Raw genomic sequence first — 57,671 nt, 5'->3', positions numbered from 1 at the left:
TGCAGACCGTCTCCCTGAAATCCGTGGGCAATCTGACGGATTTCGTACGCATGCACATGCTCGAGCCCTTTGACGTGGCCCCGCGCATTGCCGCCCTGATCGGTCACTTCGACGACCTGACCCGCGCCCATGCGGCCGTGCTCAAGGCCAAGCGGCAGGTGGAACTGCTCACGCCCCTGGTGGCGGACTGCGATCGGCATGCGGAGCTGATCGCCGAGGCCGCGGATTTGCGAGCCTGCCGCGAGGCTCTGCGACCGTGGTTCGCCGGGCTGAAGCTGGAACTGCTGGACAAGCGCCTGGCCGGATTGGGCGAAGAGCTGCTCCGGCACAACGCAACGGTGGGCCGCCTGGAAACCCAGTGGCGGGATCTCCAGACCCGGGAACGGGAACTGCGCCGGAGCATCGCCGAGAGCGGCGGGGATCGCATTGCCCGCATTGCCGAGGACATCCGCCTCAAGCTGGAGGAGTCCGGGCACCGGCGGTCCAAGGCGGACCGTTACGCGGAACTGGCCGCGGCCGTTGGCCTGAAGCCGGCCGCGGATGCGGACCTTTTTCTGGACCAGGGCCGGGCCTGCGGCGAACTGCTGGAGCATGCGGCCCAGGAAGAGGCCCGGACGCAGAACGACCTGAACGAGAACATGGTGCTCTTCAGGCAAGGCCGGGAGGAGTACGCCGAGTTGAGCCTGGAAATCAAAAGCCTCAAATCCAGGCGCAGCAACATCGATGAAAAGCAGGTGGCCATGCGCCGCTCCCTGTGCGCGGCCCTGGAACTGGCCGAACAGGACATGCCCTTTGCCGGGGAATTGATCCAGGTCCGCGACGAGGAAAAGGACTGGGAGGGGGCCATCGAGCGGGTGCTGCGCAATTTCGGACTGTCCCTGCTGGTGCCGGACGAGCACTATGCCCGGGTGGCCCAATGGGTGGACGCCACGCATCTCAAGGGACGGCTGGTCTACTTTCGGGTGCGGGCAGCAAGGGGGGCGGGCCGGCAGACCATGCCCGACCTGCATCCGGATTCCCTGGTCCGCAAGGTGGCCCTGAAGCCGGATTCGGCCCTTTACGAATGGCTGGAACGGGAAATGGCCCACCGCTTCGACGTGGCCTGCTGTCCGACCCAGGACCAGTTCCGGCGGGAGACCAAAGCCCTCACACGGTCCGGGCAGACCAAGATGCCCGGCGAACGCCACGAAAAGGACGACCGGCACCGCATCGACGACCGCGGCCGCTATGTGCTCGGCTGGAGCAACGAGGCCAAGATCGCGGCCCTGGAGGGCAAGGCCAGACTCCTGGAGGACCGGCTGGCCGGAATCGGAGCGCGGATCGCGGCCCTGCAAAAGGATCAGAAGACCATCAAGCGCCGCATGGAAGCGCTCTCCAAACTGGACGAGTACCGGGATTTTCGGGAGCTGGACTGGCGTTCGCTGACTTTGGAGGTGGCGGACCTGGAGGCGGAAAAAAAGGCCCTGGAAGCCGCCTCGGACATCCTGAAGACGTTGACCGCTCAGTTGCAGGCAGTGGAGGCGGATTCGGCCAAGGTCGAGGCCGAGCTGGGCAGCGCCCGGGACGTCCGGTCCAAGGCCGAGCAGCGCCGCCATGACGCCGAAGCGCTGCGGGATCAGACCAGAATCGTGGTCGAGGATGCCGGGCCGGAACAGACCGCCCGCTTCGCGCAACTGGACGAGCTGCGCGGCGAAGCCCTGGCCGGGCGGCAATTGACCGTGGAATCCTGCGACAATCGGGAGCGGGACATGCGGGAATGGCTGCAGACCAGAATCGATGCGGAGGACAGGAAGCTGAACCGGCTGCGGGAGAAAATCCTGGCCGCCATGCAGTCCTACGCCGCGGAATTCCCCCTGGAAACCCAGGAGGTGGACGTCTCCGTGGATGCGGCCGGCGATTACCGGACCATGTTGGAGCAGCTCCAGGCCGACGACCTGCCGCGCTTCGAGGCCCGGTTCAAGGAACTGCTCAACGAGAACACCATCCGCGAGGTGGCCAATTTTCACTCCCAGCTCTTTCGGGAGCGGGAAACCATCCGGGAACGCATCCAGCGGATCAACGAATCCCTGACCCAGATCGACTTCAATCCCGGGCGGTACATCCTCCTGGAGGCTCAGGCCGTGGCGGATCAGGATATCCGGGATTTCCAGGCGGAACTGAAGGCCTGCACCGAGGGCTCCCTGAGCGGTTCGGAGGACGCGCAGTATTCCGAGGCAAAGTTCCTGCAGGTCAAACGGATCATCGAGCGGTTTCGGGGCCGGGAAGGGCAGTCGGAGATGGACCGCCGCTGGACCGCCAAGGTCACTGACGTGCGCAACTGGTTTGTCTTCGGGGCCAGCGAGCGCTGGCGGGAGGACGGCGCCGAATACGAACACTACGCGGATTCCGGAGGCAAGTCCGGCGGCCAGAAGGAAAAGCTGGCCTACACCGTGCTGGCGGCCAGCCTGGCCTACCAGTTCGGCCTGGAATGGGGGGCGGTGCGCTCCCGATCCTTCCGGTTCGTGGTCATTGACGAGGCCTTTGGCCGGGGCTCGGACGAATCCGCCCAGTACGGCCTGAAACTCTTCCAAAGCCTGAACCTGCAACTGCTCATCGTCACCCCGCTCCAGAAAATCCACATCATCGAGCCCTTTGTCGCCAACGTCGGCTTCGTCTCCAATCCGGACGGGCAAACCTCGTCCCTGCACAATTTGAGCATCCAGGAATACCACCAGGAAAAGGACCGCCAACGGCAGCTCGCCGATACAAGGAAAGAAAGCGAAGAAACTCCGCCCGGACCTGTTTTCGACAGGCTGCAATGATTGGGTCTTGGAACTTTCACAACTTGGCACATGTTGTGGAAACAGCTCAATAACTTGCGACAAGCAAAGAAATATATCCTTGGAGCGCCGCACCCCAGTGCGGCAGCGGTCTAACTTATACAGAACCAAGTTCCGGCTGGATCGTGGACCCGGTAGCTTTCTTGTGCAGTTACGCCGGCAAAGGGAGTTGCGATGTTAAAAATCGAGACAAGCCCGAGCGCATTGAGTATTCGCCAATGACCAAGCTCACGAACTGGACCAAGCCGCTGGATTTGCGCAACCAGGTGCGCAGGCTCTGGGACCGCGGCGTGCTGCCGGCGGCCTTGGTGCAGGGGGAGGACATATTTCCCTTAAAGCTTTCCTTGAAGGTTCCGGAACGCCGCGATCTGGCCGACCGATTCGAAGACGTCCGGACGTGGATTGCGCTCCTGGACAAGGAAGCCAGGCATTACCGGGTCGTGCGCCGGGAAATCAACCATCGCATCCTGGGGCCCAACGCAATTCCGGCCCAGGTCTGGGTAGACACCATGGAACAGGCCCTGGCCCTGATCCAGAAGGGCCGCGAGGCCAGAATCCTGGGCGAGCTGGTCGACTCGACCCGGCAACGTTGTCCGGAACTGCTGCCCTGGCTTGCCAGGCGTCCGTTGCGCGGCCTCGAGCTGGCCGGGCAGTGGGGCCTGTTGCTGAATATCGTGGTCTGGCTGCGGGAGCACCCCCGTCCGGGCATCTATCTGCGGCAGGTGGACATTCCCGGCGTGCACACCAAGTTCATCGAGGCCCATCGCGGAGTGCTGGCGGAACTGCTGGACATGTCCCTGCCCGTGGAGGCCGTGGATTCATCGGCCAGCGGGGTGAGCGGCTTTGTCCAGCGCTACGGCTTCCGCACCAAGCCGCTGCTGATCCGCTTTCGGACTCTCGATTCCAGCGCGGCTCTCCTGCCTGCAGTTTTGCCCCGGAACAAGGGCCAGGACCTGACCCTGGCTCACGAAGACTTCGCCCGGCTCGATCCGCCCCTGGAACGGATCTTCATCACCGAGAACGAGATCAACTTTCTGGCCTTTCCCCCGGTTCCCCGAAGCATGGTCGTCTTCGGCGCGGGATACGGTCTCGACAGGCTGGCAGAGGCAGCCTGGTTGCATCGGCGCGAAGTCCATTACTGGGGCGACATCGACACCCACGGGTTCTCCATTCTGGACCAGTTGCGGAGCCACTTTCCGCACGTCGTTTCCCTGCTCATGGACCACGAGACGCTGCTGGCGCACAAGGATTTCTGGAGCGCCGAACCCCGCCAGGAGATCCGGGACCTGCCGCGCCTGACCGCCGCTGAACGCCAAGTCTATGACGACCTGCGCTGGAACCGGCTGGGGGAGCAGGTTCGCCTGGAGCAGGAACTGATCGGATTTGAGCGGATCCGGAAAGCCATCGGCAACTTTTCAGCTTGAGCTGGAATAGCACTACAGCGAAACTCTGATATTCCTTCGGAAAATGTCCAGGACAGACCACGAAACACACGAAAAACACGATTTTTTTTGATGTGTCGCCCTTTATGCCGAACGAATCCGATGTCTTGTTGATCCACCGTGGTGGTCTGGGAGATTTCCTGATGGCTTGGCCGGCGATGTGGAACATCCGCGCCAGGTTTGCGAACAGCGGAATTTACTGGATCGGACCGCAAAGCCGTCTGCCCTGGCTGCGCCCTCTGGGCGTGCAGCCTTGTCCTCCGGACCTGCAACGGATCTTCGATTCTCTTTTCGGGCTCGATACCTGGCCCGAGGATTTCGGGGAGACCCGGCTGTTCTGGTTCGTGCTGGACGCCCGCCCTCCGGTTCCCGAACATCCGAATCTGCACGTGCTGCCCGGCATTCCCCGGCTGTCCGGAGCAGGGCAGTCGAAAACCCTCTTGATTCCGCCCCGCGATTCCTATCTCCAACATCTGGCACATTATGGCATTCAGGAAGACGGGTCCTGGTCAGCAGCCTGGCGCGAACTGTTTGGCGGACGCTCCGGACGGACAACTTCCAGTAGCGACGTTCTTCTGTTCCCCGGTGCCGGTCACGTGGCCAAGCAATGGCCCCTGGTACAATTTTTTGAACTGGCCCGGTGGCTCGAGGAGCAGGGCAGGGTTGTTCATTTTGTGCTTGGACCTGCGGAACTGGAGCGGGGCATGGATATGGAGAGCAAGAGCGTAATCTGCCCTGATTCATTGGAAGAATTGCAGAGTTTGATCCAGCAGGCCGAGCTTGTGGTGGGCAATGACTGCGGGCCCATGCATCTGGCCGGAATGCTGGGCGTGCCGGGGGTGGTCCTGTTCGGTCCGGCATCGGAAAAGCAGTGGGGGCCGCTGGGATTGCGGACAGTGGGACAGGATCTTTCCTGTCGTCCCTGTACCATGACCGGCCGCATCTCCTGCGGGAATCCCGCATGCATGTCGGGCATCACCCAGGATATGGTTCGCCGGGAAATTGAAGCGGTATGGAGCTACTGAATCTGTTGCAACGAATTTTGAAGATTTTGAAAAGCAAAAAACCGGTTTTGCCAGAGGGTGGGCTGCCCAAAGACAAAACCGGTTTTTGCAAAAGGAGGAAGGTTGCTAGGAGTATAGCAAACGCGGTGCCAAACCTTTTTCGTAAACGTCCTCCTGGGTAGGTTCTCGTCTCGTTGCAGCAATATCAAGGTCTCCCGGATAATGCTCGACGTGGAGGAGAGGAAAAAGTGCGGCAAAACGTTCCCTGATTGGTTCAAAATTTTATACTGCTCAATGAGAACTGAGAATTCGAGCAGGGTGTAAGTTCAAAAAATTTAACCGATCTTCCATCCGGCATCTTGAAGTCTGTTGACGGACACGGCTCCGTCCCGAAAAATCTTCAACCGGCCGTTTTCCAGAATCTGAACCACGGTGGAGGGCTGGCCGCCGGCGGGGTAGGGCGGCTGGTCGAGGACCATGTCTACACTTCTGACCAGGGTCAGGTCCAGGTCTTCGGGCCGTGCGGCCGCGGGTTCGCCGCCGGGATTGGCGCTGGTGGAGACCAGGGGAGACCGGCATTCCAGAGCCAGGGCCTGGGCCGTGGGATGGGATGTCCAGCGGACGGCGACAAGGCCGCGTGCGTCCTGGAGCAGACTGGATAATCCGGACCGGGCCGGGACAAGGACGCTTAGTGGTCCAGGCCAGAAAAGCCGCGCCAGACGCAGGATTTCGTTCCCCGGTTGTTCGGTGATCATTTCCAGTTGGTCCAGGGCGCCGATGATCACCGGCAAGGGCTTGTTCCGGTCGCGCTGCTTGAGGATGGTGATCCGCTCCACGGACTGATGAGAGGTGATGCTCGCACCCAAGGCATACAGGGTTTCCGTGGGATAGATGATCACCCCGCCTCGGGCAATGGACTCTGCTGCCTGCGAGATAATGTTGTTCATCGTTCCATCCAGGAGCGGACATGCTCTTCCATTTCGTCCGGTTCAAAGCTTGGTCGATCGTAACATCCCCGCACATTGCGCTGCCGCCAGGCCTCGTACAGAATCACCGCCGCGGCCACGGACACGTTCAGGCTCTGGATCATGCCCTGCATGGGAATGTACAGATTGTCCGGAATCAGCGCATCCAGGGCCGGGTCCTGGCCGCGATGCTCATTGCCCAGCACGATGGCCGTGGGCCCGGTAAAGTCCCACTCCGGCAATGGCCTGGCATTGGCGGTCAGGCTGGTGCCGATGATCTGATATCCCTGTGCGCGCAAGCCCTCGATCATGACCGCGGCATCATTGTGCCGGACCCGGTCCACCCACTTCCTGGCCGAGGCCGAAGCCCGCTTGCCCACCAGGGGAAAGGATTCGCGAGTGTAATACAACTGCACGCCGTGTACGCCAAAGGCGTCGCAACTGCGCAGGATGGCGGAAACATTGTGCGGATCGTGAATATTGTTCAGGATCAGGGTCAGATCCTTCTGTCGTCGGGCCAGAACGGACCTGATCCGCTGTACGCGTTCTTCGGTGATGGATATTCTCATTGTCTCGGCAAGGTATTTGATGAAAGCAAAGCTGGTAACTGCTCAAAAACTTGTGGCAATCAACAGGATAAATCCTGGGAGCGCCGCACCCCAGTGCGGCAACGGTGTAAAGCACATAGGGTAAAGTTCCGGCTGGAATATGGCCCCTGTAGCTTGGTCAGGAAACTCCTGCGTCAATGGGAACAGGAAACCTCGTCGCCCGATCTTTTTGAGCAGTTACCAAAGCTGTTCCTGAAGTTTGGCGGGAAAGCAAGAACTGCTCATAAGGTCGCGCGATGAGATATCTTGTGCAAGGATTCCACCTGTGCGAGTTTCGTGATCCATCTCCTGGTGCCAGGTTCCAGCCGGTATTTGGCTTTGAGTATCACTAGTGTCCCAACGTTTAATCTTACAAACTCAACAGGTTACTGTTTGGAAGAATTCCGTTTTCGTAGCTGAAATTCCCAACTGCCTGTAAAAATTGAATTCGTCTAAAGATGTTCACGCTCAAAATCTGTAAAAATTTGTAGAGTGAAACCTTGAATTTGAGTTTTTTTTCTCGGTTAACACCGCATACCTCCTGAAAAAAGTTGCAAGAGGTATAAGGACATGCTGTTGGATGTTCAAATCGGTAACAGCCAAATACGAGCAAAAAGTAAAACTTTACAATTGGTTAAGCATTGATCGATATAAAACGTTGGGACACTAGTGTTTGAGTATGTTAAACCGCTGCCGCACTGGGGTGTGCGGCGCTCCCAAAATCCCATTTAACGATACAGATCAGGCAGGCGTTCTGGTGACAAGGTTTGGCATCGGAAATATACTCCCCTCTCTTGAAAGCAGAATGCGAACTCCGGCATGTCACGCAAAAAACCAACCATAATCGTCATTCCCCGGGAGAACAAGTTTTCCCTTCTGGGACATATATGGAGAACCCATGCATCATCCAGAAAATCGCATCAGCACCCGCTCCATGAATCGGCGGGATTTTTTGTGGCTGGCCACGGCCGGCACTGCCGGGCTGGCCACGGGTTGCGCCATCAACCCGGTTACCGGGGAACAGCAACTGATGTTTTTTACCGAGGAGAGCGAAATCCAGATGGACCGGGCAAACTCTCCGCACCAATTCTCCGCCGATTACGGAGCGGTCCAGGATATCCGGCTGAACCAGTATCTGGAGACCGTGGGCGGAAGCATGACCGGGCACACCCATCGGCCGCACATGCCGTATTCCTTTCGCTGCGTGAACGCCACCTACGTCAATGCCTACGTTTTTCCCGGCGGCAGCGTGGGCGTCACCCGGGGCATCATGCTGGACATGCAGGACGAGGCCGAATTGGCCGGGCTGCTGGGCCACGAACTCGGCCATGTCAATGCCCGGCATACGGCTTCGCGAATGTCCGTGGGTATTCTGACCAGCCTGGTGCTGATGGGGGCATCCGTTGCGCTGGCCTCCCAGAACGAGACCCTGGGCGCGGTTGCCGCCGGCCTGGGCGGAGTTGCCGCCGGGGCCCTGCTGGCCCATTACAGCCGGAGCGACGAGCGCCAAGCCGATCATCTGGGCATGGAGTACATGACCAGATCCGGCTACAGCCCGGACGGCATGGTCGGGCTGATGGACGTACTGCGGCGGATGCAGAAGAACAAGCCGTCGGCCATCGAGATGATGTTTTCCACCCATCCCATGAGCGAGGAGCGCTACCAGACCGCGGCTCACAATGCAGCGACAACCTTCGGCTCGGCCCGCTCCTATCCCGTCTACCGGGAACGCTACATGGACCATACCGCCGGCCTGCGCAGAATCAAGGGCGCCATCGAGAAGATGCAGGAAGGGGAGAAGTTCATGAACCGGGAGCAGTTCGCCAAGGCCGAGACGTCCCTGAACGATGCTCTTGGACAAGCGCCCGAAGACTATGCGGGCTTGATGCTGATGGCCAAGTGTCAACTGGCGCTGGAGCAGCCCAAGCGCGCCGAATACTTTGCGGACAAGGCCCGGCTCGTCTATCCGGCCGAAGCCCAGGCCCATCACGTCAGCGGCATCGCCAAGCTGAACTTGGGACGGTTTGACGCAGCGTTCGCGCAGTTCGACCGCTACGAAAAGATGCTGCCCGGCAATCCGAATACCGTGTTCCTGAAAGGCGTCTCCCTGGAAGGCATGGGCCGCAAGAGTCAGGCCGCCGAAGAATACCGTCGCTTTTTGGGCAGCGTGGACTCCGGCGACAAGGCGCAATACGCATACACTCGCCTCGTGGAATGGGGCTACGTCTCGCCCCCGGCCCAGCAATAATGATCAAGTTATCTGGTTTTCAGCCAATCTTCACCAACCTGTCCAGCCCAGAATGATTTCGTCTCATCCGAGGACCACTGCACCATGAATCTGAGCGAATACCAGCGTAAACAGGAAACCCTCCTTGCCAACCTCCAACATCTGTCTCCGGATGACCAACGTATTCTGCAAGTCCTGAGCGTGTCCTGGAAGCACCTGACCATCACGGAATTACAGAAAATACTGTTGCATCTTGAATGGCGGGACAATCGGGGAAAGCCGCTGCATCAAACGGTCAACAAGGCATGGCAGGCAAAAATGGAGCGCCTGCATCTGCTTTCCGTCAAAAGTGCACGCATCCAGTGCGCCGAGATGATCCGGGAAGAGCCGGCTCGCGCCCTGGCTCAGGAAAAAAAGTACGCGCAGGTGCACGGGGTTGTGTCCAGGCTTTTTCCCCTGCCTGATTTTTCCTGGAACAGTCCCATGGATTTTACGAAAGAATATTATCGCTTGCGAACGGATCTGTATCTGGGAAAATATCAGGATGTAATGCGCGGCATCAGCAGAGGTTATCAGGGCATGACGCGCGACAACTCAGGCGTTTACGAGGTTTGGGATCTTCTGCCTTCCTACAAGGTTGATCAGCTTGCCGGACTGTGCCTTTATCCTCTGAATCGCTCCTGGATGGAGCAACTGCCGGACATGCTCAAGTTTCAGGTTCTGGGAACCTCTTTGAGGAAGGGCATGGAGGATCTGACTCCTCGAAATGCGCATTTTGAACTGGCCCGGGAATGGTTTCCGAAGATGGCCCAAAACAATTCCGGACCAAGACATGTCCTGGCCAAGCAGTATCTCATTCGAAACGACCTTCAAAGTGCCCGGGAGTTGCTGGTCAGTGATCAGAATTCAACGGATATGAGTCTGCTGGGGTGGTGGCACGTCGTGCGGGGGGAATACGATCAGGCCATGGAGGCTTTCGATGCCTGCCTGCTCATCATGAAACGCGAAACCCGCAAACGCAATCTGCGGATACCGGCCATGCCCGGAATCTTCCACAACCTTTGCCTGTTGCGCCGGGGCGAGCCGGAGGTTTTGCGGCTGATACCCAGGCAGGCCGGGTTCATGGCCAAGGAGGAGATGCCTGATCCATATGCCGCCGTCTTTGCGACCCTCACGGATGCCGCCCAGGTCTTGCTGGGAGAAAAAAAGGCATCTGTCTGCAAGGATCTGGCAGGTACGTACTACCTGGAAGATCAACCGTATCTGGCCTTGTTCCGGCCTCTGGTCAGGACCTGGCTGGGACTGAATTCCATTGACAGGCAACTGGAAGTCTTGTCCGGATTGTATCACATCGCTCCGAAGGGAGGATATCTCTGGTATGCCAGGGAGGCGGAGATCCTGCTCAGGAAATTGGGCCGGAACAGCAGCAAGGCCAGCGACAAAGAGAGCAACAGGGAGCAAACCGTTGATCCCCGGGAAAATGAGCACTGGGTCTCGATTTCAGAACTCCTGCAACCCAAGGCATCCTGGGAAATGGCTCTGGATGCCCTGAAAAATATTGGATCAACAGGAACTCTCGGTACTCGGGGAGGCGGCGGCGAGACGCGCATGACCTGGCGGCTGCGGTGCGTCGGCGCGATTTGTTATCTGGACCCCAGGGAGCAGAAGCGGAAAAAGAACGGCCAGTGGACCACCGGGAAGAATGTTTCCGCGTATCGGCTGCATGATTCACCAGAGGATTTTTCCTCCTTGACGGACCATGACCGGCGTATTTCTCAAGCCTCGTTCGGAAATATTGCCGCAAGCCGGTACGGTGTTGGTTATTCCATTTCGAGCTGGGATCAGGCCTTGTTGGCGGCGGTCGGGCACCCCCTGATATTCTGGGAGGATGATCCGGAGCGCCCGGTGGAGTTGATCAAGTCCGAACCAGTGCTGCAGGTTCTGGAGGAAAAGGGGAAGCTGCGACTGCGCATTGATCCCACGCCTGTTGCCGGTCGAACCATTGTTCGCCTGGAAGAGACGCGGCATCGTCTGCGTCTGGTCCATTTTGATGAGCGACATCTGAAGATCGCGGACATTCTGGGACCCAAGGGATTGACCGTTCCGGTTTCGGCCAAAGAGAAGGTTCTTGCCAGCATTGCCGAGATTGCGCCGCTTTTGGCGGTCCACTCCAATATCGGCGGCAGCCCGGGACAGGCCCAGGAAGTGGCCGCGGATTCGCGTCCGCTGATCCGCTTGCGCCCCATCAATGGAGGGCTGGGCGTGGAACTGTTTCTGCGGCCCATTGCCGGCGGCAATCTGCTGATCCGCCCCGGAGAAGGCGGCAAGACCCTCTTTGCGGAGGTGGACGGACGTCAATTTTGTGCCATTCGGGACATCCAGGCCGAACAGTTCGCTGTGAAGATGGTCCTGGAACGCTGCCTGATACTGGATCCGGATGCCAATTGGTCCTGGTTGATCGAGGATTCGGAAGAAGCCTTGGAGACGCTGCTGCAATTGCAGGACCTGGGCGAGGCCGTGGTTCTCGAATGGCCGGAGGGGCAGCGGATCAAGATGGCCCCGGAAGCCGACACGAGCAGGATGCAGATCAGCGTTCGGCAACGCAAGGACTGGTTCAGCCTGGAAGGGGAATTGCAGCTGGAGGACGGTCGGGTCCTGGAGATGGCGCAGTTGCTTGCCCTGCTGGAACAGAGTCCGGGACGGTTCATTCGCCTGGAGGAGGGCGACTTTCTGAGCCTGACCCGGGATCTGCGCAAACGCCTGGACGCCGTGCGCGGATACAGCGATGCCGGCCGGTTCAACCCCTTGGCCGCGCCGGCCATGGAAGACGTGCTGCACGGCATGCGGGTCGATGCGACCAGGTCCTGGAAAGATCTCTTGCGGCGCCTGCGGGAGTCCCGCGACTTGACCCCGGAGGTTCCCACGACCCTGCGGGCCGAATTGCGGGAGTACCAGGTGGAGGGATTTCAGTGGCTGGCCAGGCTGGCGCACTGGGGCGCCGGCGCCTGCCTGGCCGACGACATGGGACTGGGCAAGACCATTCAGGCTCTGGCCCTGATTCTGACCCGCGCCAAACTCGGGCCGACCCTGGTCCTGGCGCCCACATCGGTGTGCATCAACTGGATGGACGAAACCGCCCGTTTTGCGCCCAGTCTGCGGCCGCTGCGCTTCGGTCCCGGAGCACGGGAACAGATGCTGACCGAGGCCGGGCCCTTTGATCTCATCGTGTGCAGCTACGGCCTGCTCCAGACCCAGTCCGAGCAGTTGGCCAAGGTGGAGTGGAGCACCATTGTCGCGGACGAGGCCCAGGCCATCAAGAACGTTTTCACGAAACGCTCCCGGGCGGCCATGGCCCTGCCCGCCGGGTTCAGGATGATCACCACGGGCACACCCATTGAAAACCACCTGGGCGAGCTGTGGAATCTGTTCAATTTCATCAATCCCGGCCTGCTGAATTCCATGGAGCGGTTCAATCGCAAATTCGCCGTGCCCATCGAACAGAACAAGGACAACGAGGCCAAGCGGCGGTTGAAAAACCTGATTCGACCGTTCATCCTGCGGCGCTTGAAAAGCGAGGTCCTGGCCGAACTGCCTTCCCGGACCGAGGTGGTCCTGCCCGTGGAACTCAGCCCGGAGGAGTCGGCCATCTACGAGGCCATTCGGCGCAGTGCCCTGGACAAGATGTCCGAACCCGCGGACCAGCCCGGCCAGCAACGGATCAGGATGCTGGCCGAAATCATGCGCCTGCGCCGGGCCTGTTGCCACCCGGAACTGGTCATGCCCGGCAACGGGGCGACCAGTTCCAAGCTGCAGGTCTTTGGCGAGATCCTGGACGAACTCCTGGAAAATCGGCATCAGGCCCTTGTCTTCAGCCAATTCACGGGCCACCTCAAACTGGTCCGCGACTATCTGGACCAGCGCGGGGTACGCTACCAGTACCTGGACGGCTCCACGCCCATCAAACAGCGCCAGACCGCGGTGAACGCGTTCCAGGCCGGGGAAGGGGACCTTTTTCTGATCAGCCTCAAAGCCGGCGGCTTCGGGTTGAACCTCACCGCGGCGGACTACGTGATCCACATGGATCCCTGGTGGAATCCGGCCGTGGAGGACCAGGCCTCGGACCGAGCCCACCGCATCGGCCAGCAACGCCCGGTGACCATCTACCGGCTGGTGACCAAGGGTACCATCGAGGAAAAAATCCTCGACCTCCACCGCCACAAACGCGACCTGGCCACCAGCCTCCTGGAAGGCACGGACAGCGGGGCCAAGTTGTCCCTGGAGGAAATGCTGGCGTTGCTCAGGGAGTGAGCTGGATCGGACTTGATGGGAGAATCCGAGAGCGGCTATTCGTAATACAAGGGCCTATCCAGAACGATCTGCAGGTCTCGGATATGGCGTTGGGCAAAGGAGGCTTCACACATGGCGAAGTAGTATTCCCATGTGCGGCGGAATGGTTCGTCAAAGCCCAGGGCCGCGATGTGGTCCCAGTTGGCGGTGAACCGCTCGCGCCAGGCTTTCAGGGTCAACGCGTAGTGCGGGCCGATGTCCCGGACGTCGGCTACCGCCAGGGAGGTGTGCCGGGCCAGGACCTGGGTGATTCTGGTCAGGGACGGCAACAGACCGCCGGGAAAGATGTGGGTGCTGATCCAGTCCTGGGTCTGGCGATAGGTGTCGTAGCGTTGATCCAGGATGGTGATGGTCTGGAGGCAGGCCTTGCCCCCGGGCTTGAGCAGGCGGTCCATGGTCTGAAAGAATCCGGGATGATACGCATGCCCCACGGCCTCCAGCATCTCAATGGACACCAGAGCGTCGAACTTTCCCTGGAGGTTGCGATAGTCCTCCAGCAGGACGCTGACCCGGTCCTGGAGACCACGCTCCTGGGTCAGGGTCTGGACATGGTCGTACTGCTGCCGGGAAATGGTTACTGCATGGACTCGGCAGGAAAAATTCTCGGCCAGAAAACAGGCCAGGCCGCCCCAGCCGCACCCGATTTCCAGGATTTCCGCGCCCAAGCGTAAATCCAGGGATTCGGCAATCATCCGGAATTTGCGCTCCTGGGCCTGGAGCAGTTCCTGGCTGGAAACGGGGGCCGGGGAGAGCAGCCGCCCGGGGAGGTCGTCAAAAACTGCGCAGGAGTAGGTCATGGTCGGATCAAGAAACAGTCGGAAGAAGTCGTTGGATAGGTCGTAGTGGGCCTGAATGTTGATCCGGCTGCCGGTGCGGCAGTTGGTCGGGATGGCCTTTCTGGCCAGAACGATGCTTCGATGCAGAATCCGGCCTAATCGCCCCAGATCTTCCAAATAGGCCATCCGGCCCATGTTCATGATCAGCAGTTGCATCAACCGCGGCAGATTGTCCGTGGTCCAGAGCCCCTCGGTATAGGCTTCCCCCAGGGCCACGTCTTCGCCCTTGAGCAGATTCCAGAAGAAGCAGGGGGCCTTGACGTGCATCGTGCAGATCGGGCCGGGGCGCTTTCCGCCGAAGACCCGATGGGTTCCGTCGGGGAGGTGCATGTGCAGCGTTCCCGTGTGAATCTTGCTGAAGTTCCAGAGGATCAAGCGCTGGGCTGTGCGATTCAGCCATGATGATTGCTCGGGCATGGTGCGGATGGTCATCGGATTGTTTGGTTCGGGGCGGGAGAAGACGTTCAGCCTCTTGTGCAGATACATGGCCAAAGCCTGACGCAGGATGCGCGGGTAGGTCAGGTTCGGGGCCAGAGGATGCCTGACCCAGGCGGCCAGGAGGTTGAAGTCGGTCAGTTCCCGGGCCGGACCGCGTTGCCGGAGCGTGGCTTCCAGCACGGGTTGTCCCTGCTTGCGCAGGGTAACGGAGATGTCCAGTTCGTTCTGGATGTTGCCGAAATGGAAGACGTACTCGCCCTCCATGTCGAAAAATGGGGAGACGTGAAAGGCCTTGGCCATTTGGTACGTCACCGGAAAGACATTGGGCTTGTCCGGCCGGTCGAGCAGGTAGACGTGCTTGTCGCCAAAGGTATTGTTCACTTCGGCGATGCACAGTTCCAGTTGCCCCTGTGGGGTGAAGCAGAAATAGAAGCTGACCGGGTTGAAGACCTGGCCGAATAGACGAGCCGCGGTAAGCAGCAGAATGCGGGAATCCGTGGCCGGAGGCTCGTGACCGTTCGCGGCCAGAAAGGCTGTCAGCTTGCTCTTGATGGGCTCCGGCCCGGAAGTGAGGTAATCCGCGTCGCGGATGGAAAAGGCCCGGTTCCGGTTCAGGCCGAAAAGGCGGGTGGAACTGTCCAGCTCCTCCAGTTCCTCCAGATCCAGCAGCAGGCAGAGATAGGTGTACTGGAAGGCGTGGGCTTTGGGAGCAAGGCGTTTGTGGGCTACGGTGGCGGGGATGATGCGGGAGTTCATACCTCGATATCCAGGTTTTGGGCCACGCGCACACCAGAGGCCGCGGCATCCTCGTGAAAGCCGTTGCCGTGATAGCTGCCGCAGAAATAGGTTCCGCGCCGGCCTTGGAGTTCGGCGAGGCGGAGCTGAACACGCAGGGCTTGAATGGAAAACTGGGGGTGGCGCAGTTCCATGCGGCGGTTCTGCAAGACCCGGGGTACTGGTCGACGCGGGTTCAGGGTGACCACATGGGTGTTTTGGGCGACAAGGTTCTGGAGGCGGTTCATCCAGTAGTGGACTTGGACCCGTTCGTCCGGAAGTGTCTTTGCGGCAGCTGTGATCTCTGCATTCGCGATCACGTTCCAGCAAGCCCAGGCCCTGCGATTGGGCGGAAGAAAGGACGCGTCCGTGTGCAGGACCACGTCGTTGGGCACGTACTGCCAGGGGCTGAGGCACTCCCGTTCCAGGTCGTCCGCGTCCGTAAGCAAGGCCAGGGTGGTATCCGCATGGCAGGCCATGACCACGGCGTCCACGGCGCACTCTGCCCCGTTTACCTGCAGCACCGGCCCTGTGGGGGTTCGGGTCACGGACTGGACCGGGCTGTTCAGCAGGATGGTTCCGGTGAAATTGCGTTCAAAGGCCTGGACGTAGGTATGGCTGCCGCCCTGCAGGTAGAGCCATTGTGGACCGCCGCTGATGCTCAACAGGCCGTGGTTGGAGAAGAAGCGGGTGAAGCGTCGGATCGGAAATTCCCGGGCGGCACGGCTTTCCGCGGACCAGATGGCCTGAACCATGGGTTCGAGATAGCGGTCAAAGAGGACATCCGGATAGGAGTTGGCCCGCAGATAGTGGCCCAGGGTTTCCTCGCCCAGGCGATCCTGCTCCAGGTCCTGAGTGACGGCGCGGCAGAACCGGCGCAGGGCCAGGAGCATGCGCCAGAAGGCAGGGTCGATCAGGTTGGATCGCCGGGCGAAGAGCCCGGAGAGGCTGGTGCCGGCGTAGGCAAAGCCGGTTGCCGGGTCGCTATAGGAAAAGGACATCTCCGTGGGCGCGGCCTGGACGCCCAGCTCCGCGATGAAGCGCAGAAAGTTCGGGTAGGTACGGTCGTTGAAGACGATAAAGCCCATGTCCACGGGCAGAAGGTTTTCACTGCCTTCATTGACTCCGTCCGGGACCATGACGGTCTGGACGTGGCCGCCGAGTTGCGGGGCGGCTTCGAAAAGCAGGACCTCGTGGGCGCGACTGAGATAATGGGCCGCCACGATCCCGGCCGCCCCGGCCCCGACAACGGCGATTTTTTGTCTGGTCATGCGGTGCTGGACCTTGGGGAAAGGAAATAGTGGGAGACGAACCAGGAATTGCCCCGATTCCAGGCAAACAGCTCGGCGCAGGCCATCAGGAATATCCGCCAGCGCTGAAGAGCGACTTCAGTTGAATCTTCACTGTCAGTCGGCAGGGCGCCGTGCAGAACATGCAGGGCCTCATCACGACGGGCGTCCAATTGCCCCAGCCATGCCTCCAGAGTGCGGGCATAATGGCGGCCGTTGACCCGCCAATGACCCCGGACAAGCATGTGCTCCTGAAAATAGAGCAGCAGGTCGTCCGAGGGCATCATCCCGCCGGAGAAGAAATGGCGACCCATCCAGTCATCCGATCCCTGGTCAAAGAGATAGGCATATTGTTCGTGGCTGAAAAAATGCAGGAATGCGCCCCCATCCGGGCGAAGCCAGCCGGCGATCCGCTGCAAGAGCAGCCGCCAGTTGCGCATGTGCTCAAACATCTCCACGCTGATGATCCGATCGAACCGGCCATCCGGTTGAAAGTGATTCATGTCCGCGCGCAGGGCAGTGACGTTGGTCAGGCCGGACTGGGCGGCGGTGGTGTTGATGAAGTCGATCTGATTCCGGGCGTTGGAGACAGAGGTGATCCGGGAGCGGGGATGCTTTCTGGCCAGCCAGAGGGAGAGGGAGCCCCAGCCGCAGCCCAGTTCCAGGATATCCATGCCGTCCACGAGACCGGCCCGATTGGCAACCAGTTCCAGCATGGCCTCTTCGGCACCGGCCAGATCAGACGGCATGCCTTCCTGTTCCGGAAAAAGGCAACAGCTGTACTTCATGGCCGGACCGAGCATCAGCCGGAAAAAGTCCGGCGGAACCTCGTAATGCTGGTCATTGGCTGCCTCCGGTACCAGGGCCACGGGCGCAACATCCATGGCCCGGATAAAGGCCCATTTCCGCTCCAGTTCCGCAACGGCATCCGGACCACGTAGCCCACGCAGCACCTCGGCATGGCGCTGACGAATGCCCAGGCGGATCAAGGCATCAGGCAGGCGGCCGTGTTCGGCCAAGGAAATGAGATTATGCATGGGTGATGGTGACAACCAACATCATCGACGGCAATGCAGCGCGGTTGAATTGCCGTCTGGTAAAGCTTGAGGTTTGCACATCTCGTAGAGTTTTTCAGGGGCGATATCGAATCCGCAATCCCAAGCGAGTGTCGGCCATGAATCGAGGTAAAACCGTGAAAACGTCTCCGGTTTTCGCAAGGGGGCGGCAATGGCATGCTTGTGAACAATATCTTTCAGATCAACCTCTCCGGATTTTCCGTCATTGAATCTGAGGAATACTCTGAAATCGTCGACATATTGCGCGTCTTTGAGGTAGACACACTCCATAACGGCCTCCTTTGCTAAACCAAGGGATCAATTTTTCTGAACTCCTGGGACTCCCAAATTTCCAGGAGTTCCCTTTGATGCAGTTCCGCCCACTCTTCAACCAGGCCACGCACTTTTGCGGGAATTGCTCCAGCTATGACATTCAAAGATTGAATCTCCATGCATGCCCTGTAATCATTATATCTTATGTGGAAATGCGGAGGGTTGTGCTCATCGAAGTACATTGTGATCACGATACCCAGGAATCTACATATTTCGGGCATGAATCAAAAAAACCTCCTTGGAGGGTGATACTGGAAAACTCCTGATCATCACCATTTTGACGGCAATCCGGGGATAAAAGCGTTCACCTTGCGCTTGTAGACCGCGTAGCCGGGGCGGCGCTCGGCGATGTCTTTTTCCAGCATGGCCACGCCGGAGACCTTGAGCAGGAGCAGGGTGATCAGAACCGGGCTGATCCAGGCCGCCCACCAGTAGGGGGTGGCCAGAGCGATGCAGAAGATCCCCCACCAGACCAGGCTTTCCCCGAAATAGTTGGGGTGCCGGGTGTAGCCCCAGAGTCCCTGATCCATGACCTTGCCGGCGTTGTTCGGATCCTCCTTGAACCGCTTCATCTGCCAGTCCCCCACGGCCTCGAAGGTGAAACCAACAGCAAAGATCAGCACTCCCAGGCCGTCCAGCCAGGTCAGGTGCTCCGGTCGCGGCGCAAGCTGGGCCAGTAGCGGTCCCAGAGCCACGAGCCAGAGAATGACCGCCTGAAGCAAAAAGACAGTGAACAGGCTGACCCACCAGAACCTGGGCCCATGATAATCACGCATGGCTTGGTAGCGGCGGTCTTCCGGTTTGCCCCAATTGCGCCGCGTAATGTGCGTGATCAAACGTACAGCCCAGATGGTCACCAGCAGAGCCACCAGCAGGCCGCGGGACGTCCCTGGTCCCTGGATATACGCGGTCCAGGCAGCGACAATGAAGCCCAGCCCCCAGAAGGAATCCACCACACAGGCCTTGCCCCGGATCAGCGAAACCACCCAGGCCAGAAGCATGAGCAGAACGATGTATAGCAGGGTCGTTCCGAGAAGAGAGAATATCGTCATGTTTCACCGTTGTCCTTAAAAAGGTTGGTTAACTATACAACGACACTCCATCAGGTCAAAGCAAGCAATCTCTCCTGTCTCTTGCTCCCATATGGCAGGCATCTCCAGGGGCACGGGCCTCTGTCCTGCAAGCACACGAGGATAGTTCCCAAGAAGCTTTGGAAGCGCTCTGTCTTTGCAGGCGACAATAACACATTTTGCTCCCTCGCCGCCATGTTGTGTTATCAAGCCGCGAGGGTGGACGGCAACCTGCGCCAAATGGATACCCCGCCAGCCCAAATAGCTGTGAATGGTTATGCATTGTGAATGAATGGGCAGGGGGCTGACTGAGTCCAGCCCCCTGCCTATTAAGAAAGCCGACTTACTCCGCGGTAGTCGGGTCGATTACAGAGCGAACCTCTGAAACGGCGTTTGCTGGGAATCCTCCCATCTCAGCATGCTTTCGAACAGAGGCTTCGTCTGGAGCGATGTAAACACAGTACACCTTGTCGTCGGTCACGTAGCTGTGAACCCATTGAATTTGAGATCCGAGCTCTCCCAGGACACCACACGACTTCTGAGAAATGCCCTGCAATTCCTCCGACGTGAGGTTGCCTGCACCGGGGATTTCACGTTCAATCACGAACTTTGGCATTGATTTTCTCCTTGTTTGTTGAAGTTTGAACAAGGGGCACTTCGTTCTATCAGGACGCCAGTTTTCTCGTAATACGGTTAAAATCATGAGCGGAGTGAAATTCTCTTGGTATAGTCAGCGGGCCAGCCTCTTGCACCCAGGTGACAGGCATCTCCACCGTAAGAAATAGGTCGCAGTTTGGCTCAGGCTTGGCTGCCGATTAAAGGCAACTCCCTGTCGATACGAAAAAAAACAAGGAATCGGATTTTTCCTTCCGGCTCCAACTCCTTTGGGTAGCAGCGCCGGCACAGCTCGAACATGAGTTCGCTGTCCTGTTCTTCGCGCAGCTTTGTGATAGCCAGACGTTTGCCCTTGTAGCCTGGCCCGCTCTCGATAAAAAGATAATGGGCTTTGGGATTTTCTGAGACGTTCTTGTGGCTCAGCTTGTTGTTCATGATCAGGGCAAGAGTGCCGTCCTCCATGAGATGCGGCCTGGCGTAGATGGCGGCATTGACCGCGCCAGAAGCGTCGGCAGTTGACAGCACTCCAATACCGTGTGTTTCATCAAAGTAAGTCTTTAAGTCCATGTTCTCTCCTTGTGTGTTAGCATCTCATTTTATCGTCGTCTGTCCACCAAAAAACGCGTCTCAGTTACGTTCCTAACCGTCCTGGGGCTTTGCCCTTTAGGTCCCGTATGCGCAGCAGGAAATGACTTTCAACTCAATCGTTATCCCGATCCTATCTGATGATTTTGGGGCAGTCGAGGAAAAACACTCTCCAATGGCACCGCCAGTTCTGGGCCGCATCGCCGTAAGAACTCTCCAGGACAGGCAGATCTCGACATGTCGACTTTCCATCAGTCGTAGTCAGCCTCTCAGTTCTGCTGGTAATGAATACCGCATTGTGACCGTACTCGGTCGCAAACTCGTTCATGTATTTGCAAGCGAGGAAGGCTGTATACTTTCCGTCCGCCTCGCCAACTCCTCCTGGATCCGGCCATGCTCTTGGGCGTTCAGGGGGAGGGCGGTTGCACCGCGCTCCGTTTTGCGATCAGGAAGTCAAAAGGACCATTGTCAGCCCGATCAGGCCAACCAGGAAAAGGCTTACCTGCAAGGCAACAAATTTCGTCAGGGCACGGCTGCCCGGACGGGAGCCCAGGAAGCCCAGGCTGGTCAGCCATACGACCGTGCCCAAGCCGGAGATCAGGGCTCTCTCCGTAAACGTCGTGCCGGAGAATGGAGTCATCAGGAGGAAAGAGAGTGCTGCTGCATTGATCCCTAATATGACCCACTGACTGGTTCCGGTCCCCAACAGGACCGCGCTGGATCGTTTTCGGGATTTCCTGTCCGAAGGCTCGTCAGGCAGGGCCGTGCTCATGGCGCAGGTCAGGGACAAGAGCAGCACCGGAACCAGGAAAGCCCACCCAAATCCGGACATGCCTCCAGATTGGGCGGTATACCCGATCAATGGCAGGACAAGGCCCACACCGAGCATCTGGAGGAATTCTCCTCCACCTCGATAGGAAAGGCGGAACGGTGGAAAACTGTACGCCCATAACAGCCAAAGACCGGCAATGATCAAAAGCAGCGGCTGCCACGTTCCCGATAAAACCTGCAGAACGAGCCCACTCAGAAGGGCGAGCAGAGCACAGACTAAAGCGGCTATGGCCAGGTGATTTCTTGGCAAGAGGCCCCGCACCAGCACCCTGGAACCGCCCGAAAAGATGGTGAAGGTCGTGTTCGCTCTGTCCGTCTCCACGTCCGCCACGTCATTGGCGAAAACGATGAACAACTGATTTGTCAGGCCGTAGGCGTGGCAGAGCAGCAGAACAGCCCAATTCATGGGCGCTCCCTGCTGAAAGGCCATGGCCTGCCCCAGCAGCAGCGGCCAAAAGATATACAGCTGGGATGGCAATCGGGCAGCCTGGAGCCAGGATGACCAGGGGAAACCACGAGGTGCGTCGTCAGTCAAGAGCGTCTTGGCGGGTTGATCAGGATGCATTGCTTGTCTTTGGACATCGCTTGGTTGAAGTAGGGGCGGTTCGCGAACCGCCCCTACTGGATCTTGGGGATGGTTCGTTCTGATGGAAATACATGTTGACACTTTCCGGGTACACGGCATTCATTCCGGTGCCGACTATGGGCGGTTCGCGAACCGCCCCTACGGAAGGCCGCGCATCCGCATGGTGTTGCCCAAGGAGCCTATCGTCCGTCACTGTCAACCTGTTCCGCCCGGCTACCGTTTCTGAACCCAAAAATCATTGTCCGGCCGGCCCCAGCGGGATCGGTCCGGCATAGCCGGTCAACTCCGCGTAACCCAGTCCGGAGACGGGACGATCGCTTCGTGTTCCCTGGACGCTGATGGCACCCTCCCAGTAGGTCACCCCGCCGGTGCCGGGCTCTGAGAGCAGCTCCTGGTCCTGCATGCGCGGCGTGATGCGAAGGCGGAGTTCCGCTGAGGGAATGGCTATTTCCCAGTGCAAGGGGTAGGTGGCCCCGCTGGCGGGGCTGGTCCAGGTCTGCAAGGGGGTGAACTCGATTTGGTCCGGGCCCAGAGGCGTCACATGGCCTTCCGGGCTGACCAGGCTTCCACTGGACCATCCAGCGTGGTCCGTCCCCTGATCTTCCGGTCGCAGTCTGAACGCCATCACGTCCCAGCCGTTATTCAACTGGATGCTGAACCAGTCCCACCCCGTGAGCCCTTCCTCCAGCAGATTCGAGGAATACTCATGATCCATCCAGGCCTGCCCGGTGACGGCGAATGCATCCCCGCCAACGCGGACCGTGCCCTGGGCCTGAAGTCGGGTGAAGGAATAATAGCAGCTGGCGGATTCCGGTTGAAATCCTTTCCGACTGTACCCACCTTCGCCTTGAACCGCGATGGGTTTGAGGGGCATAAGGTGCAATTCAAGGCCCATGTACGGACCGACACTTGGGGCTGAAGCCGAGAGAAAATGGCCATCCGGGGTGATCGTGGCAAACCAGTCCCGCAGGTGGATGCGAACTTGGTCGGCATCCTGCTCCACTCCGGCCAGGTTCATGGCGCCACGCACTGTGCGCTTTTCGTACCGAAACGTTTCGTCTTCCAAATCACTGACGGCGAAATGGGCCAGATAAAGCTGGGAAGTCCGCCAGGAGGAAGGCGATGTCGGCTGTTCCTCCGATCCCGGCGGCTGGAGACGACTGCGGAAAAAGGTCAGCTGAAAGCCAAAAGATCGTCCCGCGTTCGTGCTTAGATTGCCTGTATAGTACCACCACTCGATGCGATGGTCTGGATGCTCGCCATGGTCCCTGGGGAACGAGAAGTCGCAGGGGCCGGTGATCGTCGGAAAGCCATGCTCCATCTTGATTGCGTGGCTGGAAGCCGATGGCAGGATGAGCAGAGCCATAAGGAAAACAAACGTGAGCCGGAACATGTTCAGCGCTCCCGCAGGGCCTCGGCCGGAGATTGATTCAGGGCCAGAAAGGTTGCTGGGACAGCGGCGAGGATCGCCGCCAGCAGCAACCCCGGCAGGACCAGGACGAGCTGCGGCCAGTTCACGGCAAAGGCAAAGGTCCAGCCAAAGCCCTGCTTGTTGATCACCTCGATGAAGACCACGGAAAGAACGAATCCGCAGAGCAGGCCCAGGGCCGCGCCCACCAGGCCGAGCAGGCAGGCTTCCCAATAGATCAGGGCGCGCACCTGGCCTCGCGAGCCGCCCAGGGCGCGCAGGGTGTTCAGCTCCTTGCGCCGTTCCAGGACCCGCACCGCAAGGGTTGTGGCCACGCCCACGGCGGCCACGATCAGGGCAATGGCCATGAGCAGGGCGGTGATGCCGAAGGTCTGGGTGAAGATGTCGGTTACCAGTTGGCGCAGGCTGGCTCCGGTGGTGATATCCAGGCCCTGGGCAAAGGGCTGGACCGCCAGGGCGGATCGGAATTCCCCGGCCGCGACCTCGGGATCCTCGGCCAAGGGAAAATAGAGGCGCACCCCTTCCCAGCGCGTATCTCCACCCATGTCCACAAACGTCTGCCAGTCATGATAAACAACACCGCCCCTGGTCCGGTAGTCCCGGACTATGCCGAGAATGGGCGCATTCACGGCAATCCCCTCGATAACCGCCTGGAAGTGGTCGCCAACCTTTTTCCCCCGGCGCACGGCCCAGGTTTCGGAGACGATGACCCCGTGGCCCAGTGCGGCTTGGGACAGAGCCCGGGATGGGTCGCCGCGCTTGAACAGGAAGCTGCCCAACTCGGAAAAGGCCTGAAAGTCCATGGTTTCGAACTGATACGGGAAACCATCGCCCTCCAGGTAGACCCGGCGGTAGGGCAGGGCCCGTCCCTGGTTCTCCTCGGCCCAGGCGAGCATCCAAGCCCGGGCCTCTTCAGGAATGGTGTCCCGGTATTCGTTGGCTTCGGCATTGGTCGGGGTGACGAAGACATCCCCGCTGACCGTGTTGTCCACCCAGATCAGAAAGGTGGTCCTGAAACTGTGGATCATCACAGAAAGGGCGACATACAGGGCCAGGGCCGTGATCAACGCGCCCACGGCAATGGATGTGCGCGGTCCGGCCTGACGGAGGGAGCCGCAGGCCAGTCTGGCCGACGGGGCGATGCCCAGCCCCAGCTTTAGGTCTGGCCATTTCGGGAGCCGTGCGGGCATTCGGGCCAGAACAGCGTCCAATCGGGTCGCAACCAGGCTCAGGAGCCATGGCGTCTGCAAGGCGGTCCCCGCAAAGAGCAGGAAAACGCCGAGGTAGGCTGGCCAGAGCACCGAGAACCAGGCGGGCAGGAGAAAGAGGGGCACCGATGCCGCAAGGAAGCAGAGCCCGGTTATGGTCAGCATGCGGTTCTGGCCTGTGCGCGGTGTGTCCGCCAGCATGGCCAGGGCCTCGCGGGGGGTGGCCCGGCTGGCTTCCCAGGCCGGATGCAGGGTGGCCAGGATGGCCACGGCCAGCGTCACGGCCATGGTCAGCCCGGCCTCCCAGGGGGCCAGATGCAGAGTGGCGGAGGGCAGACGCAGGAACAGGTCGTCGATGGTCCGGCTGATCATGTCCGCGGCTCTGGGGGTGAACAGCAGAGCCAGGGGCAGGGCCGCCACCAGGCCCAGCAGGGCGAGCATGACCCCTTCTCCGAGGAAAATGGCCAGGGGCAGGCGTTGCGGGCCGCCCAAAGCACGCAGGATGGCCACTTCCCGGCGGCGGGAGGCGGCATTCAGGGAAACCAGACTGTAGATCAGAAAAGCGCCCACGAACAGGCTGACAAAGGAAATCAGGGTCAGACTCTCCTGGTAGGCGGAGATGAGCATCATGCCGGAGTCCCGGCGTTGACCAGGCGGAGCCAGGGTGGCCTGGACGGGCAGCAGGGCGGTGAGATCGGTCAGGATTTGGGCGTGCTGTTCGGAAGTCAGGCCGGGCGCGAAGCGGATGTCGATCCGGTCCGCCCCGCCGCCCATGTCCAGATCCGCGGGGCTAGCGGCCAGAAATTCCTGGATCACGGCGATGTCCGTCACGGCGATGAAGCCGTCCTCGGCCCGGCCCAGGCCGCGGAGGGGAATCAATCCGACAATCTGAAAGTCTTGCGGTCCGGATGGGCCCTGCAGGGTCACGGTGTCGCCCCGAGTCAGGCCAAGGCGCGAGGCCGCGCCTTGGCCCAGGAGTATGGTCCAGGGCCGGGTCAGCAGTTCGGTGAGCAGACTGAAATCCACGTCCAGGGCCGCCTGACTGCCCAGGCGGAGGCGGTTTTCCAGGATCAGGTCCGTGCCCCGCAGACGGATGGTGATGTCCGGGTGATCGGGCAGGGCCAGGATGCGTTCCACCACCGGAACCGCGGCCTGGATGCCGGGGATAGAGAGAATCGGCGTGGTCAGCGCCGCGGGAATCCGACCGCCCTGACCGGTGACGACCACATCCGCGTTTCCGGCAATGAGGTCCATGCCCTGGCTCAAATTCTGGGCTGAGGCGTCAATGGCCAAACGCACGCTGGCGAACACGGCCGCGCCCACGGCCACACCCAGCAGCACGGCCAGAGTCCGCGCCCACTGCCGGGCGGCATGCCGCAGGCTGAACCGGACAAAGAATTTCAGGAATCGGAGAGGCTGGGGCATGCGTCCCCGCAGAATCGGCCGTCATGCAGGCGCAGTTCAAGGGTGGCCACGGCGTCGGCCTGGTCGGAATGGGTGGCCATGACCACGGTCCGACCTTGCTCCCGGACCAGGGTGCCCAACAGCTCAATGACCGTTGCCGCGCTGCGGCTGTCCAGGTTGCCGGTGGGTTCGTCGGCCAGGATCAGCGGTGGATCGTTGATCAAGGCCCGGGCTATGGCCGTGCGCTGCATTTCCCCCCCGGAGAGCTGATCCGGGGTGTGGTGCAGGCGATGCTCCAGACCCAGCCAGGCCAGCAGGCCCCGGGCCGCGTCCCTGGCCTGGGCCTCGTTGCGGTGATCCAGGGCCGCGGGGAGGGCGGCGTTTTCCAGGACCGTGAGCGTGGGCAGCAGGTTGAAGGTCTGGAAAACAATGCCTACCTTGCGTCGGCGAAACAGGTCGAGCTGCGACTCCGTGGCTCGTTCCAGGTTCACGCCGTCAACGGTGATCCTGCCGGAGTCCGGCCGGTCCAAGCCGCCGATCAACGAAAGCAGGGTGGATTTGCCCGAACCGCTGACGCCCTTGAGCAGGGTGAATGCGCCCCGATCGATGGATGCCGAGATGTCACGCACCCCGGCCTGGCCTGTTGTCCCGTCTTCCGTGGGGGTGCGGTAGAGCCGGGTTACGGCGTTCAGGGTGATGAAGGACATGGAATTGTTCGCACGGATTTGGGCTGTTGATTCAAGTACAGGATGGAAAATCGACGGAGAATCACTTTTTGAAACGGTGCGATTTGTTTTTTTGAAGTTCAGAGAGCGGTGTATCAACTAACACCTTCGTCTCATTTCATCCGTTTATGCAGTCAGTTGCTAAATATCTGTCTTTTCGCTTGACAAAACAAAAGGTGACATTATTCCGGATATATATTCACACTCTTAACCTATTAATTTCCATAAACCTTTAAAAGTTTGGAGGTTGTCATGGTGAACTTTGATTATCCTGATGTATGTTTAAGTGAAGCAGATGACCAATGCAAGATCACACCTCCGGATCTGGAAGTCACTCGTGAGCGAGTGCATGGATTGCCGGAAGGCTTTACCAAAACCATGATCCGTAGCCTGCAGGCCGCTTTTCCGGACAAGTTTTCCGCTGAGGAAGAGGCTTACATGGTTTATGACGCCATGAAGGCCGTTATTGCCACCACACTGCTCAATGGGGCCAAAGCCCATCTGGATGGATTTGGTGAATTTTCTACCGTTTCTGAAGGCGGCGCAAAAAAGGTCGTTTTCACTCCCGAGGAAGCCCTGAACAAGGCCATTTAGATCATCCAAGGTTTTGTATTCTCACGCGGGGTCCGTGGAGCTCGCGTGAGAATAAAACGAGCACCTTTGATTGCGAGCAGTAAGAAGATTCGGTTTTAATCGTCACACTGCTTAGATTGCTTTAACCTCGATAGTTCTCTTCCCGCCGACGACATCTAAACGTTCCTTTCACGTCTTATTTTAGCTGCCAGATGGGTTTGACTGACATAGGACAACCAGCATCTCTTCTCAATATTTGCCCTGACATCCAAATGGTCAAGGCGACTTCCACACTACACACTCAATGATCAATGGCTGGAGGCAGGGACAGGCGCCCTGGTCCAGGTGGCAGACGTAGCGGTAATGGGCCGAAGGCAGACAGGCAAAGGGCACGTTACGGCAGAAGACTTCGGCCAGGCCCAATTGACCAAGAAGGCTGCCGAATCCATACTTGACGAGCTTGCAAGGGATGACGGCAATCTGCTTTGTATGGTCAACGTTCCGGCATGGAGCGAGTGGGGGGAGGGCATGGTGGTCTTCTCCAATCGTAACTATTCAGCACAAAGTAATGCTATTGTCGGAATCGGGATCGGGATCGGGATCGTAAACAATGGGATGCGTTCTATATTTTTCCTGTTTCGATTCCGACCCCGACCCCAATTGCCGGAACAAGAGCGGAAACATAATGTTCTGAGTAGATGCCTCCAATCTTTATGGCCAAGATCCTAGAACGAAGGGACCATGTGTGTCCAGGTAGCACCGGAAAGCATACACGGCAGATTAATTCCTATACTCGGGGTTTTTCAAATCGGTATCGAAATCGAAATCGTGATCGAAATCGATTTCTGATAGGAGGGATGGCTCAGAACAGGTTGAAGGTCGATGGGCACCTTGGGCAACCCCATGCGGATGCACGGCCTTCCGTAGGGGCGGTTCGCGAACCGCCCCTACATCCGATTTCGATCACGATTTCGATTGGTGCAGCTCCGCCTGGGAGCATGCCCTGATTGTCCCGGCATCTATTGTGCTGGAATTGTTGCGACCTGACAGAGAACAAATTTTTTGGAAAACCATATAGAAGCAGGGTTGCAAGGAGAACTCGTGAACATCGCATTCTTTCCCATTGATGCAATATCGCCAGAAATGATCGCTCGGTTTGGCGGAAAAACATGTGCCCTGGCTGCTCTGCGGCAAACCGGGGCACATGTGCCTGCCTCCCTGGGCCTGGGCGTGGAGGCGTATCAGCAGTTTGTGAAGGATACCGGGGTGGATGTGGCCATCGAGAATTTGCTGGCCCGCAAGCGACTGGAGGATATGCGTTGGGAAGAAATCTGGGATTTGGCTCTGAATATCCGGAGCCTCTTTCTGAAGGCTGAACTCCCTGACTTTTGGACCGAGCTGGGTGCCGAAGCTCTAGGATTGCTTTCCAGCATGGAATCCATGGCAGTCCGTTCCTCTGCTCCCGGAGAGGATACCGGGGCCACCTCTTTTGCCGGATTGCATGAGTCCCATGTCGGGCTGCCCGGCGGCCCTGGTGGGACTTTGGCCCTGCAAGGCGCCATAGTCCGGGTCTGGTCCTCGCTGTGGTCGGACAGGGCCTTGCTCTACCGCCGGGAGCTGGGACTGGACCCCATGACCAGCGCCATGGCCGTGCTGGTCCAGGAATGCATCTCGGGTGAGTGCTCAGGGGTCATCTTCAGTGCTGATCCCACGGATGCCACCCGCTGCGTGATCGAAGCCGTGCCGGGCATGAACCAGGCCCTGGTGGACGGCTCCACGCAGCCGGCCCGTTGGATTCTGGACGGAAAAACCGGCAGGGTGCTGGAGGTGCAGCCTGGACCATGGAACTTGAACCGGGATCGACTGCCCCAGTCCGAAGAAATCGGCCGCGTCTGGGAGCTGGCCAGGACCTGTGAGGCCCATTTCGGTCAGGCCCAGGACGTGGAGTGGACCCTTCGCGGTTCGGAGCTGTACTGCCTGCAGTCGCGGCCCATCACCACCAACCTGGCCCAAGGAACGTCCTGGAAGGGCGAAGACAAAAGGCCTTGGTACCTCAGCCTGCATCGCAGTTTCGAGAACCTGAGGGCCCTGCGCCGAGAGGTGGAAGATGAGCTGCTGCCGGTCTTGGAACAGGAAAGCGCGGTTCTTGCGGGGATTGATCTTGGGGGGCTGGATGACGCTGCGTTGACCAAAGAGATCCTTCGCCGCCAGACTGCCATGACTCACTGGCGGGACATTTACTGGGCCAAGTTCATCCCCCTGGCTCATGGGGTGCGGCTTTTGGGCATGGTCTACAATGATGCGCTGCGGCCGGAGGATCCTTTCGCCTTCACCGACCTGCTCAGGAATACGGACCTGGAGGCGGTGCAACGCAACAACGCCTTGGAAGAACTGGCTGCCAAGGTCCGCGAGAATCCGGAGCTGCGGCGGAGCCTGGAACAGGGTCTGGAACCCGCGGATCGCGACTTCCAGGAGCTGTTCTCCAGGTTTCTGAAGGGTCACGGTTCCTTGCTCTGCTCCACGGCATGGTGCACCGAGGGCGAAAGAGGGGTCGTGAACCTCGTTCTGGAACTGGCAACCAAGCCCCAACCCAATCCTCAGTCTGAAGGCGACGGAATCCGCGGCAGCGGGCGGGATCAGCTGGAACGGCTTTTCTTGGAGGCGTTTCCGGAGTCGCGCAGGGAATTCGCGGGTCAGGTGCTGGATTTGGGTCGGGCAGCCTACAAAATCCGGGACAACGACAACCTGGCCCTGGGGCGGCTGCAGGGTGAGCTGCTCCGGGCTGTGGCCGAGGGTTGGCAAAGGCTGGGTACCCGAGAAAACCTGCCGGACCTGCAACAGACCTTGGACGCAGTTCCGGTTGAATATCTGGACGTGGCCAGCCCTACAGGGCGCAGTGCGCCGAACAGCCAGACCGACTCGTCGTCCACCGCCGAAAGCACGACCTTGTCCGGCCAGCCCGCCGGGCCTGGATTGGCCCGGGGCACGGCTCGGGTGATACGTGAACCTGGAGAATTGTTTGCGTTCCAGCGTGGGGAAATACTGGTCTGCGAGGCCATGGACCCGGGCATGTCCTTCGTGGTGCCCCTGGCCGCGGCCATTGTGGAAAGTCGCGGCGGGATGCTGGTCCACGGCGCGATCATCGCCCGGGAATACGGCCTGCCCTGCGTCACGGGGGTGACCGGAGCCACGGAGTATATCCGCTCCGGCGATCTCTTGCTGGTGGATGGGTTCAAGGGGGCGGTGGTGTTTCAGAAGTGAAGAGTAACGCAAACGTAACTGTCCAACATACGCTGCCGTTGCACAGTTCGGTATCCCTGTCGGTATCGGTATCGGGATCGGGTTCGGACGCGAATCCGTGCGGAGGGAGCTTCAACGTTCTCGAAACCGATTCCGATTCCGACCCCGACCCCGATTGCCGGAGGTCAATCACATACTCTGTGCTGAGCAGTTACAAAAACGATACCGAAGCGATTCCTGCAGTTCGGGCGGTCCGAAAACGCGGACCACGTATCGTCCCTTGAACGTCGGCCAATGCAAGGAAAACGTGTCCTCGGATTTTTCTAGTTCGTGGATAATGTTCTCGAGGTCATCCTCCGGCACGGTAATCTCCCCCATGACCATGGGCCGCCAGCCATCCCGGCTTGAAGTCCCGGAAATAAGCGCACAGATCTGGGGCGCGACGTCCTGGGGACGAAAAGCCTTGACTTGGCCATAATCCACTTCCCATATGTCTCTTCCTTGTTGATCGGTCAGTTGCCCTGAGACCCGGTCGATAAATACGGGATTGCTTGGCTCGGAGAGGAAAACCTGATGTTGTGGGTATGAGAAATGAAAAATGGGCTCCACATCGTACATGCGGACAAAGTCGGCTACAGCCTGCTTGAACAACGACTTGTAGCGGATTTCCCACCAAAACCTTGGGCCTTTCAAATCCTGCGCGGAGTTGAGGGGCAAATCGAACAGGGATAAACGCTTCATGAACAATTACATCGGGCAGCGGTGCAGGTGGCGGATTGAAGGGGAGAGCCGGTCAGGCGGGTAACTGGATGATCTGATTCAAACGCTGGCAGACGGTATGGAACAGCGGGGCCTGTAATTTTCCCAGGGGATGCGGTTTTGCTTTGCGCAAGCGCCAGTCGAAGGACTTGGGTTGATGGCAGAGGACGTAGCTGATTTTTCGACCTCCGCCCCGGGTAACGGAACCTACGGCAACAGCAAATGGATTGTCGGCGTTGTATTCCGCTGTGGTCATGGGCAGACCGATGACCAGAGAGGTTTTGGCGTTGAAGGCCCTGGGGGAAAGGACGAGGAAGGGGTGCACGTCGCGCATTTCCTGCCCCACTTGGGGGTTGCAGTCGATCCAGATGACGTCCTGACGCCGGGGCGCCCAGAATTCTTTTGGGACGTTTTCCTCGGGATTCGAGGCTTGGACCGCTACCATTGTTCCGCACCGATTGCTGGCGCAATCATGACTTCACCTCCGTGACGCTGCGGGTCGTACTGGGCCAGACGTTCTTCAAGGCTGGGCTCGTTTTCCGGCAACGGGGAGATGATCACCTGTTGTTCTTCCACCCGTACCGAAACAAGCTGGTCCTTTCGCAGGCCTACGGCCTTGACCACGGCGGAAGGCAGCCGCACCCCAAGACTGTTGCCCCATTTCTTGATCCCCAAAACAGCTTCGGTCATGGACTAGTCTCCCATACAAAATGTTGAAACATACGTTTAAACATTTTTTGATCAACTGGTCAATAAAAGAGATGGACGGTGAATCGCAGGCGCATGGCGATTTCCAGGAGCGTGAGCAGCAGGTTGAAGGTCTGGAAAACAATGCCCACTTTGCGTCGGCGAAACAAAGTTGTTTCACCACGGGGCACACGGGGATCACGGGGAAAGAACCAGATTTTTACGGAATATGTTCCCCGTGCCCCCCGTGATCCCCGTGGTTAATCTTCAGCGGTGTCGGTTGTTTCCTCAAAATGTCGTTGTAGTGCTAATGACCGGAATCACGATTTGTTGACCCGGACATCCGCGGCCAGGACTCCAAGCATTTGGCCCTGATGGTCCTTGAACGAGGTGGAGACGGTAATGCACGGTTCGCCCGAGGCTTGGGATGTATAGACTCCGGAGATGTAGGGAATGGGGGATTTCATTGCTTCACTGAACCATGGGCGGGCGCTCCAGTCCTTTCCTAAAACCTTTTGGTCCTTTTCCGACTCCATGCCCGGACGCGGAATATTGGCCACGATCTGAACACCGCGGGCATCAGTGACATAGAGCAGTTCCAGGTCCTCCTGTTCGCGGATGACCTTGCGCAAGGTCTGTTCCTGATCAGTCCGTGAAAGGGAGAGGATGGTTTTGGAACGGGCCAGGTCGGTAATCAGTTTCTGGACCTGTCCGTGGCCGATTCGTTCAAAGACCCGGTTCAGGGTAGTCAGGTCCTCCACGCGGCTGGCGAGGCTCTCGATCTGGGCCACGGAGTCGGACATGTCCGACTGAGTGGTGGACGAGATGGTGCTGACCTCCGTGAGGGTTCTGGAGATTTCCTCGCTGGCCAGGGACTGCTGTCCCACGGCTTCGGCAATGGAGCCGGTGCGGTCCGAGGAATGCTGGGACAGCAAGACGATCTCCTCGAGGGAGCGGCCAGATTCGCCGGAAAGATCCACGCTTTTGGCCACGAGTTCGCTGGTCTGCTTCACCTGATCCACGGCCCGGCGCACCCGGTTCTGGATGGTTTCGACTTCCTGCCCGACCTCCCGGGTGGCGCCCATGGTCTTCTCGGCCAGCTTGCGCACTTCGTCCGCCACCACGGCGAATCCTCGGCCGGCATCCCCCGCCCGGGCGGCCTCGATGGCGGCATTCAGGGCCAGAAGATTGGTCTGATCCGCAATGTCTGAGATGACATCGATGATCTTGCCGATGGATTCTGCCTGCCCCCCCAGCTCAATGATGGACAAAGACAGTTCTTCGCTTTTCTCGGAAACCGCGGTGATCGCGGCCAGGGTCTCCTGGACGATCCTGGAGCCGGATTCGGCTTTTGCCTTGGCTTGAGCCGAGTCCATGGACGCGTCTTCGGCATTCTTCGCGGATTCCAGGATGGAGGCGTTCATCTCTTCCATGGCCGTGGCTGCTTCGGACGTGAATTTCTGTTGATCCGCGGCGCCGATGTTTGCATGGTGAATGGCGTTCTTGAGCTTCTCGGACTCTCGCTGGATGCCTTCCGTCGCTTCCTTGAGCACGCCCACCGCGGAAAGTATGGTTTGGCAGCGCGAAGATTCCGCTCCCTGAAGCACCTCGTTCGTGGCCTGGACGCTTTTCTGGAGCCTGGCCTCCAAGAGTTCGCTTCTGGATTGCTCTTCCTGAACATTCTTCACCAGATTGTCGATTCTGGCGGCAACCGCAAGCAGATGCGGCCGTAATCCGTCTATTCCCGGCAAAACGTTGTCGTGCAGGACCTTTTCGTGATCTTCAGTGATGGCCTGCAGGGTATCCCGCGTTTGACGACCGGCTTTGGCATCTCGAAAGCCCGCAAAGGCAATGGCCCCCAGACTGATCACTACGCAAAGCCAAAAGACCCACTTCAGCGTGGCAAGTTTTTCCCCGGGGCCGGAGACGCCGAGCAATACGGCCAAAGCCGAGAAAATTACAAGATGAAGCAGAAAAAGAATGGAATAGTTCTTCAAATTCGGTCTCCTTTCAGGGTCTTGCTGATTTTCAAGGATATCTTACGAACCCTGGACATGATCGCTTCCTCGTCCAGGGTGGTCAGGCGGCGGTTGTGCATGACAATTTTGCCGTTGATCAGCACAGTGTCCACGTCCGAACCGGAAACCGCATAGGCCAGATGCGAATACTCATCGTACATGGGCGTCAGATGGGGCTTGTTCATGTCGATGATGCAGACATCCGCCTTCATCCCGGCCTTGAGCATGCCCACCTGCCGGTCCAGGCCGAGCACTTTGGCGCCGTCGCAGGTGGCCATGCGGACAACGGTCCTGGCGGACATGACCACAGGATTCAGCAGGGCTGATTTCTCCAGCTTGGCCGCGGTGTCCATTTCCTGGAACATGTCCAGGTTGTTGTTGCTGGCGCACCCGTCCGTGCCCAGGCCTACGACAATACCTTTCTCGAGCATGGCCGTGATCGGAGCCACTCCGGAAGCCAGCTTCATGTTGCTTTCCGGATTGTGGACCACCTTGCATCCGTGATCGGCAAAGATCTTCATGTCTTCATCGTCCATGGTCACGCAGTGAAAGGCAAAAAAACGCTCGTTCAGCGCACCGATCTCCATGAGGAATGACGAGGCCCGTTGCCCCAGCTTTTCCATGATCTGCCTGGCCTCGGCCCTGTTTTCGAGAAGGTGGGTCGACATGGGCACCTGGTATGCATCGGCCAAGGCCGTGGCCGCTTTCCAGAGGTCGGGCGAGCAGGTGTACAGGGAGTGGGGCTCGATCATGATGTTTACGAGAGGATCATCCGCCCACTTTGTGATCAGCTTTTCCGTATAGGCCAAGCCCTCTTGGGGGGTTTTGGCGTTGGGCGAGGGAAAATCAAACAAGACCTCTCCGATCAGGCAGCGCATGCCGGCCTGTTGCGCGGCCCTGGCGGTCTCCTCTTCGAACAGGTACATGTCCGAGAAGGTTGTGGTTCCGGACCGGATCATTTCCGCGCAGGCCAGCAGGGTGCCCCAGTAGACCAGTTCCGGGTCGACGTTCCTGGATTCGGCCGGAAAGATATAGTTGTTCAACCAGTCCATGAGTTCCATGTCGTCCGCGATGCCCCGGAAGCAGGTCATGGCCGCATGGGTATGGGCGTTGATCAGTCCCGGCATGATGATGGAATGGGGCATGTCTATGACCGTATCCGCCTGGAACGAGCGTATCAGATCATGTTTCCGTCCCACGGCGACAATGTTCGAGCCACGGATGGCCAGGGCTCCGTCTGTGATTTTCGTGTCTGCTGTATCCATGATCAGGACGGTCCCTCCTGTCACCAGGATGTCAATCTGTTCCATAGCCGGCACCTCGATAAAGATAAATGATTGATAAAGCGAAAGCTGCTATTCAAGAGCTTGATGCAAAAAGTGTTTTTGCATCAAGCTCTTGGAAAGTTGATGGTTGAAAGTTGAATAAGTCGAAATGTTATATTTTGACGTTGCGTCCCGTAGAGATGTTTTTGAAGTTTTTGCGATGACATCATTCAACATGCTGCTGCCGTGCTGAGTTTGGCATCGCCGTCTGGATCGGGGTCGGAAGCGAAGCCTGGCAAAGTGCTCCTCAACGTTTCCCCTGAAAATGCATGAAGAGTCGATCATCAGGTGCGATTTTGCGAGGCGGCAAAGCAAGATCGGGAAAATAAAAGGAAAAGATGTAAGAAATGCATGTTGTTGCGCGTTCAAATAGCCGGGGATGAAGAGGCATGTCAATGTAGTTTGCCATGCATCAATGACCTGCCGGCTCCAGGCCGCAACAAGGGGTTGCGGGGTCGCGGGGTTGATGACGGGCATCAGGTTGCAAAGGGGTCAGTGGGTTCAGGTCGGGCAAGGGATCGCGACGGAGATTGAGTTTTCACGTTGACTGGGTTTTTTCAGTGACTATCCAGTTGGCTGGTTCCAGGTGTTGCCCCGCTCATTGGATTTGTCAGGCCTTGGAAACGAAGGGAGGATAATGATGAATAAAGTCGTGCATTTCGAGTTGCCTTCTGAAGACAGGGAGCGAGTCAAGAAATTTTATGCCCTGGTGTTCGGGTGGGGCATGGAGGACATGCCGCACAAGGACGATGTATATACTTTCGCCATCACCACTCCGGTGGACGACCATTATATGCATACCGAAAAAGGGGCGATCAATGGCGGGATTTTCAAGAAGAATTCCGCTGTACAGCATCCGGTCGTGACCATTGAAGTTCCTTCCATCGACGATCATGTCAAACTGATCGAGGAAGCCGGAGGGGAACTGGTCATGCCCAAGAGCGAGGTCCCGGACATGGGGTATTACGCATACTTCCGCGACACGGAGGGGAATGTGATGGGGCTGTGGGAGAACTTGGCCAAAGGATGACGACTTGTTTCATTTTCGATTCATAGTTTGGGCGGTGTGATGCAGAAAGCGCCGATGCGTCTGCTGTGGGTGGATGTTCTCAAGCTTCTGGCCATCTTCGGCGTCATTTTGTTGCACGCCGCGGCGCCGTACCTGGTCCCCTTCGAGGATTCCGCGGCATGGTGGACCGGGAATGCCTACGATTCGTTCGTGCGCTGGTGCGTTCCCCTGTTTGTCATGGTCAGCGGCGCCCTGGTGCTTTCCGGGGCGGACAAGATTCCATTGCGTGATTTTCTGTTGGTTCGGATCAGAAGAATCCTCATTCCCTTCCTGACGTGGAGCGTGATCTACTTTTTGTACGGGATTCACGTCAAGGGAGACGAACACGGGGTCTTTGATTTTTTTCCGCTCCTGTTCGCCGGACCGATCTATTATCACCTCTGGTTCATCTACATGCTGGTCACCTTGTATCTCTTCGCGCCGGCGATCAGTGCGCTGCTGAACCAGACTCCGCGCAAATTCGGGTGGTATGTTGTCGGGATCTGGTTTTGCTGGGCTTCGGTGCTGCCGATCGTCCACGAACTGTTCAATTACCAAACCTACTTTGTATCCGATTTGAATGAATACTCGGCGCTCAAGCTCAGCGGCTACTTTTTGCTGGGGTATCTGCTCAAGGACGCCGTTGTTCGCTCAAGAGCGCAATTGTTCATGCTTGCGCTGATTTTTCTGGCGGGTGGAGCGGCGACCATGACCGGAACATATCTGGTGAGCAGTCAGGCCGGGGAGTTCGACCACTTCTTCTATGACTACTACAGCGCCACTGTGGTGGCCATGGCCATACCGCTCTTTCTCATCGTGAGAAGCATCTTCGACACGCGCAGGGAATCAACGGAAAGCGGCAAGGAACGAATCCGCATGAATTCTCCGAAGCTGCTGCAACGGATCGGAAAAAGCGTTTTCGGGATCTATCTGATCCATGCCCTGATTCTGGAACTGCTGCGGGATGGACGTCTTGGATTCACCATTGATCACGACAGCGCGTTCGGAATGTCGGTGCCGCTTGTCGCAGGAATTCCTCTGTTCACGATCAGTATTTATATTTTGTCGTTAAGCCTGGTCTTCATCTTCAGCCATGTTCCCATCATGAGGAAAATGATCGCATGAACCTTTTCAAGTGCTGCGCAATCCTTATCCTGTGCTTGTTCGTGCTCCTGACTGTACGTCCCAACGCCTTCGCGGATGTTCAATTTGTCGAGGACTATATTTCCTTCACCCAATTGTCGGACCTTCCCCTGCGCAATCTTCCGGAACAGCAGGCCTGGCAGCAAGCCGCACCGGAGGTTGATGAGATTTCCATTCCACGCCAGGGCGAGGAGTCCGGACAACCCGCGCTCTGGTACAATTCGGGAAGCAAAGGAAAAAAGCCGTTGCTCCTTGTTCTGCATAGCTGGAGCGACAACTTTCGGCAGCACTATGGCATTCCCTATGCGGTCTTTGCCGTGAAGAACGACTGGATTTTCATGCATCCTGATTTCCGCGGCCGATTCAACAACCCGGATGCCACGGGCTCGGAAAAGGCCGTCCAGGACGTGCTTGAGGCGCTCGAGTACGCCAAATCCAACGCCGAAGTGGATGAAAGCCGGATCTATGTGGCCGGTTTTTCCGGCGGCGCCATGATGTCGCTGATCATGGTCGGCCGGTATCCGGAACGGTTCACGGCTGCCCTGGCATCCGTGCCGGTATACGATCTCAATGACTGGTATGATTACCTGGAGGACGCCGACTTGTTCTACGCGGATCGTTACCAACGGGACATTGAAGCCTCCTGCGGTGGAAATCCCGCCGTGAACGACCGGGCGAGGGAGGAATGTCGAAAGCGAAGCCCTTCAACCTACCTGCATCAGGCTCGCGGCAAGGATGTTCAGGTGTATGTCGGCGGGGGCATGAGCGATCCCTTTGTTCCGCCGTCCCACGCCATCCGCGCCTTCAATGATCTGGTCGACGAAAAGGACAGAATTGCTGAAGAAGACTACAGGTTCATTGATACAAACAAGTCTCTCCCGGAACATCTTCAAGGGCAGGAGGTATCGGATCCTTTTTTCGAGGAGGCGGGCCTTCAGGTTGTATTGAAGCGAAAATCCGGTAACGCGACCATCGTGCTATTCGATGGCGGACACGACATCGTCTACAACCAGGGGCTGGACTGGTTGGCGCAACAACAGCGGTAATGTTTCGGGCCAGTCGGAGCGGCCTGGATTCAAGGATTTTTAACCCGATCAGAACGTACTTGAGGTATACATGGTATTTGCAATGAAAACCCGACTTGTTTATGTCGTTTCTTTTCTCTTACTCTTGATATTTGCAACGACTGCTGCACCGTCCGCTGCACAATTCCAGGAAAAAGACTTATCGGGGGAAAAATATACGATGCTGCAGCCTCAAGAGGAATTGCGCACGATTTCACAGTTCGAGTTGAAGCTGATCAACAAAGGGCTTGTTGATGTTCAGAAACTTGATCCGTCCATTCTGGTCGACCTGAAATACGCCTCGGAAGACAACTTCATGGGCGCCAACGCCTACGGGGATTTCACCCGTGCCTATCTGCGTCCCGAAGCCGCGGACAAGCTCGTCGCGGCCAGCGCTCTTCTCCAGAAACGTCATCCGGAGTTGCGAATCCTCGTCGGAGACGCCCTCAGACCGCGTTCCATCCAGCACAGGATGTGGAAACTGGTAGTCGGTACTTCGCAACAGAATTATGTGGCCAACCCCTTTACCGGATCGATGCACAATTACGGGGCGGCGGTGGACGTGACCCTGTTCAACACGCAGACCGGCGAAGAATTGGACATGGGAACGCCCATGGACCACTTCGGACCATTGTCCCAGCCCAGACTGGAAGGGTATTTCCTCCAGGAGGGGGAACTGACCGAGGAGCAGATTGCAAATCGACATATCCTTCGAGGCGTCATGGTTGATGCCGGATGGGTGCCCCTGGAAATAGAGTGGTGGCACTATGATGCCTTTGCCAAGGATCTTGTTCGGGAAAAATACACAATTATCGAGTAAATTTAAGAAATTTTAATCGGTCCCGGCGACTTGCGTCGGGACCGCCTCATTTTGAAGCCCTGCCGGAAGAGCTTGAACGGGTACAGGGCACGTCGCTCCAACATCCAGGATCAACGCCTCAGATTCTCTCCTTCACATAATCCGCAGCTCTCCCGCTTATCAGAACAACAGCTTCCTCGGCTTTCACAAAGTAACGACGCACCAGCGGTCAGGGGAACGTTTGAGTGCCTCGCGTTTCCTGTGAATAAAACAACTTCATATATCCTTGAATTTCAACCAGGCTCGCTTGCACATGCTTTTGGTCATCTGCCAGGGATGAAAGCTGACGGGATTGAGGCATTCCGGCGTCTTGAACGGAGGCAGGCGCAGTTCAGCGGGAGAAAGCAGGGGAAAGTTGAGTTGTTCCGCGTCGTGCCCCGGCATGCGCTTGCGCCGTGCCTCCCGCCAGAGGGGGACCTGTTCCGGTTTGAACCCCAGGGCTTGGTAGAGGGCCGTGTCCAGAGCCACGGCATTGTCCGAGGCCGCAAGCAACCCGAGGTCGCACGGCGATCCGGCTGTGGGACCGGTGCAATGCATGGCCGTGACGGCGTCGAGAAGATTCGTGGTTGGCGGCAGATGCTCCTGCAGATCCAGGATCAGTTCGGCCAGCTCGTCTCCCTGGCCGTGGCGAACATGGGCCATGGCCTTGCGCACTCCGCAGACGCAGCCGAAAAGATTCTTGGCCGCCGCGGTGACGAACATCTGTCCGTGGGCCTTGAGCTTGGGCAGATTGAAAAGCAGATCGGCATCCAGAACGTGGCGGGAAATGCCGACCTGAATGCCGCAGGCCAGGGTGCGCCGGACCGGAGAGTCCAGGTTGACGAGCGGCACGTGCAGATCGGCCAGGGCATCCAGCAGGCCGGCGGCCCGCGCCACTTGCCGGGCCGAGCCGAAGGCCGGCGAATCGCCCACCTGAACGCGCAGACCGTAATCCGCCAAGACAATGCACAAGGCCCGGACAACCTGGGGATGAGTGCAGGAGAGACGGGCGTTGCGGGTGGCAACGAGATTGGGTTTGATCAAAATCCTGTCTCCGCGGCGAAAGGATCGCCCCAGAGCCTGGCAGCATTGAAGGATGTCTTCCGCAAGCAGGGCAGGCTCGTAATCCCCGCGTTGGAGCAGGGCGACGGAGATGGGAGCAGGGAGGTGGGCAGCGATGGTGTCGGTCATGGTCGGGGAGGTCGGTGGAGGTGAAGCAGATTTCCGATACGGGTTAAGCAATTCCATACCTGCTGACAAGATCCATGCAAGGCGGCACGCCGCTTTCTTGCGGTGGAAACCTCTGTTTGGGCTTTGACCGCGCTGGACGTAACAGTAGGGGTTGGCTATGTGAGTCTGCCTCGGACAATACTTTGCCTGCGATAACAGTAGCTGCTCAGCACATGTTATGTGATTTGCCTCCGGCAATCGGGGTCAGTATCGGAATCGGTTTCGAGAACGTTGAGGCTCCCTCCGCACGAATTCGCGTCCGATCCCGATACCGATCCTGACAATGATGCCGAACTGTGCAACGGCAGCGTTTGCTGAACAGTTACAGATAACATGGACCACACTGGGGTGCGGCGGTCCCAGCTATTTGGATTCGAGGCTGGAGAAGAAGAATGAATATCGTGCACATTGATGGAATCCGGCCTGGAATGGTGCTTGCCGCGGATGTTCGGGACAGCAACGGTCGATTTCTTGTCGGAAAGGGAGAGGTTGTTGATGAAAACCATCTTCGCATTTTTCGGATTTGGGGAGTGACGGAAATTGAGGTCGCTAACGGCCACGAGCTGAACCTTCAAAACCAGCCGGAAGAAGACCTTTCCGAAGAACTTTTGGAGGAGGCTCGGCAGGCAGTGGTCCGGCGCATGGGGCCGGCAAGTGAGGATGAACATCCCGCCTTGGCGGAATTGCGTCGCATATTCACACTGCGCACGGCTCGCTGGCTGCGCGACAATCCATCGCTTTCCGCAACCGAGGACGGAGCGGCAGCAGATGTTGACGACAAAGGAGCAATGGGTGCTCCGCCCATGCGGATCGATCCGCGACGCTTTCTGGATGAAGAGGTGGAATTGGTCAGTCTGCCCGCAATCCTTACCCAGATTCTCGAGGCGATCAACAATCCGCTCAGTTCGTCCACGTGCCTTGCCGAAGTGATCAGTCGCGACCAGGGCCTTGCGGCCAGGCTTCTGAAAATGGCCAACAGTCCATATTATGGATTTCCAGGGCGTGTGGACACGATTTCTCGAGCCGTGACCATCGTGGGCACCCAGCAGTTGAGCATGCTGGCCATGGGTGCGATGATCGTGACCAAGGTCCAGGAAATCCCGTCGGACTTGATGGATATGGAGTCGTACTGGAAGCATTGCATCGCTTGCGGCATCGGGGCCAGGGTGCTTGTTGGCTCCAGACGGCCCGGAAACCCGGAAATGTTTTTTGTGGCCGGGCTGCTGCACAGTATCGGTCATCTTGTGCTGATGAAATATTTCCCCACCCAGTCCCGGTATGCTCTTTTCGAGTCGAGGAAACGGAACGTGCCGCTGACGGTCATGGAAAAGGAATTGTTCGGCTTTGATCATTCCTGGTTCGGCGGGGCCATCCTGAAGCGATGGAAGTTTCCCCCGCAACTCGAGCAGGCGGTGCGGTATCAGTACGCGCCGCTGAAGGCCGCCTCTTCCATTGACGTGACCATGGTTCATATAGCTGGCATCCTGGCCAAGGGAATGGAACCGGGCTGGAAGCATGGGTACCCGTTGCCGCCCCTGGACTGCAAGGCATGGGATCTTGTTCGGCTTGCACCCAGTATTCTCGCGCCGACCCTGGATCTCATGGCCGGGCAGGTGGAAGGAATCTACCGGATGCTGTTTGACAAAAATCGGAAGTCGTAACTGCTCGATATACTGCGGCCGGCATGGCCTGGATGCCCGCCTTCGCCGGTATGAAGGAATGCAGTACCGCGTTGGCAAGTTCACTCCGTCGTCATCCAGGCGCAGACCAGGTTTCTGGTGTTTTTATGTGGTACACTCCCCGGAGTTATTGAGCAGTTACTGAATTTGTTGATAGAAATATGAAATCCAAGAAAGCATCACCTCGCGTCCTGGAGCTTGAATCCCAGGTGCTGGAACTGTCGCAAAAACTGGAGCATCTCCAGAAGGTGAATCTGGACACCATGGAATCCCTGGACATGCTCCTGGGACTCGGCGACTTTTTGCCGGCCATCAACCGCCTCGCCAGCCCTGAACCCATCATCAAGGAAACTCTGCGGCAGGTGGGGTTGTTGGTTCCCTGTCTGGCCAGGGGGATCTGCATCGTGGATGAAAAGGACGGCGACTTCATCCTGAACCAGGTGGAACCTGCCCAGTTGCGGCCGCAACTGGCTGGCGAAATGAACGCCCTGATCTATCAAGGCGTGTTCAATTGGGCCTTGCGCGAAAATCGGGCCGTGACCGTTCCCGGCATCGAGACTACGGATCGGATCGTGCTGCATGCCCTGGCCACGAGTTCGAGAATTCGCGGGATGTTTATCGGCATCGTCGCGCCTGAAGTCGACGTCATTCCGGATGTTCGATGGTCCATTTTTTCAATCATGCTCAAGTTTTGTGCCGGCAACCTAGAAAGCTACGAACTGTATCGGATTTTGCGTGATTCCAATCTCCGTCTTGAACGGCAAATCAGCAAACAACCATAGTCGTTTATTCCCTTGACCCTGCCTTGCTTCCAACCATAAGGCATGGTATATTCAGAAAATATGTTCGACATTACAACATTTATTCGCGAACTGGCTTTGATAGCCGTACCTGTTCTCATTGCGATAACCTGTCACGAAGCTGCCCATGGATTTGCCGCATGGCGACTGGGCGATCCAACTGCCCGGCTTGCCGGGCGTTTGACCTTCAATCCCGTCCGGCATGTGGATCCCATCGGCACCATCGCCTTTCCCCTGCTTCTCGTTCTGATCAAGAGTCCATTCATATTCGGCTGGGCCAAGCCCGTTCCAGTCAATCCCCGCTATTTTCAGGATCCCGTCAAGGGCATGATGCTGGTTTCGCTGGCCGGTCCGGGGACCAATTTTGTTCTGGCCGTGGCCTTCGCGGCCATATTTCATTCCCTGGTCTGGATTGCGGTCCTGCTGGGCGGGGCCGGGATGAGCGTCATTGAACCACTGGCCCTGATGGCCCAGTACGGTGTGTTCATCAACTTGATCCTGGGCATATTCAACCTTTTTCCCATTCCGCCTCTTGACGGGGCCAAGATACTTGCCGGATTCTTGCCGGTGGAAGGGGCGCGGTTCATTTACAACTTCGAGCGGTACGGATTCATCGTTCTCATTCTGTTGTTGATGACCGGTGTCCTGCAGAGCGTTCTTCTGCCGTTGGTCTCACTTTTTTCAGGAGTTTTGCTCTAGACGCGTCGTCTATGACGTCATAACGCGCTGTCGGCTCCACTCATTTTCAGGTATCAGTTTTTTCATTCACCCACGAGGAATCGTTTTCAATGGCAACAACCAAACAACGCATAGTTTCCGGGATGCGTCCCACAGGCCCGCTCCATCTGGGGCATTATTTCGGCGTTCTCGAAAACTGGATCGCCCTGCAGGAAGAGTACGAATGCTTTTTCTTCGTGGCGGACTGGCATGCCCTGACCAGCGAATACGCCAGCCCGGACAGGATCAAGCAGTTCGTGCCGGAGCTGGTGTTGGATTGGGTGGCCGCCGGACTGGATCCTGAAAAATGCACCATTTTTCTGCAATCCCAGATCAAGGAGCATGCGGAACTGCAATTGTTGTTCTCCATGTTTACGCCTTTGGGCTGGCTGGAACGCAATCCCACGTATAAGGAAGTCAAAGGCGAGCTTGAGGGCGCGAAGGACTTGAACACCTACGGCTTTTTGGGCTACCCGGTGCTCATGGCCGCGGACATCCTGATCTATCGGCCGCACCTCGTCCCCGTGGGCCAGGATCAGCTGCCGCATTTGGAACTGACCCGGGAAATCGCGCGCAGATTCAACTTTCTGTACACGCCGCTTTTTCCGGAACCGCAGGCCAAGCTGACCGAAGCGCAGAAGCTTCCCGGCCTTGACGGCCGGAAAATGAGCAAGAGCTACGGCAATGCGATCCATCTTTCCGAAACCATGGAAAAGATCACGCCGAAAATCATGGGCATGCTCACGGACACGAACCGGATGCGCAAGAAAGACCCCGGCAATCCGGATCAATGCAACATGTATCCATATCACGCCCTGATGACGGATGCCGCGATCCGCAAGGAAATAACGTCCGGTTGCACCCAGGCCGCCCTGGGTTGCGTGGATTGCAAAAAAATGCTGTTGCAAAGTCTGGAACGATTTCTCGATCCGATCCATGCACGCCGGGCCGCGCTGGAGGCGAATCCGGCACGAATATGGGAATTGCTGGAAGCCGGGAACCGCAAGGCCCATGACGTGGCCACGGAGACTTTGACCCTGACTCGAGAGCGGCTCAATCTGCAATACGGAGAATTATCCGCATCAGGAAACTGAGTTTTTGGGTATTGCCGGTTCTGAGATCATGGAGATGATATGAAGCTGATCAAGGTTCTTTTCTTCATTCTGCTTTTTGTTCTGACCATGCTTTTTGCGGTTCAAAATGCGAATATCCTTGCTGTTCGGCTACCATTTGCCTTCACGTGGGAGCCATTTTTCTCCCACGGCTTCGAACTTCCGATCCTTGGGCTGCTGGCTGTTCTTTTTGTCGCGGGTTTTTTTCTGACCAGCTTCAAGTACTTCGGCGAATACCTTGCCCTGAGTCGCGCTCTCAATGACGCTGAAAAAAAAACATTGGCCCTGGAGCAGGAATTGGCGCCTGAACCCAAAGCCGAACCAGCTCCGGAGCCCAAGGCTGAACCGCTGCCTGAATCCGGGACAGACCTTTCCAAAGTCGTGACTGACACCGAAAAAACTGAAATCGAAACCAAACCGGAGCCTCCTCCTGAGCAGAAGCAGGATCCTGGCCGGATTGACGAGTCGGATGTCGGCGATGAACCGATCTCCACCACCTCAGATCAGAAAACGGCCGCCGAGCGGATTGCTCCGTCGGCCACAGCATCCCATACACTTCATATTCCTTCGGAGCCCACCATGCAGAAACCTACTACCGAATCCACCGTGGAAAAGAAAACCGTTTCCTCCACCGATGCAACAACAATGGACGATGAAATTCTTGTCCGGCCCGCGGGGCCCGGTTGGGGCGCCACCATATTGCTGGCCGCGGCCCTGGCTCTGGTGGTCAGCAGCGGCGTCTATATCGTGCTCAATGAACAGATTTCCTCCTTTCAGGAACATCTTGGCGAACTGCACGCCCAAAGCGGGCACATGCATTCGGTCCAGGAGGAAATGGCCCGGAGCATGGAACAGGAACGCCTGGTTTTTCAGGAGGAAATGGCCGCAATGGGCCGGCAGCAGGCTTTGATACTGGATAACCTGGGATATCTGGATCAACAGATGCAGGTGCTGCAGAACCTGCCCGATGTCGTTCGCAATCGTCTCATGGCCGGATTCCTGCGCGACGCCGCCGCAAAGACGTCCTACCTGGAAACGCAGGTCGAAACGCAGCAACAACGGGAGACATTGGAACGCGTCCAGCAAATGCTTCATGAGCTGGCCGAGGACCTGGAGGGAGACGAGGCCGCGCAGTAGGCGCTTCCCGCCGTCCAGAAGGACATGATCAGGCCGCTTCAAGCTGACGCCTTTGGTGATGGAGTGATCGCGAAACCGTCATTCAAGCCGCCGCTTTCTGGCAATGTCCGCCGCGCGTTGGACTTTGTCCCAAAACCGCAACACCCGGCAGGTAGCGCATGCGCATCATATCCTTTGCCAATCATAAAGGCGGTGTCGGCAAGACGACTACCGTGGTGAACACCGCGGATATCCTTTCCCGCTGGGGAAAGCGGATTCTGGTCGTGGACATGGACCCCCAGGGCAACGCCACCCTGACTCTGGGCCGCAGGGATCCCTTCGAGCACCAGTACACCATCGGTCATCTTCTGGCGGACAAGGAACTTGCCATTGCCGATTGCGCACATTCGGTTAATGCCAATCTGGATCTGATTCCATCCAACCTGCATGCCTATTCCCAACTTGCTCTGCTGCCGCCCAACTCGGCAAAACGGATCTTCGGCCTGCGGGAGAAACTGGATGCCGTCAGGGGGGCGGAAAATGGATACGATCTCGTGCTGGTGGATTGCCCCCCGCAGATCGAGGGGCCGCTGATCACGAACGCGGTTGCCGCTTCGGATGTCTACATTCTCCCCGTGGACGGCGAATCGCTTTACGCCTTGCAGGGTACGAATCATCTGATCCAGGCCATCGAGGCAATTCGTGAAGACACCAATTCCGCCATCCGACTGTTGGGAGTCCTGGTGACCATGTACAACCCCCGGACCACGGCCAGTCGGCTGGTCATGGATGCCGTGCGGGAGTTTTTCAGCGACGCCCTTTTTCAGACCGTGATCCGGCGCAACACGACCCTGAACAAGGCAAATCTGAGTCAGCAAAGCATATTCGACCTGGACCCTTCATCGTATGGATGCCAGGATTATCAAAAATTTGCCACGGAAATGCTTTCGCGGGTGGAGATGGGACAAAAACCCTAAATGCATGGAGAAGCTATGGCCAAAAGCACCAAAAAGACCAATTTGGAACAGGACAGCAAGGCAGCCTTGGATTCCATCCTCAATCCTGAAGCCAAGGCCAGGCTTCAACGGGAAGTGTCCCTGAGTCAGCCGGTGAAAGGCAGTTCGGAACGCTCCGACGTTCTGGAATTTCCTGCGGCAAAAGATGATCAAGGTTCATTGCAGACTTCAAAAAAGGGGAAGAAAGAAACCGTGTCCAAGCAAAAAACCAAAAAAGCGCCTTCAAGTTCAAAACTTACCAAACCCGAACTGGAAAATCTCACTGTGGAGTTTCGTGAGGAAATTGAAACCATCGGGCAAGAGCAAAAAAAACTTCAGCAATCCACGGCCGAGGAGTTCGAGCAGTTACGCTCCAGCTTGCAGCGCCTGAAACAGTCTCTGTCTGCAGGTGATGTTCGTGCAGATTCCGATCAGGAAAAGCTGCGGGAAGTGGCGGAAATGACCGCTACGCAACAGCAGCGTATGGACAGGTTGCAGGAGGTGCTGGATGAACGTCCCTGGTTGAAGCTGTACGAGGAGTTGCAAGGCGCCGTACAGGAGAGCCGGGATAAGGTCGCGGCCATGGAAAAGTTTGTCCAGACTGAATCCACTGACCTGAAAAAAATGCTGCAGGATATCATTCAAAAGGTTTCGGATCTGGAGAGTCAGGCCGCAAGTCAACCGGCGGAACCTGTCGACCTGTCGCAAGACCTGAACTCGGTGAAACAACGGCTGAGCGAGCTGGAAAATGAAGTAAAGGATGCCAAGGCTGCCCTGTCCGCGCCTGCCCATGAGCCGACCCAAAAGTCTGCCCAGGAACCTGCCCAGAAACCTACACCGGAACCTGCCCAGGCGGAACCGACCCAGATTGTTCAGGAGCCTAACCAGGAGCCCACTGCACCCCCTGCTCCAGCACCGGCGCCGCCTTCTGCCGCCGCGGAATCCGTTCCCGCCGGATCCTCCGTGGTCATGGTTGCCCAGCCAACCGAGGCGGTAGACGAAACGCAAGCGGAGGAATGGTTGCGCCGGGCCAGATTGCTCTGGAATGGGCAGCGTTTTACCAATGCAGCGGCAGCCGTGGATTTGTTGACCAAAGCGCTGGACGCTGATCCGGCAAACGCCGAAATGTTCAACGAGCGCGGACTGGCCCAACTCGATGCCGGTTTCCCGGATAAGGCGCTTTCCGACTTTTCCCGAGCCATCATGCTTGACGCGAAACTTGCTTCCGCATTCCACAACCGGGGTCTTCTGTACATGAAAATGGACAATCGGGATCTTGCGTGCCGTGATTTCCGCTCCGCCGCAACGCTGGGCGACTCCCGCGCATTGAAGATGGCCCAGGAAACCGGATACTGCGGCAGTTCAGTCCTGAAGAAATTGTTTCGGGGGATCATCGATTAGCAGCTATTACCCAAGACTCTTTGCCGGCTTGCCATGCTCCTGTTCATTCTGATCATGGCAAGCCAGCCATGCACCGCAAACATTCAAACAGCTGCGATCAGCTCTCACGCATACACAGCCGCTGCCCTGCCTTCCCCATCTTCGCTTCGTCCGTCATTCACTTCCTGTTTGCAAGTATTCAGTTCATCCGAGGAATAACTGACTGAATACCCGCTTTCGCGGGAATGACTTCATAAAAAACGTTTTTCCAAGCACGTCATGCCCGCGAAGGCGGGCACCCGGGCCATTCTTGCCGCAATTTATTGAGCAGTTACGCGTTTGTTCACAATTCACACGTCTTTACTGCTGTCATACCATGCACTGGAGCAGGTTGACCCTCGGTACGTTATTGATCAACAGCTTCTGACATCAAGTCCAAAACGAAATACTTGCTATTGTCTGAACCATGGCTATTTTCAGCCGTGTTCGACACCACTTGACCATGGAGTCTCAATATATGTCTCAAAAATCCCGGCGAATTGTTTTGCCGCTTGTATTGATCATCCTTGCCGGACTGGGCTGGGTGACCTACCAGGCAATCCAGTCCTCGCCCACGTCTCCCGGCGGCCCAAGACAACCGGGGGGGCAGCAGGTCGCCGTACAGACCGCAGCTGTCGATCAGGCCACGGTGCGTGATATTCGCAATTTTTCAGGCACCCTGATCCCCTGGGCCCAGTTTGTGGTGGCGCCGAAAATTTCCGGCCGTCTGGAACGTTTGTTTGTTGACGTTGGCGACCTTGTGCAGCGTGATCAGCTTGTGGCCCAATTGGAAGATGCCGAATTCGTGCAGCAGGTCGAGCAGGCCCGGGCAGAGCTGGCCGTGGCCAGGGCGAATCTTGAGGAGGCTCGCAGCGAACTGGACATCGCGGAAAAAGAGTTTGCGCGCATCGAGACGCTGCGGGAACAGCGCGTGGCGTCCCTGGCCGAACTGGAGCTTTCCAAGTCCAGATTGCTGGCCCAGCAGGCCCGAGAGCGCGTGGCCGAGGCCCAGGTCGAGCAGCGCCAAGCCGCATTGCGAGCCGCGGAAGTGCGACTGAGCTATACCCAGATTCGGGCGACATGGCCGGCAAACGGAGAGGGCCATCCCCGGGTCGTGGGGGAGCGTTTTGTAGATCAGGGAACAACCCTGACCGCCAACACTCAGATGTTCAGCGTTCTTGACATCAGCGCCCTGCGGGCGATCTTTCATGTTTCCGAGCGCGATTATGCCAGGCTGCGGGTGGGACAGCCCGCCCTGGTTTCTGTGGATGCCTTTCCCGATCGTCAGTTTGAGGGCAGCGTAGCCCGCATTGCCCCTGTTTTTCGGGAAGCCTCCCGCCAGGCACGGGTCGAACTGGAACTGCCCAATCCCGAAAGACTGATGAAGCCCGGCATGTTCGTTCGCGCCCAGCTTGAGCTTGCCAGGGCTGAAGATGTCGTAGTCGTTCCTACCGCCGCGATCGTCCGCCGAAACGGGCAAAACGCGGTGTTCGTGGTCGAAGACAATGCCACGGTACGTCTGGAGTTCGTCAGAACAGGCATTTCTGAAAACGGATTGTCTCAGATTCTTGAACCCCGAGACTTGACCGGCGAAGTCGTGATTTTGGGCCAGCACCTTCTGGAAGACGGCGCCCAAGTCCGCGTTGTGGAAGACTGAGGACATTCGGCATGTCAGCTGAATCAATGAAAAAATAGAAATATCAATGCATATTACTCAACAAAGCGTCTCTCGGCCGATTTTTACCATTATGATCGTGCTGATCGTAATGATTTTAGGCGGAGTATCCCTGTCGCGGCTGCCCATCGACCTGATGCCGGAGCTGACCTTTCCCACCCTGACTGTTTCCACGAATTACGAAAACGCCAGTCCCGAAGAGATGGAGGAACTGGTTACCCGCATTGTGGAAGAAGCCGTGGCCGCGGTTCCGGGAGTGGAGGAGATCACCTCCATTTCCTCCGAGGGCCAAAGTTCCGTGCGGGTTTCCTTTGCCTGGGGAACGGACCTGGATGCCGCATCCAACGACATTCGGGACCGGTTGGACCGGATCACCGGTCGCTTGCCGGATAACGCGGATCGGCCGCAATTGCGCAAATTTGATGCGGCCCAGTTTCCGATCTTGATCATGGGGGCGTCCAGTCGCCTTGATCCGGTGGAAATGCGCCTGGTGATCGACAACCAGATCAAGCAGCGCATCGAACGGATCCCGGGAGTGGCCGCGGTGGACATCTGGGGCGGACTGGAGCGGGAAATCCAGGTCAACGTGCATCCGGACCGGGTCCGGGCTTTGGGACTTTCCCTGGAGCAGATCGTTCAGGCCATTCGGGAGGCCAACGTCAACGTACCTGCCGGAACCATCCAGCAGAATCAATTCGAAGTCACATTACGCACTCCCGGCGAATTTACCAGCATCCAGGAACTCAGCGCCGTGGTGGTTGCGGTTCGGGCCGGGGCGCCCATCTATCTGGCCCAGGTGGCGGACGTTCTGGACGGGCATCAGCGCCGGACCAGGATCATCCGCATCAATGGCGAACCCGGCGTGCGCCTGGCCGTGCGCAAGCAGGCCGGAACAAACACGGTTCAGGTCGCGCAGGCCGTGCTTCGCGAGTTGGATCGCATCCATGCGGATGTCCCACAGATCCAGATCACGCCGATCATCGACACGTCCAAATACATCCAGCAGTCCATCAACAATGTCGGTCGCTCCATCCTCTTCGGCGGAACGCTGGCCATTTTCGTGCTGCTTTTTTTCCTGCGCAACATCCGCAGTACGTTGGTCATCGCCATGGGAATCCCCATTTCCATCATTGCCACGTTCACCTTGATTTACTTCGGGGGATTCACGTTGAACCTGATGACCCTGGGAGGACTGGCCCTGGGGGTGGGAATGATGGTGGACAACGCCATCGTTGTCTTGGAGAACATTTACCGGCTCCGGGAAAAAGGCGGGGAGGGCAGGGCAATCGCGGTCCAGGGCACCGAAGAGGTCTCCGCCGCGGTTACGGCCAGCACCATCACGACCCTCGTCATTTTTCTGCCCATGGTCTTTCTGGAAGGAATAGCCGGAGTCATGTTCCGGCAATTGGCCTATGTGGTCGCCTTTGCCCTGATCTGCTCCCTGCTGGTGGCCCTGACCGTGGTGCCCATGTTGTCGGCGCGCCTGTTGAAGCCGGTAGCCGCAACGGGTTCCCCGGGCGGTTCCGGGTTCTTGGACCGCGCTTTCGTCGTCAGCGGCCGGATGTTTCATGCCCTGGAAACAGCATACCTGGGGTTGCTCAAAGGGGCTCTGCGTCACCGCTTGCTGGTTCTGGTCCTGGTTGTGGTCTTGTTTGGCGGCGCATTGTCTCTGATACCGCGAGTCGGCACGGAATTCATGCCCAGCGCGGACGAGGGCGAAGTGCGGATCAATGTGGAAATGGAGGTGGGTACCCGGCTGGATGTCGTGGATGCGCAGGTGCTTCGGATCGAGCGGATCGTCCGGGAAATGATTCCGGAAGCCGAGAACATGGTGGTGAACGTGGGCGCTTCGGGCTGGCGAGCAGGGGGGGGAGCCCGCGCGGATATTCGCGTGGCTCTGGTTCCCGCCGCTCAGCGCACCCGCAGCAGCGAACAGATCGCGGCTGCTCTGCGGCCGGCCTTGTCCGGCATACCCGGCACTGTGGTGCGCACCCGGGCCGGGCAGGGGTTGTTCATATTTCGGATGGGCGCCGGGGACGGAGATACCCTGGCCGTGGAAGTGCGGGGCTGGGATCTGCAACGTCTGGATGCCCTGGCCGCCGAGGTCTCCACGCGCATGGAGAGAGTGGACGGAATCACGGACGTGCGGGTCAGTCGTGAGGCCGGGGCGCGTCAGGAACTTGTACGTATCGATCGGAACAGGGCCGCTGATCTGGGCTTGTCCGTCACGCGCATCGCGCGGACCCTCGAGACGGGCATTGCCGGAACGCGGGCCGCGAACTACCGCGAAGGAGGCTTCGAGTACCGGATCATGGTCAAGCTGGCTGAAGCCGAGCGCATGAGCATCGAGGACATTCTGGACATGACCCTGACCAATGATGCCGGCGAGCAGGTTCTGCTGCGCAATGTGGTCGTGGTGGAAAGCGGACGTGGTCCCACCCAGATCGACCGCAAGGACCAGCAGCGGATCGCTTCGGTTTCCGCGGCCATCAGTGGTCGGGATCTGGGATCCGTGGTGGCTGATTTGCGCGAGCACTTGCGGGAGATTCCCGTGCCCCGTGATTATGAAATCGTTTTTGCCGGGGATTACGAAGAGCAGCGCGAAGCATTCAGTGAACTGGCCCTGGCGCTGGTCCTGGCCCTGCTTCTGGTCTACATGGTCATGGCGTGTCTGTATGAGTCCCTGCTCGATCCGCTGGTGGTCATGTTCGCCGTGCCGCTGGCAGCCATCGGCGTGGTGTTGGTCCTGCTGGCAACCGGAACGACCTTCAATGTTCAAAGCTTTATCGGCTGCATCATGCTTGGCGGCATTGTGGTCAACAACGCCATTCTGATCGTGGACCAGTCCTCGCATCTGCGGCGGAATCAGGGCATGACGCCCATGGACGCCGTGCTGGAGGCAGGACGGCGCAGATTGCGCCCGATCTTGATGACATCTCTGACAACGGCCTTCGCGCTGACGCCTTTGGCTTTGGGCTGGGGAGAAGGCGCCGATGCCCAGGCCCCCATGGCCAGAGTGGTTATCGGCGGGCTGGTCAGCTCCTCCATGATCACCCTGGTGGTCATTCCCGTGATCTACACCCTGTTCTACAGAGTCCGGAGCGCAACTCGTCAGGCCGAGCACAGGGCAGCGCCGGCGTGAATCACAACATGATACATGCAGAGTCTCCTAAGGAAGCAGTATTTATTCTATCACATTCCAGCCTTGAACTTTGTCTATATCTCACAATAAAGAAGATGTGGTTCAAATATAAACGCGCATTCGAAGTCCAGGTTGCCTTGATTTTGCAACCTCGCGAAGTCCTCGGCGAAATCTCAAGATCCGTCGCCTGTTTCAACTTTTTGGGATGAATGTTGGCATAGAGAGACTTGATCCCGAATGAGAGAATCCTGGCTCAGTCAGACACGCGGGACTGTAAATCTAGGTATTCCCGGTTCTTTCCCTGTCCGCCTCAAGGACTACTGGAATTGATACAGTCTAATTTGGTCAATGGTACTATGAATATGTACTTGACTTGCGGACGCATCCTGCTAAATAGGTCTTTGCCTTTCGATGTGATCTATTATTTGTTTATAGTTGAGCATTGAAACGCATCAGCACATATAAAAAACAGGAGATCGTAATGGATGAATTTGTAAAGCAGGCACTTGAGATAGTGAAAGCACAGGCTGGCATTCGCGCCATGACTGAAGAAGAAATGACGTCCATGGTCGTGAAAATCGCCGCGAGTTTGAGAAGTGTTGCCGACGGTAGCCCTTGCGTTGGACCTGCTGTTGAGGCAACTGCCGAATCACATGGCGATCCAAAGAAGGCCATCAAGGAAAAATCCATCACCTGCCTGGAGTGTGGAAAAACCTTCAAGGTCCTGACAAAGAAGCACTTGGCGACTCATGATCTGACTGCCGACGAGTATCGTGAAAAACACGGGTACAAGAAGAAAACGTCACTCATCGCCAAATCTCTTTCCAAAGCCCGTCGCAAGAAGATGCAGGAGATGGAGTTGTGGAAGAAAAAATCAGTCAAGGCGAAGTCGTAAACTTCACATGTAACTACTCGGCCTGATAGGGAAGAGGTTATCTTGGCTCAAACTCATGGCAAGCATGCCCTGAATTCCCGCCTTGGCGAGAATGGCTTTCTTTTTATACCGCCTCCGGGCCAGCCATCTCCGCGAAAACGGATACCCAATCCGGCTATGTCTCGGGTGAGCTGAGTAGGTATTTTTACATCAAATTATTTAGGGGATACTTCTCAACAGGAAGTATCCCCTTTTTTATGGAGCCAAATTACAAGGTTGTCGGCTCGTTTACTCCCCCAGTGGTTCATGCAACTTTCATCATACGTGTATGACTACTCAGTAAATTGCGGTTGCTGAGTTTGGCATCAGAATCGGTGTCGGTGTCGGAAGCGAAGCCATATTCAGATTTTGAAGGCGATTATGACCCCGATCCCGACAAGCAGGACCTCAGCTGAGTAGTTGCCTATCTGTTCGGTAGAGCCTGGACGCATCATGCCTTGCCCGGCGGGGAGGACAGAATGTCGATGATGGTTTCGGCCACTTCCGTGATGGGCATGAGACGTTCCGCCCCGCCCCGAGACTACGAGATCGGTCAAGAGCGAGGAAGCAGAGCGATGCCGGACAGCGGCAGAAAGGGTGGGTCAAATCTCTGAGAGTTGAGGTTCAGAGGTCCTTGCTTGCCGGTTTCAGGTTCGGTGAGGCAACATACGGTTCAAATCGGGCGGATTCAGTCTTTTCCCGCTTCAACACGGCCAAAGAGGCTGGCGTATTCGGTTTTCAGGACGCACAGCAGGTCCGCGAACCGGCCATAAGATGCTCCAAAATTGGGCGCGGACCGAGTACAGGACGGCGGAAACCGCCCACCCTCCTGGCTGAAAAAGACAAATGATCCCAGGTATTTTAATGCGCCGGGTGGCGGTGGACTTCCGTCGACCTGTACGAGTTGTATTCGCGGCGGGTGGTTTCGTGGTGACCTCCTCTGTCCCATGGGACACTCAAGTCTTTGAGGTCACGAATAATTCAACCTTCGTATCCCGTGTTCAGCGTCCGCAACGGCAGGCTGAAGTGGACCGCGGTGCCCTGGCCCGGTTCGCTCTCCACGGCCAAAGAGCCGCGCATCAGGTGGACCAGCCGCTGGGCGATGGTCAGGCCCAGGCCAGTCCCTCCGTGGCGTCGATGAAAGGAGCCGTCGGGTTTGACAAAGGGCTGGAAGATACGTTCGACTTGGTCGTCGGGAATACCGATGCCCGTGTCAATTACGGAGAACAGCACATGCAGGAATCCCTCTCGGCCTCGTGACACGGCGCTTATTTCCAGCAACACGGATCCGGCGTCCGTGAATTTGATCGCGTTACCCACCAGGTTGAACAGCACCTGGCGCAGGCGGGCCAGGTCTCCGATCAAGATTGCGGGCAGGGATGGATCGACGACGCAACGGGAGTCCAATCCCTTTTCCTGGATGGCCATGCTGAATAGCTCGGCCAGGGAGTTGCACAAATCGTCGACCTGAAACGGGGCCGAATGGATGACCATGTTTCCGGATTCGATACGGGTCAGATCCAGCAGTTCAGAAAGCAGATGGGCCAGTCGTTGAGAGGATTTCAGGGCCATGTCCACGAACTGTCTGGCTTCCTCGTCCAGCGGAGCGTCCTGCAGCAGATGCATCACGCCCACCACGCCATTGAGCGGGGTGCGCAGTTCATGGCTGAGATTGTTCAGGAACTCGCTCTTGGCCCGGTCCGCGGCCTCCGCGGCTTCCTTGGCCTGGATCAGGGCCTGCTTCTGGTTGCGTTCCGCGGTGATGTCGCGGACCACGCTCTGGACCAGGTTGTCGTTGACCAGCCGATCCCGGACCTGCACGTCGAAGTACGTCCCGTCCTTGCGCCGGCAACGGTGCTCTCCCGTGACTATGTGTTGCTGACAAACGCCCTGGAACAATTGCCCCATGACGTCCGGGTCGTCGGGGTGGGTCAGTTGGCGTGGATGCAGGGTGCGCAGCTCGTCCAGGGTGTAGCCGTACATGTCCTGGGCGGCCTGGTTGGCGTTGATGATGCGGCCCTTCAGGTCGTGCAGAAAAACCCCTTCGGACGATTTCTCGAACAGGGCCCGATAGCGTTCCTCGCTTTCCCGGGCCTTTTGATACAGCTCCCGGTTGCGCTGCTCGACGCGGCGCTGTTCCGTGATGTCCCGGCTGATGGACAGGACGGTGCGCACCCGGCCCTGGTGGTCGAATTCCGGAACCAGCCGCCAGTTGTGGACGGCCGGGCCATGTTTGGTCTCGAACTGAAAGTCCGTTTCAAAGCCCTGGCCCGTGGCGAACACGCCGTGAATGGCCTGGTCCCAGAACCGGGCCCGTTCCTCGGGAAAGCCCATTTCCCGGTGGGTTCTGCCCAGAAAATCCCCGGGCTGGAAATCCACCACGTCGCTGACGTTGTCCGAGACGAACAGATGCCGGCCTTCCCGGTCAAAGCGCATCACGTAGTCCGGCAGCCCTGCCACCAGAGCCCGGTAGTGCTCCTCCCGTTCCCGAGCCTCGCCCTCGGCCCGTTTGCGACCGGTGAGATCCACGTCGATGCAGAAGAACTCCCTGGAGCCATCGCTCTTGCTGACAACGGCATGGCTGGAGAGCAGATGAATTGGTGATCCGTCCTTGCGCCGTAAGGTAACCTCCCCGGCCGGCGGGGCCGTTCCGGTTTGGACCATGTGCTCAATGGCGGCCAGGACCGCTTCGTTGAGGTTTTCCGGGATGATCAGGTCCACCAGGTTGCGGCCCAGGGCCTCCTGGGCCGAATAGCCGTAGAACATCTCCGAGGCCCGGTTCCAGTAGACCGTGGTTCCATCCTCCGCGTAACCCTGCACCGCCACATTGTGTACGTTTTCCAGCAGATTGTGAAACCGGGCTTCGCTGTGTTGCAAGAGCTCATCCTGACGGTGTCGAAGTTCCGCTTCCAGACGTTTGCGCTCCGTGACATCCATGGCCACGCCGATAAGTTCGCCGCCGTGCGGAACGGCCTGGGTCAAGCGGGCCTGATCGTGCAGCCAGCGCCATTGACCGTTTTTTGTTCGAATGCGGTATTCGATGTTGATGGGGGTCCCCTGCATGCCGGATCGGATGGCCTTTTCAACCTTGTCGGCATCCTCGGGATGGATGGATCGGTTCCAGAGCATGGGATCGCTGATGAGTTCCCGTTCGGAATAGCCAAGGATGCGCTCTACATGCGGAGACCAGATTGCCGTGCCGCCAATTCCGGGAACAAAAGAATACAAAATCGCCGGGACCGCATGGACAAGGCGTTCCATCTGCTCAGTCTTTTCCTGGGCCCGGACCTCGGCCTCCTCGCGCAAGGCCAGCTCCGCGGCCAGCTTGCGGGTCTTCTCCTCCACCACCCGTTCCAGCTGCTCCCGGCTTTGCAGAAGCTGGCCATGGAGGCCCTGCCATTCGGTGATGTCCTGAAAGCACAGCACAGCATGCAAAGGATGGTCGTGCTCGCCGAGAAACACTTCGGCCTGGACACGCACGCGTATTGTTGCTCCGCGCTTGCGGATCATGTCAAGGGACATGGGGCGGGGCGGGGAACCGTCCAACAGTTGGGTGTGGAACTGAAGAAAATGGCTTTTGTCGGCGGTGGAGACGTGACGCAGAAAAGT

General features: G+C 58.0%; 42 protein-coding genes (2 of these 42 only partly in view). 21 read left to right on the top strand and 21 right to left on the bottom strand.

Features of this window, described 5'->3' with window-relative positions:
• From ACYQ15_RS07335 to ACYQ15_RS07325, 3 genes are all read left to right on the top strand, one after another.
• Nucleotides 1-2,801, top strand: the 3' portion of a protein-coding gene (locus ACYQ15_RS07335; RefSeq protein ID WP_459936872.1) for an ATP-binding protein. Its footprint begins 640 nt before the window's first position; 2,801 of the gene's 3,441 nt are visible here — the last part of the coding sequence; its start codon lies off the left edge, out of view; its stop codon occupies nucleotides 2,799-2,801.
• 236 nt (nucleotides 2,802-3,037) lie between these two features.
• On the top strand, nucleotides 3,038-4,243 hold the full coding sequence (locus tag ACYQ15_RS07330) for a DUF3322 domain-containing protein (protein ID WP_459936871.1): 1,206 nt from the start codon (nucleotides 3,038-3,040) through the stop codon (nucleotides 4,241-4,243).
• Between the two features lie 104 nt (nucleotides 4,244-4,347).
• Nucleotides 4,348-5,286, top strand: coding sequence for a glycosyltransferase family 9 protein (locus tag ACYQ15_RS07325; RefSeq protein WP_459936870.1), 939 nt, complete (start codon nucleotides 4,348-4,350; stop codon nucleotides 5,284-5,286).
• 314 nt (nucleotides 5,287-5,600) lie between these two features.
• Here ACYQ15_RS07325 and ACYQ15_RS07320 read toward each other — a convergent pair whose 3' ends face one another.
• Nucleotides 5,601-6,212, bottom strand: coding sequence for an L-threonylcarbamoyladenylate synthase (locus ACYQ15_RS07320; protein ID WP_459936869.1), 612 nt, complete (start codon nucleotides 6,210-6,212; stop codon nucleotides 5,601-5,603).
• A complete protein-coding gene (locus ACYQ15_RS07315) occupies nucleotides 6,209-6,799 on the bottom strand; it encodes a TrmH family RNA methyltransferase (protein WP_459936868.1) in 591 nt (196 codons plus the stop codon). The genes ACYQ15_RS07320 and ACYQ15_RS07315 overlap by 4 nt, the downstream gene beginning before the upstream one ends.
• A gap of 916 nt (nucleotides 6,800-7,715) precedes the next feature.
• Between ACYQ15_RS07315 and ACYQ15_RS07310 the strand changes: the two genes are divergently transcribed.
• Nucleotides 7,716-9,065 carry a M48 family metalloprotease gene (locus tag ACYQ15_RS07310; RefSeq protein WP_459936867.1) on the top strand — a complete coding sequence of 450 codons (1,350 nt, stop codon included), beginning with the start codon at nucleotides 7,716-7,718 and terminating at the stop codon, nucleotides 9,063-9,065.
• Between the two features lie 84 nt (nucleotides 9,066-9,149).
• Complete coding sequence (locus ACYQ15_RS07305) at nucleotides 9,150-13,352, top strand: DEAD/DEAH box helicase (RefSeq protein WP_459936866.1); 4,203 nt, start codon at nucleotides 9,150-9,152, stop codon at nucleotides 13,350-13,352.
• A 35-nt stretch (nucleotides 13,353-13,387) separates the two neighbouring features.
• Here ACYQ15_RS07305 and ACYQ15_RS07300 read toward each other — a convergent pair whose 3' ends face one another.
• The 12 genes from ACYQ15_RS07300 to ACYQ15_RS07245 all read right to left on the bottom strand — a co-directional run bounded on the left by ACYQ15_RS07300 (nucleotide 13,388) and on the right by ACYQ15_RS07245 (nucleotide 26,551).
• Complete coding sequence (locus tag ACYQ15_RS07300; protein WP_459936865.1) at nucleotides 13,388-15,421, bottom strand: DUF1365 family protein; 2,034 nt, start codon at nucleotides 15,419-15,421, stop codon at nucleotides 13,388-13,390.
• Complete coding sequence (locus tag ACYQ15_RS07295; RefSeq protein WP_459936864.1) at nucleotides 15,418-16,710, bottom strand: NAD(P)/FAD-dependent oxidoreductase; 1,293 nt, start codon at nucleotides 16,708-16,710, stop codon at nucleotides 15,418-15,420. The genes ACYQ15_RS07300 and ACYQ15_RS07295 overlap by 4 nt, the downstream gene beginning before the upstream one ends.
• A complete protein-coding gene (locus ACYQ15_RS07290) occupies nucleotides 16,707-17,765 on the bottom strand; it encodes an SAM-dependent methyltransferase (RefSeq protein WP_459936863.1) in 1,059 nt (352 codons plus the stop codon). The genes ACYQ15_RS07295 and ACYQ15_RS07290 overlap by 4 nt, the downstream gene beginning before the upstream one ends.
• Nucleotides 17,766-17,786: 21 nt before the next feature.
• Complete coding sequence (locus ACYQ15_RS07285) at nucleotides 17,787-18,074, bottom strand: DUF2442 domain-containing protein (RefSeq protein WP_459936862.1); 288 nt, start codon at nucleotides 18,072-18,074, stop codon at nucleotides 17,787-17,789.
• A gap of 14 nt (nucleotides 18,075-18,088) precedes the next feature.
• Nucleotides 18,089-18,337 (bottom strand): DUF4160 domain-containing protein, encoded by a 249-nt coding sequence (locus tag ACYQ15_RS07280; protein ID WP_459936861.1) that lies wholly within the window; start codon nucleotides 18,335-18,337, stop codon nucleotides 18,089-18,091.
• A 48-nt stretch (nucleotides 18,338-18,385) separates the two neighbouring features.
• Complete coding sequence (locus ACYQ15_RS07275; protein ID WP_459936860.1) at nucleotides 18,386-19,168, bottom strand: DUF1295 domain-containing protein; 783 nt, start codon at nucleotides 19,166-19,168, stop codon at nucleotides 18,386-18,388.
• A gap of 361 nt (nucleotides 19,169-19,529) precedes the next feature.
• Nucleotides 19,530-19,802, bottom strand: a complete 273-nt coding sequence (locus ACYQ15_RS07270; protein WP_459936859.1) for a DUF4242 domain-containing protein — start codon at nucleotides 19,800-19,802, stop codon at nucleotides 19,530-19,532.
• 182 nt (nucleotides 19,803-19,984) lie between these two features.
• On the bottom strand, nucleotides 19,985-20,368 hold the full coding sequence (locus ACYQ15_RS07265) for a pyridoxamine 5'-phosphate oxidase family protein (protein ID WP_459936858.1): 384 nt from the start codon (nucleotides 20,366-20,368) through the stop codon (nucleotides 19,985-19,987).
• Between the two features lie 463 nt (nucleotides 20,369-20,831).
• Nucleotides 20,832-21,782 (bottom strand): prenyltransferase, encoded by a 951-nt coding sequence (locus tag ACYQ15_RS07260; protein ID WP_459936857.1) that lies wholly within the window; start codon nucleotides 21,780-21,782, stop codon nucleotides 20,832-20,834.
• 256 nt (nucleotides 21,783-22,038) lie between these two features.
• Nucleotides 22,039-23,196, bottom strand: coding sequence for a lipocalin-like domain-containing protein (locus ACYQ15_RS07255; RefSeq protein WP_459936856.1), 1,158 nt, complete (start codon nucleotides 23,194-23,196; stop codon nucleotides 22,039-22,041).
• A 2-nt stretch (nucleotides 23,197-23,198) separates the two neighbouring features.
• A complete protein-coding gene (locus ACYQ15_RS07250; RefSeq protein ID WP_459936855.1) occupies nucleotides 23,199-25,865 on the bottom strand; it encodes an FtsX-like permease family protein in 2,667 nt (888 codons plus the stop codon).
• Entirely contained in the window at nucleotides 25,841-26,551 is a 711-nt protein-coding gene (locus ACYQ15_RS07245) for an ABC transporter ATP-binding protein (protein WP_459936854.1), read from the bottom strand. Before ACYQ15_RS07245 ends, ACYQ15_RS07250 begins: the two co-directional genes overlap by 25 nt.
• 270 nt (nucleotides 26,552-26,821) lie before the next feature.
• On the opposite strand from ACYQ15_RS07245, the gene ACYQ15_RS07240 reads away from it, so the two are divergent.
• Both ACYQ15_RS07240 and ACYQ15_RS07235 read left to right on the top strand, forming a co-directional pair.
• Entirely contained in the window at nucleotides 26,822-27,163 is a 342-nt protein-coding gene (locus ACYQ15_RS07240) for a hypothetical protein (RefSeq protein WP_459936853.1), read from the top strand.
• 1,080 nt (nucleotides 27,164-28,243) lie between these two features.
• Nucleotides 28,244-30,403 (top strand): PEP/pyruvate-binding domain-containing protein, encoded by a 2,160-nt coding sequence (locus ACYQ15_RS07235; RefSeq protein ID WP_459936852.1) that lies wholly within the window; start codon nucleotides 28,244-28,246, stop codon nucleotides 30,401-30,403.
• A 168-nt stretch (nucleotides 30,404-30,571) separates the two neighbouring features.
• Here the strand turns inward: ACYQ15_RS07235 and ACYQ15_RS07230 are convergent, their stop codons facing one another.
• The 5 genes from ACYQ15_RS07230 to ACYQ15_RS07210 form a co-directional block, all read right to left on the bottom strand.
• Nucleotides 30,572-31,123, bottom strand: a complete 552-nt coding sequence (locus ACYQ15_RS07230) for a hypothetical protein (RefSeq protein ID WP_459936851.1) — start codon at nucleotides 31,121-31,123, stop codon at nucleotides 30,572-30,574.
• A 52-nt stretch (nucleotides 31,124-31,175) separates the two neighbouring features.
• Nucleotides 31,176-31,586: a type II toxin-antitoxin system PemK/MazF family toxin gene (locus ACYQ15_RS07225; protein ID WP_459936850.1), complete on the bottom strand. Its 411-nt coding sequence runs from the start codon at nucleotides 31,584-31,586 to the stop codon at nucleotides 31,176-31,178.
• Nucleotides 31,580-31,831 carry an AbrB/MazE/SpoVT family DNA-binding domain-containing protein gene (locus ACYQ15_RS07220; protein ID WP_459936849.1) on the bottom strand — a complete coding sequence of 84 codons (252 nt, stop codon included), beginning with the start codon at nucleotides 31,829-31,831 and terminating at the stop codon, nucleotides 31,580-31,582. The genes ACYQ15_RS07225 and ACYQ15_RS07220 overlap by 7 nt, the downstream gene beginning before the upstream one ends.
• Before the next feature lie 317 nt (nucleotides 31,832-32,148).
• Nucleotides 32,149-33,825 (bottom strand): methyl-accepting chemotaxis protein, encoded by a 1,677-nt coding sequence (locus ACYQ15_RS07215; RefSeq protein WP_459936848.1) that lies wholly within the window; start codon nucleotides 33,823-33,825, stop codon nucleotides 32,149-32,151.
• Nucleotides 33,822-35,156: an amidohydrolase gene (locus ACYQ15_RS07210; RefSeq protein ID WP_459936847.1), complete on the bottom strand. Its 1,335-nt coding sequence runs from the start codon at nucleotides 35,154-35,156 to the stop codon at nucleotides 33,822-33,824. Before ACYQ15_RS07210 ends, ACYQ15_RS07215 begins: the two co-directional genes overlap by 4 nt.
• Before the next feature lie 652 nt (nucleotides 35,157-35,808).
• Between ACYQ15_RS07210 and ACYQ15_RS07205 the strand changes: the two genes are divergently transcribed.
• The 4 genes from ACYQ15_RS07205 to ACYQ15_RS07190 all read left to right on the top strand — a co-directional run bounded on the left by ACYQ15_RS07205 (nucleotide 35,809) and on the right by ACYQ15_RS07190 (nucleotide 39,246).
• Nucleotides 35,809-36,201 carry a VOC family protein gene (locus ACYQ15_RS07205; protein WP_459936846.1) on the top strand — a complete coding sequence of 131 codons (393 nt, stop codon included), beginning with the start codon at nucleotides 35,809-35,811 and terminating at the stop codon, nucleotides 36,199-36,201.
• A gap of 39 nt (nucleotides 36,202-36,240) precedes the next feature.
• Nucleotides 36,241-37,344, top strand: coding sequence for an acyltransferase (locus ACYQ15_RS07200; protein ID WP_459936845.1), 1,104 nt, complete (start codon nucleotides 36,241-36,243; stop codon nucleotides 37,342-37,344).
• A complete protein-coding gene (locus ACYQ15_RS07195) occupies nucleotides 37,341-38,408 on the top strand; it encodes an alpha/beta hydrolase family protein (RefSeq protein WP_459936844.1) in 1,068 nt (355 codons plus the stop codon). The genes ACYQ15_RS07200 and ACYQ15_RS07195 overlap by 4 nt, the downstream gene beginning before the upstream one ends.
• Before the next feature lie 199 nt (nucleotides 38,409-38,607).
• Complete coding sequence (locus tag ACYQ15_RS07190; protein WP_459936843.1) at nucleotides 38,608-39,246, top strand: M15 family metallopeptidase; 639 nt, start codon at nucleotides 38,608-38,610, stop codon at nucleotides 39,244-39,246.
• Nucleotides 39,247-39,501: 255 nt separating this feature from the next.
• Here ACYQ15_RS07190 and ACYQ15_RS07185 read toward each other — a convergent pair whose 3' ends face one another.
• Complete coding sequence (locus ACYQ15_RS07185) at nucleotides 39,502-40,455, bottom strand: DUF362 domain-containing protein (RefSeq protein ID WP_459936842.1); 954 nt, start codon at nucleotides 40,453-40,455, stop codon at nucleotides 39,502-39,504.
• Nucleotides 40,456-40,886: 431 nt separating this feature from the next.
• Between ACYQ15_RS07185 and ACYQ15_RS07180 the strand changes: the two genes are divergently transcribed.
• The 10 genes from ACYQ15_RS07180 to ACYQ15_RS07135 all read left to right on the top strand — a co-directional run bounded on the left by ACYQ15_RS07180 (nucleotide 40,887) and on the right by ACYQ15_RS07135 (nucleotide 54,044).
• Complete coding sequence (locus ACYQ15_RS07180; RefSeq protein ID WP_459936841.1) at nucleotides 40,887-42,155, top strand: HDOD domain-containing protein; 1,269 nt, start codon at nucleotides 40,887-40,889, stop codon at nucleotides 42,153-42,155.
• Nucleotides 42,156-42,334: 179 nt separating this feature from the next.
• The gene (locus ACYQ15_RS07175; protein ID WP_459936840.1) at nucleotides 42,335-42,955 is read left to right on the top strand and encodes a BTB/POZ domain-containing protein; all 621 of its coding nucleotides are present in this window, start codon (nucleotides 42,335-42,337) and stop codon (nucleotides 42,953-42,955) included.
• A gap of 60 nt (nucleotides 42,956-43,015) precedes the next feature.
• A complete protein-coding gene (locus tag ACYQ15_RS07170) occupies nucleotides 43,016-43,672 on the top strand; it encodes a site-2 protease family protein (protein WP_459936839.1) in 657 nt (218 codons plus the stop codon).
• 89 nt (nucleotides 43,673-43,761) lie between these two features.
• Nucleotides 43,762-44,784 carry a tryptophan--tRNA ligase gene (gene trpS, locus ACYQ15_RS07165; RefSeq protein WP_459936838.1) on the top strand — a complete coding sequence of 341 codons (1,023 nt, stop codon included), beginning with the start codon at nucleotides 43,762-43,764 and terminating at the stop codon, nucleotides 44,782-44,784.
• Nucleotides 44,785-44,823: 39 nt separating this feature from the next.
• On the top strand, nucleotides 44,824-45,939 hold the full coding sequence (locus ACYQ15_RS07160) for a hypothetical protein (protein ID WP_459936837.1): 1,116 nt from the start codon (nucleotides 44,824-44,826) through the stop codon (nucleotides 45,937-45,939).
• Nucleotides 45,940-46,097: 158 nt separating this feature from the next.
• The gene (locus ACYQ15_RS07155; RefSeq protein WP_459936836.1) at nucleotides 46,098-46,895 is read left to right on the top strand and encodes a ParA family protein; all 798 of its coding nucleotides are present in this window, start codon (nucleotides 46,098-46,100) and stop codon (nucleotides 46,893-46,895) included.
• 15 nt (nucleotides 46,896-46,910) lie between these two features.
• On the top strand, nucleotides 46,911-48,314 hold the full coding sequence (locus tag ACYQ15_RS07150; protein ID WP_459936835.1) for a tetratricopeptide repeat protein: 1,404 nt from the start codon (nucleotides 46,911-46,913) through the stop codon (nucleotides 48,312-48,314).
• A gap of 496 nt (nucleotides 48,315-48,810) precedes the next feature.
• Nucleotides 48,811-49,989, top strand: a complete 1,179-nt coding sequence (locus ACYQ15_RS07145; RefSeq protein ID WP_459936834.1) for an efflux RND transporter periplasmic adaptor subunit — start codon at nucleotides 48,811-48,813, stop codon at nucleotides 49,987-49,989.
• 46 nt (nucleotides 49,990-50,035) lie between these two features.
• On the top strand, nucleotides 50,036-53,149 hold the full coding sequence (locus ACYQ15_RS07140; protein WP_459936833.1) for an efflux RND transporter permease subunit: 3,114 nt from the start codon (nucleotides 50,036-50,038) through the stop codon (nucleotides 53,147-53,149).
• Between the two features lie 481 nt (nucleotides 53,150-53,630).
• Complete coding sequence (locus ACYQ15_RS07135) at nucleotides 53,631-54,044, top strand: Ros/MucR family transcriptional regulator (RefSeq protein ID WP_459936832.1); 414 nt, start codon at nucleotides 53,631-53,633, stop codon at nucleotides 54,042-54,044.
• 999 nt (nucleotides 54,045-55,043) lie between these two features.
• On the opposite strand, the gene ACYQ15_RS07130 is transcribed toward ACYQ15_RS07135, so the two are convergent.
• Nucleotides 55,044-57,671, bottom strand: the 3' portion of a protein-coding gene (locus tag ACYQ15_RS07130; protein WP_459936831.1) for a PAS domain S-box protein. The gene runs 342 nt beyond the window's last position; only the last 2,628 of its 2,970 coding nucleotides appear in the window; the start codon falls outside the window, past its right edge; its stop codon occupies nucleotides 55,044-55,046.

Source organism: Desulfonatronum parangueonense, from assembly GCF_054656975.1.
The sequence above is the reverse complement of the archived record's forward strand: the minus strand, read 5'-3'. Positions and strand labels throughout refer to the sequence as shown.

Bases quoted from the DNA above. Each gene is read 5' to 3' on its own strand.
- ACYQ15_RS07330 (WP_459936871.1), top strand. From the start codon at position 3,038: ATGACCAAGCTCACGAACTGGACCAAGCCGCTGGATTTGCGCAACCAG.
- ACYQ15_RS07325 (WP_459936870.1), top strand. From the start codon at position 4,348: ATGCCGAACGAATCCGATGTCTTGTTGATCCACCGTGGTGGTCTGGGA.
- ACYQ15_RS07320 (WP_459936869.1), bottom strand. From the start codon at position 6,212: ATGAACAACATTATCTCGCAGGCAGCAGAGTCCATTGCCCGAGGCGGG.
- ACYQ15_RS07315 (WP_459936868.1), bottom strand. From the start codon at position 6,799: ATGAGAATATCCATCACCGAAGAACGCGTACAGCGGATCAGGTCCGTT.
- ACYQ15_RS07310 (WP_459936867.1), top strand. From the start codon at position 7,716: ATGCATCATCCAGAAAATCGCATCAGCACCCGCTCCATGAATCGGCGG.
- ACYQ15_RS07305 (WP_459936866.1), top strand. From the start codon at position 9,150: ATGAATCTGAGCGAATACCAGCGTAAACAGGAAACCCTCCTTGCCAAC.
- ACYQ15_RS07300 (WP_459936865.1), bottom strand. From the start codon at position 15,421: ATGAACTCCCGCATCATCCCCGCCACCGTAGCCCACAAACGCCTTGCT.
- ACYQ15_RS07295 (WP_459936864.1), bottom strand. From the start codon at position 16,710: ATGACCAGACAAAAAATCGCCGTTGTCGGGGCCGGGGCGGCCGGGATC.
- ACYQ15_RS07290 (WP_459936863.1), bottom strand. From the start codon at position 17,765: ATGCATAATCTCATTTCCTTGGCCGAACACGGCCGCCTGCCTGATGCC.
- ACYQ15_RS07285 (WP_459936862.1), bottom strand. From the start codon at position 18,074: ATGGAGTGTGTCTACCTCAAAGACGCGCAATATGTCGACGATTTCAGA.
- ACYQ15_RS07280 (WP_459936861.1), bottom strand. From the start codon at position 18,337: ATGCCCGAAATATGTAGATTCCTGGGTATCGTGATCACAATGTACTTC.
- ACYQ15_RS07275 (WP_459936860.1), bottom strand. From the start codon at position 19,168: ATGACGATATTCTCTCTTCTCGGAACGACCCTGCTATACATCGTTCTG.
- ACYQ15_RS07270 (WP_459936859.1), bottom strand. From the start codon at position 19,802: ATGCCAAAGTTCGTGATTGAACGTGAAATCCCCGGTGCAGGCAACCTC.
- ACYQ15_RS07265 (WP_459936858.1), bottom strand. From the start codon at position 20,368: ATGGACTTAAAGACTTACTTTGATGAAACACACGGTATTGGAGTGCTG.
- ACYQ15_RS07260 (WP_459936857.1), bottom strand. From the start codon at position 21,782: ATGCATCCTGATCAACCCGCCAAGACGCTCTTGACTGACGACGCACCT.
- ACYQ15_RS07255 (WP_459936856.1), bottom strand. From the start codon at position 23,196: ATGTTCCGGCTCACGTTTGTTTTCCTTATGGCTCTGCTCATCCTGCCA.
- ACYQ15_RS07250 (WP_459936855.1), bottom strand. From the start codon at position 25,865: ATGCCCCAGCCTCTCCGATTCCTGAAATTCTTTGTCCGGTTCAGCCTG.
- ACYQ15_RS07245 (WP_459936854.1), bottom strand. From the start codon at position 26,551: ATGTCCTTCATCACCCTGAACGCCGTAACCCGGCTCTACCGCACCCCC.
- ACYQ15_RS07240 (WP_459936853.1), top strand. From the start codon at position 26,822: ATGGTGAACTTTGATTATCCTGATGTATGTTTAAGTGAAGCAGATGAC.
- ACYQ15_RS07230 (WP_459936851.1), bottom strand. From the start codon at position 31,123: ATGAAGCGTTTATCCCTGTTCGATTTGCCCCTCAACTCCGCGCAGGAT.
- ACYQ15_RS07225 (WP_459936850.1), bottom strand. From the start codon at position 31,586: ATGGTAGCGGTCCAAGCCTCGAATCCCGAGGAAAACGTCCCAAAAGAA.
- ACYQ15_RS07220 (WP_459936849.1), bottom strand. From the start codon at position 31,831: ATGACCGAAGCTGTTTTGGGGATCAAGAAATGGGGCAACAGTCTTGGG.
- ACYQ15_RS07210 (WP_459936847.1), bottom strand. From the start codon at position 35,156: ATGGAACAGATTGACATCCTGGTGACAGGAGGGACCGTCCTGATCATG.
- ACYQ15_RS07205 (WP_459936846.1), top strand. From the start codon at position 35,809: ATGATGAATAAAGTCGTGCATTTCGAGTTGCCTTCTGAAGACAGGGAG.
- ACYQ15_RS07200 (WP_459936845.1), top strand. From the start codon at position 36,241: ATGCAGAAAGCGCCGATGCGTCTGCTGTGGGTGGATGTTCTCAAGCTT.
- ACYQ15_RS07195 (WP_459936844.1), top strand. From the start codon at position 37,341: ATGAACCTTTTCAAGTGCTGCGCAATCCTTATCCTGTGCTTGTTCGTG.
- ACYQ15_RS07190 (WP_459936843.1), top strand. From the start codon at position 38,608: ATGCTGCAGCCTCAAGAGGAATTGCGCACGATTTCACAGTTCGAGTTG.
- ACYQ15_RS07185 (WP_459936842.1), bottom strand. From the start codon at position 40,455: ATGACCGACACCATCGCTGCCCACCTCCCTGCTCCCATCTCCGTCGCC.
- ACYQ15_RS07180 (WP_459936841.1), top strand. From the start codon at position 40,887: ATGAATATCGTGCACATTGATGGAATCCGGCCTGGAATGGTGCTTGCC.
- ACYQ15_RS07175 (WP_459936840.1), top strand. From the start codon at position 42,335: ATGAAATCCAAGAAAGCATCACCTCGCGTCCTGGAGCTTGAATCCCAG.
- ACYQ15_RS07170 (WP_459936839.1), top strand. From the start codon at position 43,016: ATGTTCGACATTACAACATTTATTCGCGAACTGGCTTTGATAGCCGTA.
- trpS (WP_459936838.1), top strand. From the start codon at position 43,762: ATGGCAACAACCAAACAACGCATAGTTTCCGGGATGCGTCCCACAGGC.
- ACYQ15_RS07160 (WP_459936837.1), top strand. From the start codon at position 44,824: ATGAAGCTGATCAAGGTTCTTTTCTTCATTCTGCTTTTTGTTCTGACC.
- ACYQ15_RS07155 (WP_459936836.1), top strand. From the start codon at position 46,098: ATGCGCATCATATCCTTTGCCAATCATAAAGGCGGTGTCGGCAAGACG.
- ACYQ15_RS07150 (WP_459936835.1), top strand. From the start codon at position 46,911: ATGGCCAAAAGCACCAAAAAGACCAATTTGGAACAGGACAGCAAGGCA.
- ACYQ15_RS07145 (WP_459936834.1), top strand. From the start codon at position 48,811: ATGTCTCAAAAATCCCGGCGAATTGTTTTGCCGCTTGTATTGATCATC.
- ACYQ15_RS07140 (WP_459936833.1), top strand. From the start codon at position 50,036: ATGCATATTACTCAACAAAGCGTCTCTCGGCCGATTTTTACCATTATG.
- ACYQ15_RS07135 (WP_459936832.1), top strand. From the start codon at position 53,631: ATGGATGAATTTGTAAAGCAGGCACTTGAGATAGTGAAAGCACAGGCT.